The 55,807-nt window shown below is 68.5% G+C and carries 52 protein-coding genes and 1 riboswitch (2 of these 53 cut by a window edge); of the genes, 20 read left to right on the top strand and 32 right to left on the bottom strand.

The window, feature by feature from the left end; genetic code table 11:
- Positions 1–38, top strand: partial view of an enoyl-CoA hydratase gene (locus WT97_RS05260; protein ID WP_060030353.1) — the final stretch only. The gene continues 730 nt to the left of window position 1, outside the view; the window shows 38 of its 768 coding nt (coding positions 731–768); the start codon falls outside the window, past its left edge; it ends in the stop codon at positions 36–38.
- 52 nt (positions 39–90) lie between these two features.
- Here the strand turns inward: WT97_RS05260 and fdhD are convergent, their stop codons facing one another.
- Complete coding sequence (fdhD, locus tag WT97_RS05265) at positions 91–915, bottom strand: formate dehydrogenase accessory sulfurtransferase FdhD (RefSeq protein ID WP_059504603.1); 825 nt, start codon at positions 913–915, stop codon at positions 91–93.
- Positions 916–1,035: 120 nt separating this feature from the next.
- On the opposite strand from fdhD, the gene WT97_RS05270 reads away from it, so the two are divergent.
- Entirely contained in the window at positions 1,036–1,518 is a 483-nt protein-coding gene (locus WT97_RS05270; RefSeq protein WP_059504464.1) for a nitrate reductase associated protein, read from the top strand.
- Positions 1,519–1,553: 35 nt separating this feature from the next.
- Here the strand turns inward: WT97_RS05270 and WT97_RS05275 are convergent, their stop codons facing one another.
- A complete protein-coding gene (locus WT97_RS05275; protein ID WP_006485741.1) occupies positions 1,554–1,949 on the bottom strand; it encodes an acyl-CoA thioesterase in 396 nt (131 codons plus the stop codon).
- A gap of 174 nt (positions 1,950–2,123) precedes the next feature.
- On the opposite strand from WT97_RS05275, the gene WT97_RS05280 reads away from it, so the two are divergent.
- Positions 2,124–3,995 carry an ABC transporter ATP-binding protein/permease gene (locus WT97_RS05280; protein WP_059504466.1) on the top strand — a complete coding sequence of 624 codons (1,872 nt, stop codon included), beginning with the start codon at positions 2,124–2,126 and terminating at the stop codon, positions 3,993–3,995.
- 249 nt (positions 3,996–4,244) lie between these two features.
- Here WT97_RS05280 and murU read toward each other — a convergent pair whose 3' ends face one another.
- Positions 4,245–4,967 (bottom strand): N-acetylmuramate alpha-1-phosphate uridylyltransferase MurU, encoded by a 723-nt coding sequence (murU, locus tag WT97_RS05285; protein WP_059793990.1) that lies wholly within the window; start codon positions 4,965–4,967, stop codon positions 4,245–4,247.
- Between the two features lie 22 nt (positions 4,968–4,989).
- Complete coding sequence (locus WT97_RS05290) at positions 4,990–6,039, bottom strand: aminoglycoside phosphotransferase family protein (protein WP_059793992.1); 1,050 nt, start codon at positions 6,037–6,039, stop codon at positions 4,990–4,992.
- Positions 6,040–6,260: 221 nt separating this feature from the next.
- Here WT97_RS05290 and WT97_RS05295 point away from each other — a divergent pair, with 221 nt between their 5' ends.
- The 4 genes from WT97_RS05295 to rsmA are packed head-to-tail and all read left to right on the top strand — an operon-like array spanning position 6,261 to position 11,907.
- The gene (locus WT97_RS05295; RefSeq protein ID WP_059793994.1) at positions 6,261–8,621 is read left to right on the top strand and encodes an LPS-assembly protein LptD; all 2,361 of its coding nucleotides are present in this window, start codon (positions 6,261–6,263) and stop codon (positions 8,619–8,621) included.
- Between the two features lie 51 nt (positions 8,622–8,672).
- Positions 8,673–10,031 carry a peptidylprolyl isomerase gene (locus WT97_RS05300; RefSeq protein WP_060030359.1) on the top strand — a complete coding sequence of 453 codons (1,359 nt, stop codon included), beginning with the start codon at positions 8,673–8,675 and terminating at the stop codon, positions 10,029–10,031.
- Between the two features lie 11 nt (positions 10,032–10,042).
- Positions 10,043–11,032 carry a 4-hydroxythreonine-4-phosphate dehydrogenase PdxA gene (gene pdxA, locus WT97_RS05305; protein ID WP_060353092.1) on the top strand — a complete coding sequence of 330 codons (990 nt, stop codon included), beginning with the start codon at positions 10,043–10,045 and terminating at the stop codon, positions 11,030–11,032.
- A 47-nt stretch (positions 11,033–11,079) separates the two neighbouring features.
- Positions 11,080–11,907, top strand: coding sequence for a 16S rRNA (adenine(1518)-N(6)/adenine(1519)-N(6))-dimethyltransferase RsmA (rsmA, locus tag WT97_RS05310; RefSeq protein WP_059794000.1), 828 nt, complete (start codon positions 11,080–11,082; stop codon positions 11,905–11,907).
- A gap of 85 nt (positions 11,908–11,992) precedes the next feature.
- Here the strand turns inward: rsmA and WT97_RS05315 are convergent, their stop codons facing one another.
- A complete protein-coding gene (locus WT97_RS05315) occupies positions 11,993–12,928 on the bottom strand; it encodes a DMT family transporter (protein ID WP_060353093.1) in 936 nt (311 codons plus the stop codon).
- A 417-nt stretch (positions 12,929–13,345) separates the two neighbouring features.
- On the opposite strand from WT97_RS05315, the gene gloA reads away from it, so the two are divergent.
- On the top strand, positions 13,346–13,729 hold the full coding sequence (gloA, locus tag WT97_RS05320; RefSeq protein ID WP_006477863.1) for a lactoylglutathione lyase: 384 nt from the start codon (positions 13,346–13,348) through the stop codon (positions 13,727–13,729).
- 108 nt (positions 13,730–13,837) lie between these two features.
- Here gloA and WT97_RS05325 read toward each other — a convergent pair whose 3' ends face one another.
- The 5 genes from WT97_RS05325 to glyQ are packed head-to-tail and all read right to left on the bottom strand — an operon-like array spanning position 13,838 to position 19,327.
- On the bottom strand, positions 13,838–14,731 hold the full coding sequence (locus tag WT97_RS05325) for a M48 family metallopeptidase (protein ID WP_060353094.1): 894 nt from the start codon (positions 14,729–14,731) through the stop codon (positions 13,838–13,840).
- Between the two features lie 45 nt (positions 14,732–14,776).
- Positions 14,777–15,541 carry a 1-acyl-sn-glycerol-3-phosphate acyltransferase gene (locus WT97_RS05330; protein ID WP_059504483.1) on the bottom strand — a complete coding sequence of 255 codons (765 nt, stop codon included), beginning with the start codon at positions 15,539–15,541 and terminating at the stop codon, positions 14,777–14,779.
- 43 nt (positions 15,542–15,584) lie between these two features.
- Complete coding sequence (gene gmhB, locus WT97_RS05335; protein WP_060353095.1) at positions 15,585–16,148, bottom strand: D-glycero-beta-D-manno-heptose 1,7-bisphosphate 7-phosphatase; 564 nt, start codon at positions 16,146–16,148, stop codon at positions 15,585–15,587.
- A 10-nt stretch (positions 16,149–16,158) separates the two neighbouring features.
- Positions 16,159–18,300 carry a glycine--tRNA ligase subunit beta gene (gene glyS / locus WT97_RS05340; protein ID WP_060353096.1) on the bottom strand — a complete coding sequence of 714 codons (2,142 nt, stop codon included), beginning with the start codon at positions 18,298–18,300 and terminating at the stop codon, positions 16,159–16,161.
- Positions 18,301–18,322: 22 nt separating this feature from the next.
- On the bottom strand, positions 18,323–19,327 hold the full coding sequence (gene glyQ, locus WT97_RS05345; protein ID WP_006477868.1) for a glycine--tRNA ligase subunit alpha: 1,005 nt from the start codon (positions 19,325–19,327) through the stop codon (positions 18,323–18,325).
- 284 nt (positions 19,328–19,611) lie between these two features.
- Here glyQ and WT97_RS05350 point away from each other — a divergent pair, with 284 nt between their 5' ends.
- On the top strand, positions 19,612–21,285 hold the full coding sequence (locus WT97_RS05350; RefSeq protein ID WP_060353117.1) for a tetratricopeptide repeat protein: 1,674 nt from the start codon (positions 19,612–19,614) through the stop codon (positions 21,283–21,285).
- 54 nt (positions 21,286–21,339) lie between these two features.
- On the opposite strand, the gene lnt is transcribed toward WT97_RS05350, so the two are convergent.
- From lnt to WT97_RS05385, 8 genes are all read right to left on the bottom strand, one after another.
- The gene (gene lnt / locus WT97_RS05355) at positions 21,340–23,040 is read right to left on the bottom strand and encodes an apolipoprotein N-acyltransferase (protein ID WP_059794008.1); all 1,701 of its coding nucleotides are present in this window, start codon (positions 23,038–23,040) and stop codon (positions 21,340–21,342) included.
- A gap of 52 nt (positions 23,041–23,092) precedes the next feature.
- Complete coding sequence (locus WT97_RS05360) at positions 23,093–23,980, bottom strand: HlyC/CorC family transporter (RefSeq protein WP_059504489.1); 888 nt, start codon at positions 23,978–23,980, stop codon at positions 23,093–23,095.
- 292 nt (positions 23,981–24,272) lie between these two features.
- A complete protein-coding gene (locus WT97_RS34490; RefSeq protein ID WP_179949751.1) occupies positions 24,273–24,422 on the bottom strand; it encodes a hypothetical protein in 150 nt (49 codons plus the stop codon).
- Positions 24,423–24,492: 70 nt separating this feature from the next.
- On the bottom strand, positions 24,493–25,125 hold the full coding sequence (locus WT97_RS05365; RefSeq protein WP_059794009.1) for a gamma-glutamylcyclotransferase: 633 nt from the start codon (positions 25,123–25,125) through the stop codon (positions 24,493–24,495).
- 12 nt (positions 25,126–25,137) lie between these two features.
- Positions 25,138–25,905 carry an rRNA maturation RNase YbeY gene (ybeY, locus tag WT97_RS05370; protein ID WP_059504491.1) on the bottom strand — a complete coding sequence of 256 codons (768 nt, stop codon included), beginning with the start codon at positions 25,903–25,905 and terminating at the stop codon, positions 25,138–25,140.
- 128 nt (positions 25,906–26,033) lie between these two features.
- On the bottom strand, positions 26,034–27,080 hold the full coding sequence (locus tag WT97_RS05375; protein ID WP_060353097.1) for a PhoH family protein: 1,047 nt from the start codon (positions 27,078–27,080) through the stop codon (positions 26,034–26,036).
- Positions 27,081–27,113: 33 nt separating this feature from the next.
- Positions 27,114–28,499 carry a tRNA (N6-isopentenyl adenosine(37)-C2)-methylthiotransferase MiaB gene (gene miaB / locus WT97_RS05380; RefSeq protein ID WP_059504494.1) on the bottom strand — a complete coding sequence of 462 codons (1,386 nt, stop codon included), beginning with the start codon at positions 28,497–28,499 and terminating at the stop codon, positions 27,114–27,116.
- Between the two features lie 215 nt (positions 28,500–28,714).
- Positions 28,715–29,647, bottom strand: coding sequence for a LysR family transcriptional regulator (locus tag WT97_RS05385; protein WP_059504496.1), 933 nt, complete (start codon positions 29,645–29,647; stop codon positions 28,715–28,717).
- A 147-nt stretch (positions 29,648–29,794) separates the two neighbouring features.
- On the opposite strand from WT97_RS05385, the gene WT97_RS05390 reads away from it, so the two are divergent.
- From WT97_RS05390 to ribB, 3 genes are all read left to right on the top strand, one after another.
- Complete coding sequence (locus WT97_RS05390; protein WP_059794093.1) at positions 29,795–30,970, top strand: MFS transporter; 1,176 nt, start codon at positions 29,795–29,797, stop codon at positions 30,968–30,970.
- 212 nt (positions 30,971–31,182) lie between these two features.
- Positions 31,183–31,869, top strand: coding sequence for a helix-turn-helix domain-containing protein (locus WT97_RS05395; protein ID WP_034208332.1), 687 nt, complete (start codon positions 31,183–31,185; stop codon positions 31,867–31,869).
- Positions 31,870–32,056: 187 nt separating this feature from the next.
- A riboswitch (FMN riboswitch) is annotated at positions 32,057–32,205 on the top strand.
- A 118-nt stretch (positions 32,206–32,323) separates the two neighbouring features.
- Positions 32,324–33,034 carry a 3,4-dihydroxy-2-butanone-4-phosphate synthase gene (gene ribB, locus WT97_RS05400; RefSeq protein ID WP_034208331.1) on the top strand — a complete coding sequence of 237 codons (711 nt, stop codon included), beginning with the start codon at positions 32,324–32,326 and terminating at the stop codon, positions 33,032–33,034.
- A gap of 71 nt (positions 33,035–33,105) precedes the next feature.
- Here ribB and WT97_RS05405 read toward each other — a convergent pair whose 3' ends face one another.
- From WT97_RS05405 to WT97_RS05425, 5 genes are all read right to left on the bottom strand, one after another.
- On the bottom strand, positions 33,106–33,792 hold the full coding sequence (locus WT97_RS05405) for an HAD family hydrolase (protein WP_060353098.1): 687 nt from the start codon (positions 33,790–33,792) through the stop codon (positions 33,106–33,108).
- Between the two features lie 180 nt (positions 33,793–33,972).
- Positions 33,973–34,959, bottom strand: a complete 987-nt coding sequence (gene iolG / locus WT97_RS05410) for an inositol 2-dehydrogenase (RefSeq protein WP_060353118.1) — start codon at positions 34,957–34,959, stop codon at positions 33,973–33,975.
- A 73-nt stretch (positions 34,960–35,032) separates the two neighbouring features.
- Complete coding sequence (locus WT97_RS05415; RefSeq protein ID WP_060353099.1) at positions 35,033–35,860, bottom strand: TIM barrel protein; 828 nt, start codon at positions 35,858–35,860, stop codon at positions 35,033–35,035.
- Positions 35,857–36,912 carry a hypothetical protein gene (locus WT97_RS05420; protein ID WP_060353100.1) on the bottom strand — a complete coding sequence of 352 codons (1,056 nt, stop codon included), beginning with the start codon at positions 36,910–36,912 and terminating at the stop codon, positions 35,857–35,859. The genes WT97_RS05415 and WT97_RS05420 overlap by 4 nt, the downstream gene beginning before the upstream one ends.
- 140 nt (positions 36,913–37,052) lie before the next feature.
- Positions 37,053–38,117, bottom strand: coding sequence for a LacI family DNA-binding transcriptional regulator (locus WT97_RS05425; protein ID WP_059794097.1), 1,065 nt, complete (start codon positions 38,115–38,117; stop codon positions 37,053–37,055).
- A 165-nt stretch (positions 38,118–38,282) separates the two neighbouring features.
- On the opposite strand from WT97_RS05425, the gene WT97_RS05430 reads away from it, so the two are divergent.
- From WT97_RS05430 to WT97_RS05440, 3 genes are read left to right on the top strand one after another with little or no spacing between them, the layout of a single operon-like run.
- The gene (locus WT97_RS05430; RefSeq protein ID WP_060353101.1) at positions 38,283–39,365 is read left to right on the top strand and encodes a fatty acid desaturase family protein; all 1,083 of its coding nucleotides are present in this window, start codon (positions 38,283–38,285) and stop codon (positions 39,363–39,365) included.
- A 36-nt stretch (positions 39,366–39,401) separates the two neighbouring features.
- Positions 39,402–39,710 (top strand): non-heme iron oxygenase ferredoxin subunit, encoded by a 309-nt coding sequence (locus WT97_RS05435; RefSeq protein ID WP_059504510.1) that lies wholly within the window; start codon positions 39,402–39,404, stop codon positions 39,708–39,710.
- Between the two features lie 4 nt (positions 39,711–39,714).
- Positions 39,715–40,968 (top strand): NAD(P)/FAD-dependent oxidoreductase, encoded by a 1,254-nt coding sequence (locus WT97_RS05440; protein ID WP_060353102.1) that lies wholly within the window; start codon positions 39,715–39,717, stop codon positions 40,966–40,968.
- A gap of 177 nt (positions 40,969–41,145) precedes the next feature.
- Here the strand turns inward: WT97_RS05440 and WT97_RS05445 are convergent, their stop codons facing one another.
- From WT97_RS05445 to glpD, 3 genes are all read right to left on the bottom strand, one after another.
- Positions 41,146–41,862: an MIP/aquaporin family protein gene (locus tag WT97_RS05445; protein WP_027785355.1), complete on the bottom strand. Its 717-nt coding sequence runs from the start codon at positions 41,860–41,862 to the stop codon at positions 41,146–41,148.
- 80 nt (positions 41,863–41,942) lie between these two features.
- Complete coding sequence (gene glpK / locus WT97_RS05450) at positions 41,943–43,445, bottom strand: glycerol kinase GlpK (protein ID WP_059504514.1); 1,503 nt, start codon at positions 43,443–43,445, stop codon at positions 41,943–41,945.
- Positions 43,446–43,549: 104 nt separating this feature from the next.
- Positions 43,550–45,073, bottom strand: coding sequence for a glycerol-3-phosphate dehydrogenase (gene glpD, locus WT97_RS05455; RefSeq protein WP_059504515.1), 1,524 nt, complete (start codon positions 45,071–45,073; stop codon positions 43,550–43,552).
- Positions 45,074–45,235: 162 nt separating this feature from the next.
- On the opposite strand from glpD, the gene WT97_RS05460 reads away from it, so the two are divergent.
- Positions 45,236–45,604: a hypothetical protein gene (locus WT97_RS05460; protein WP_041489246.1), complete on the top strand. Its 369-nt coding sequence runs from the start codon at positions 45,236–45,238 to the stop codon at positions 45,602–45,604.
- 90 nt (positions 45,605–45,694) lie between these two features.
- Here WT97_RS05460 and WT97_RS05465 read toward each other — a convergent pair whose 3' ends face one another.
- Together WT97_RS05465 and WT97_RS05470 are read right to left on the bottom strand one after the other, a co-directional pair.
- Positions 45,695–45,892, bottom strand: a complete 198-nt coding sequence (locus tag WT97_RS05465) for a hypothetical protein (protein ID WP_006477892.1) — start codon at positions 45,890–45,892, stop codon at positions 45,695–45,697.
- 301 nt (positions 45,893–46,193) lie between these two features.
- A complete protein-coding gene (locus tag WT97_RS05470; RefSeq protein WP_034208319.1) occupies positions 46,194–46,973 on the bottom strand; it encodes a DeoR/GlpR family DNA-binding transcription regulator in 780 nt (259 codons plus the stop codon).
- Positions 46,974–47,184: 211 nt separating this feature from the next.
- Between WT97_RS05470 and WT97_RS05475 the strand changes: the two genes are divergently transcribed.
- From WT97_RS05475 to WT97_RS05485, 3 genes are all read left to right on the top strand, one after another.
- On the top strand, positions 47,185–48,825 hold the full coding sequence (locus tag WT97_RS05475) for a gamma-glutamyltransferase family protein (RefSeq protein WP_059794025.1): 1,641 nt from the start codon (positions 47,185–47,187) through the stop codon (positions 48,823–48,825).
- Positions 48,826–49,151: 326 nt separating this feature from the next.
- Positions 49,152–49,979, top strand: coding sequence for a ferritin-like domain-containing protein (locus tag WT97_RS05480; RefSeq protein ID WP_034208317.1), 828 nt, complete (start codon positions 49,152–49,154; stop codon positions 49,977–49,979).
- Positions 49,980–50,049: 70 nt separating this feature from the next.
- Positions 50,050–50,556 (top strand): hypothetical protein, encoded by a 507-nt coding sequence (locus tag WT97_RS05485; protein WP_059794027.1) that lies wholly within the window; start codon positions 50,050–50,052, stop codon positions 50,554–50,556.
- Here WT97_RS05485 and WT97_RS05490 read toward each other — a convergent pair.
- From WT97_RS05490 to WT97_RS05500, 3 genes are all read right to left on the bottom strand, one after another.
- A complete protein-coding gene (locus WT97_RS05490; protein ID WP_059504521.1) occupies positions 50,550–52,001 on the bottom strand; it encodes a DEAD/DEAH box helicase in 1,452 nt (483 codons plus the stop codon). The genes WT97_RS05485 and WT97_RS05490 overlap by 7 nt on opposite strands.
- A 137-nt stretch (positions 52,002–52,138) precedes the next feature.
- Positions 52,139–53,437 (bottom strand): cytochrome c, encoded by a 1,299-nt coding sequence (locus WT97_RS05495; RefSeq protein ID WP_059794029.1) that lies wholly within the window; start codon positions 53,435–53,437, stop codon positions 52,139–52,141.
- A gap of 19 nt (positions 53,438–53,456) precedes the next feature.
- Entirely contained in the window at positions 53,457–54,221 is a 765-nt protein-coding gene (locus WT97_RS05500) for a c-type cytochrome (protein ID WP_034208313.1), read from the bottom strand.
- A gap of 378 nt (positions 54,222–54,599) precedes the next feature.
- Between WT97_RS05500 and WT97_RS05505 the strand changes: the two genes are divergently transcribed.
- Entirely contained in the window at positions 54,600–55,532 is a 933-nt protein-coding gene (locus WT97_RS05505) for a CopD family protein (protein WP_059504525.1), read from the top strand.
- Positions 55,533–55,767: 235 nt separating this feature from the next.
- On the opposite strand, the gene dgoD is transcribed toward WT97_RS05505, so the two are convergent.
- Positions 55,768–55,807, bottom strand: partial view of a galactonate dehydratase gene (dgoD, locus tag WT97_RS05510; RefSeq protein ID WP_059504527.1) — the final stretch only. Its footprint extends 1,109 nt past the window's final position; only the last 40 of its 1,149 coding nucleotides appear in the window; its start codon lies beyond the right edge, outside the window — the gene reads right to left on this strand; the stop codon is at positions 55,768–55,770.

Consider the following 55,807-nt stretch of genomic DNA (forward strand, 5'->3'; position numbering starts at 1 on the left):
TCGAGAAACGCAAGCCGGATTTCCGTCAGTTCGACTGAACGGAGCAGGCCGCGCCGGCGGTGGCTCGCCGCTGCGCGGCCGCGATCGCGATCAGGCCGTGCCGTAGTCGACGTACCCCGTTTCGCGGCAGAAGCTGACGAGCCGCAAGCCGGCCGCCTTCGCGATCTCGATCGCGAGCGACGACGGCGCGGAGATGGTCGCGACCAGCGGGATGCCGACCCGCGCGGCCTTGCGTACGAGCTCGTAGCTCGCGCGGCTCGACAGGAACACGAAGCCGTCGGTGGGATCGGCACGCGACAGCACGAGCGAGCCGATCAGCTTGTCGAGCGCATTGTGGCGGCCGACGTCCTCGAATGCCGTCCGGATCGCGCCTGTTGCGTCGCACCATGCGGCCGCATGCAGGCCGCCGGTCAGTTTCGTGAGCGCCTGGTGTGCCGGCAGCGCATGCGCTGCACGCGCCAGCGCGTCGGGCGCAAGACGCGCGAGAAAGCCGGTATCGGGCACGCGTTCGGGCGCAAGGTCGAGCAGGTCGATGCTTTCTATTCCGCAGACGCCGCAGCCCGTGCGCCCCGCGAGCGCGCGGCGCCGGTCCTTCAGCGCGGCGAACGCCTGCTGGACGACTTCCAGGTGGACTTCCGCATGCGGCAGCGGCGCGTCGGCGTGCAGGATCACCTCGATGTCCTTGATGTCGCTGCCGCGCGCGACGATCCCTTCCGAGATCGCGAAGCCGACCGCGAACGCTTCGAGATCGCATGGCGTACACATCATCACCGCGTGCGAGATGCCGTTGAAGACGAGGGCGACCGGCCATTCCTGGCCGACGAAGTCGTGCGCGGTCTCGACCGCGCCGCCGCGCGTGCGGCTCACGGGCAGCTCGATCGCGCCGCGCGGTTCGTCTGATTGGGTCGGATTCACGAGCACTCCCGTTGATTCGAAGCACGGTCGGCGACGATCGTGCCGCCGCCCGCGCGCAGAGGTTCTAAAATACCCCAGGCAAGCCGGCCGCGCCGGCATCCGCCACGTCAGGTAACGACCATGGGACTCAGCGACGCTCCGTTGCTCTTCAACTTCGAACACGATTCGTCGGAAAACTTCACGTACATCCCGATGATCGTGCGTTTCAATCTCGACCGCTTCGGGCTGCGGATATCGCTCGAGCAGTGGCAACTGCTGCCGCTCGAGGACCGCAAGCTGCTCGCGCGCTTTCCGGCCGACGACGACACCGCGATCGAGCCCAACTTCGATCACGCGCTGTTCGAAATGCTGCGCACGCACGCCGATCTGGAGCCGTCATGGTTCCAGCCGGACGAGCAGCCGGCCTGGCGCGCCGTCGACGCGGTGCCGGAGTCGCTCGTGCAGCAAAGCGCGCTGGCCGGGCTGCCGGCGCCCGCGCTCGCGCAGTGGCAGCGGCTCGCGCCGTTCCAGCGCTACGTGCTGGTCAAGCTGTCGCGCAAGCCGGCGCTGAATCACGATTTCGTGCCCGCGATGCGCGAGTTCGGGCTGACGGCCGCGCACTGACGGCCGCCCGCCGCGCTGCGGTGCGCCGCCTGCCGTCAGAGCGGCGGCAGTTGCCGCGGCTTGCGGTCGGGCCCGGTCGCGACGTACGTGAGCGTCGCTTCGGTGACCTTCACGACTTCGCCCATCAGGCGCATGCGCTGCGCATACACCTCGACGTCGACCGTGATCGACGTGTTGCCGGTGCGCATGATGGTCGCGTAGAAGCTCAGCAGATCGCCGACGAACACCGGTTGCTTGAACACGAACGAGTTGACCGCGACCGTCGCGACGCGGCCGTTCGCGCGCTGGCTCGCGGGGATCGAACCGGCGATGTCGACCTGCGACATGATCCAGCCGCCGAACACGTCGCCGTGAACGTTCGCGTCGTGCGGTTGCGGGACGACGCGCAGCGCGGGCTGCTTCTGCGGGAGTTCGAGGGTCGAATCGGTCATGGCGGGGCTTTCATCCTGTAATAAATGGGCCGCCGCGCGCAGCGTGGCCGGCGAGGGCGCTGGCAGCGGCGCGAAGCGGCTTCTGCGACAATACAACGTTCGCAAATTGTACGAGAAAGCGCGCGAGCCGGCCGCCGATATGCGCGTCCCGTACCGCCGCACAACCCTTCCCCCATGCGCCGATTTCCCGCTTCCGGCGAGCCCGCGCCGGCTTCGACCGGGCCTCGCAACGACTGGCAGACCATCCGGTCGCTGCTGCCGTACCTGGCCACCTACAAATGGCGCGTCGCGCTCGCGCTCGGCTGCCTGATCGGTGCGAAGGTCGCGAACCTCGGCGTGCCGGTCGTGATGAAGCGCATCGTCGATCATCTGTCCGCCGTGCAGCAACTCACCGCGCTCGGGCGTGCCGAGCAGTCGGCCGGCATCGTGCTCGCGGGCGGCGTCGGGCTGCTGGTCGTCGCGTATGCGCTCGTGCGGCTGTCGACGTCGCTCTTTACCGAGCTGCGCGAAATCCTGTTCTCGAAGGTCACCGAGAGCGCGGTGCGTCAGCTCGCGCTGCAGGTGTTCCGGCATCTGCACGGGCTGTCGCTGCGGTTTCACCTCGAACGCCAGACGGGCGGCATGTCGCGCGACATCGAGCGCGGCACGCGCGGCATCCAGCAGCTGATTTCGTATTCGCTGTACAGCATCCTGCCGACGCTCGTCGAGGTCGGGCTCGTGCTCGGCTTCTTCGTGGTCAAGTACGAGGCCTACTACGCGTACGTGACGTTCGCGGCGCTCATCACGTACATCGTGTTCACCGTGAAGGTCACCAACTGGCGCACGCATTTCCGCCGCACGATGAACGAACTCGATTCGCGCGCGAACTCGCGGGCGATCGACTCGCTGATCAACTACGAGACGGTGAAGTACTTCGGCAACGAGGAGTGGGAGGCGCAACGCTACGACGAGAACCTGAAGCGCTACCGCAAGGCCGCGATCCGCTCGCAGAACTCGCTGTCGGTGCTGAACTTCGGCCAGCAGGCGATCATCGGCACCGGGCTCGTGTTCATCCTGTGGCGCGCGACCCAGGGCGTGCTCGCGGGCAAGCTGACGCTCGGCGATCTCGTGCTGATCAACACGTTCATGCTGCAGCTGTACATTCCGCTGAACTTCCTCGGCGTCGTCTATCGCGAGCTGAAGCAGAGCCTGACCGACATGGACCGGATGTTCGGGCTGCTGACGGCGCCGAAGGAAGTGGCCGACCGGCCCGATGCGCCGCCGCTCGCGGTGGCCGGCGCGCAGGTGCGCTTCGAGCACGTGAACTTCGCGTACGAGCCGTCGCGGCAGATCCTGCACGACGTGACGTTTACGATCGAGGCCGGCACGACGACCGCGGTGGTCGGCCACAGCGGTTCGGGGAAATCGACGTTGTCGCGGCTGCTGTTCCGCTTCTACGATCTCGACCGGCAGGCGGGCGGCGCGATCCGGATCGATGGCCAGGACATCCGCGACGTCACGCAGGAATCGCTGCGCGCATCGATCGGGATCGTGCCGCAGGACACCGTGCTGTTCAACGACTCGATCTACTACAACATCGCGTACGGCCGGCCGACCGCGAGCCGCGACGAAGTGATCGCGGCCGCGCGCGCCGCGCACATCCACGACTTCATCGAGAGCTTGCCGAAGGGCTATGACACGCCGGTCGGCGAGCGCGGGCTGAAGCTGTCGGGCGGCGAAAAGCAGCGCGTCGCGATCGCGCGGACGCTGCTGAAGGATCCGCCGGTGCTGCTGTTCGACGAAGCGACGTCGGCGCTCGATTCGCGCTCGGAACGCGCGATCCAGCACGAACTCGACCAGATCGCGCGGCATCGCACGACGCTCGTGATCGCGCACCGGCTGTCGACGGTCGTGCACGCGCAGCAAATTCTCGTGATGGACCACGGGCGGATCGTCGAGCGCGGCACGCACGACGAACTCGTGCGCGCCGACGGGCTGTATGCGCAGATGTGGGCGTTGCAGCAGCAACGCGCGGCGGCCGGCGGGGAAGAGGCCGAGGCCGCGTGAGCGCGGGTGTCGCGACGCGGCGTGCGGCGGGAGCGGGCGGTGTGCAGGCTGTCGGCAGCGTGGTGTCGTCACCGCCGGGTGAGCCGGCGGGGCGTTCCCGACATTCGATCGCGGATCGGTTCGCGGCCGGTCGACCGGGCGCCACATCGGCCCGTCACTCCATCGGCCCGTCACCTCATCGAGCCGTCACCGTCACCCCATCGGCCGCCGCGCCGGCGAACCGGTAGTCGGCAGGCGGCCGCGAAACGATCAGCCCGCGGCGGTGCGCAGCCGCGCGTCGAGTTCGCCGAGCTGCGCGGGCGTGCCGACGTTCTCCCAGATCCCTTCGTACAGTTCGCCGCTCGCGCGGCCGGCTTCGATCGCCGCGCGATAGTACGGCGTCAGCGCGCGCCGCGTGCCGGGCGCGAGGTCGCGGAACATCCGCGTGTCGTACAGGCCGATGTTGCCGAACGTGAAGCGCGCGGCGCCGTCGAGCGCGAGACGGCCATCGTCGCCGAGCGCGAAGTCGCCGGCCGGATGGAATGGCGGGTTCGGCACCATCACGAGGTGCATCGCCGGCGTGTCGAGCGCGGCCATCCGGGCGGCGCGCGGCGCGAGCGTCCGGTAGTCGAACGCGCAGTACACGTCGCCGCTGACGGCCGCGAACACGGCCGGCTGCCCGTCGCGCTCGAGCAGCGGCAGCGCCTGCGCGATGCCGCCGGCGGTTTCCAGCGCGTCGCCCTCGGCCGAATACGCGAGCCGCACGCCCCAGCGCGAACCGTTGCCGAGCGCGGCCTCGATCTGCTCGCCGAGCCATGCGTGGTTGATCACGATGGTCTCGATGCCCGCACGCGCGAGCGCCTCGATCTGCCATACGATCAGCGGCTTGCCGCCGGCTTCGAGCAGCGGCTTCGGGCAGGTGTCGGTGAGCGGGCGCATCCGCTCGCCGCGTCCGGCGGCGAAGATCATCGCCGTGGTCAGGGTAGTGCTCATGTTCGACGGGGTGTGAGGACGGTCAGAACGTATAGCCGACGTCGGCCGGCGCGTTGCCCTCGAGCTCGTCGAGCAGCTTCGCGAACGGCACGAGCGGGCGGTAGCGTAGCGCGACCTTGCGCGCGTACGCGAGGAAGCGCGGCAGGTCGGCGAGGTAATGCGGCTTGCCGTCGCGGTAGTTGATGCGCGCGAACAGGCCGAGGATCTTGATATGGCGCTGCAGCCCCATCCATTCGAGCTGGCGGTAGAACTCGCCGAAGTCGGGATCGACCGGCAGGCCGGCCTTTTTCGCCTTTTCCCAGTAGTACGCGAAGCAATCGAGCTCGAACTCCTCGTCCCAGCTGATGAATGCGTCGCGCAGCAGCGACACGACGTCGTACGTCAGCGGCCCGTACACGGCGTCCTGGAAGTCGAGCACGCCCGGGTTCGGTTCGCACACCATCAGGTTGCGCGGCATGAAGTCGCGCAGCATGAAGCCTTGCGGCTGCGCATGCGCGCTCGCGACCAGCAGCGCGAACGTGCGGTCGAGCGTGCCGCGCATCGCGTCGGTCACGGGTTTGCCGAGGTGGCGGCCGATGAACCATTCGGGCAGCAGCTCCATTTCGCGGCGCAGGAACGCTTCGTCGAACGGCGGCAGCACGTCGGGCTTCGACGTGAGCTGGAAGCGGATCAGCGCATCGAGCGCGGCGCGCATCAGCGTTCGCGCGGCGGCCGGATCGGCCGGATCGAGCACCGAGATGTACGACGTGCGGCCGAGGTCGGTCACGAGCATGAAGCCCGCGTCGAAATCGTGGGCCAGCACGTCCGGCACGTGGTCGCCGGCCGCGGCGAGCAACTGCGCGACCTGGACGAACTCGCGGCACTTCTCGGGCGGCGGCGCATCGACCGCGATCAGCGTGCCGCCGGCGCTGGTGGCCGATGCGACGCGGAAATAGCGGCGGAAACTGGCGTCCGACGACGCGGGCGCGAGGGTCGACAGATCGAGCGCGTAGCGCTCGGCGAGCGGGCGCAGCCACGCGGTGAGCGCTTCGAGGCGGGCGTCGGGCTGGGATGCGGCGGATGGGGGCGTCATGAAACTCGGCGGAGGGGGGAACGTCTTGCCATATAATACCCCACGACTTTTTTGACGCGCCCCGCGTCAGCTTCCGCCGTGCAGGCTCGCCGCCTGTCGCGCCGTCCGCCCGATCGCCTCCCCGGTTTGCGAAGAGCCGCAGTCGCGGCTCGACGGCGCGGGCCGCCGCGCGACGGTGCCGTGCAGGCGCGGTTGACAAGGGGCGATTCGCCAAACGATAGATGCCGCCCAAACCGCTATTCCCGAATGTTTTCCCCGGTGACGGGGCGCCGCGCAAACGGCGGCTCGCGCTCGCGCTCCTGGCCGTGCCCGGCCTCGTGCCGGCCGTGTCGTACGCGCAGCTGACGGGTGCGGCTGCGCAGCCGCAGCCGCTCGACTCGCCGTGGGATCTGCGTCTCGCGCCCCAGCTCGAGGATCATCCGCTGAAGGACGGCGCGAAGCCGGCCGCTTTCGTGATCGCCGACCATACGAGCGGCACCGCCGAGCAGGACCTCGCCGCGAAGGGTTCGGCCGAGCTGCGGCGCGGCGACGCCGTCGTGAAGGCCGACGCGATCCACTACGATCAGGATACCGACATGGCCGATGCGTACGGCCAGGTCAAGGTGATCAACGGCGGCACGTCGTTCGCGGGCCCCGAGGCGCACCTGAAGATCGAGGCGAACCAGGGCTTCATGACCGCGCCGAAGTATCACTTCAACGTGACGGGCGGGTCGGGCAGCGCGGAGCGCGTCGACATGGTCGACAACGAGCGCTCGGTGTTCGTCAACGGCACGTATACGGCGTGCCAGTGCTCGACGAACCCCGCGTGGTACATCAAGGGCAGCCGCTTCGATTTCGATACGGGCGCCGACGAGGGCACCGCGCGCAACGGCGTGCTGTTCTTCCAGGGCGTGCCGATCTTCGCGAGCCCGTGGATGACGTTCCCGCTGTCGGGCGAGCGGCGCAGCGGCCTGCTGCCGCCGACGTTCTCGATGAACTCGAGCAACGGCTTCGAGCTGACGCTGCCGTACTACTTCAACATCGCGCCGAACCGCGATCTCACGCTCACGCCGCGCATCATCTCGCGGCGCGGCGTGATGACCGAAGCGACGTTCCGCTATCTGTCGCCGTCGTATTCGGGCACGTTTACGGCCAATTACCTGCCGGACGACCGGCTCGCGCACCGCAACCGCTACGCGATCTACTGGCAGCACCAGCAGAACTTCGGCGGCGGCTTCGGCGGCTACGTCTACTTCAACAAGGTCTCGGACAACACGTATCCCGAAGACCTCGGGTCGTCGAACCAGTTCATCAACGGCACGCAGACGCTGTACCAGCAGGAAGCCGGCCTCACGTACAACAACGGCCCGTGGTCGGTGCTCGCGCGCTACCAGCACTGGCAGACGCTGCCGCCGTCGATCGCGCCGTACAGCCGCGAGCCGCAGTTGAACGTGAAGTACACGAAGTACAACGTCGGCGGCTTCGACTTCGGCGCGGAAGCCGACTACTCGCGGTTCCGCATCACGACCGCCGATGCGACCCAGGGCGACCGGATCGTCTTCAACCCGTACATCTCGTACGGCGTGTACGGCCCCGGCTACTTCGTCGTGCCGAAGGTCCAGTACCACTTCGCGTCGTACGACCTGAACTACCTGTCGTCGACCACGCCGAACAACCCGAAGCGCTTCACTGAGTCGATCCCGACCGTGAGCTTCGATTCGGGGCTGATCTTCGATCGTTCGGTGCGCCTGTTCGGCCAGGACTTCATTCAAACCCTCGAGCCGCGCCTGTACTACGTGTACACGCCGTATCGCGATCAGTCGAACGCGCCGCTGTTCGACACCGCGGAATCGGACTTCGGCCTCGCGGAGATCTACCAGCCGAACACGTTCGTCGGCAACGACCGGATCGCCGATGCGAACCGGATCACGGCCGGCCTCACGTCGCGCTTCATCGATCCGCGCACCGGCGACGAGCGCGCGCGCTTCGTGATCGCGCAGCAGTACTACTTCGCCGATCAGCGCGTCACGCTGAACCCCGGGCAGAGCGCCGTGCTGGCGCGCCACTCGGACCTGATCGTCGGCGCCGCGCTGAAGCTCGGCTCGGGCTTCATGTCGGAAACGGCGTTCCAGTACAACCAGAACAACAACCAGCTCGTGAAGTCGAGCGTCGGTTTCGGCTACAGCCCGGGCGAGCGCCGCGTGATCAACGTCGGCTACCGCTATACGCGCGCGAACACCACGCTCGACAACCAGCCGATCAACCAGTTCCTGGTGTCCGCGCAATGGCCGCTCACGCGCCGCCTGTATGCGATCGGCCGTTTCAACTACGACCTCGCCGGAGATCGCGTGGTCGACGGTCTGGTCGGCTTACAATACGACGCGGATTGCTGGGCGCTCGGGGTCGGGGTGCAGCGGGCCGCGAACGGCATCAATTCGTCGGGACAGCAGAACTCGTCGACGCGATTCATGATGCAGCTGACGCTCAAGGGCTTGTCGACCATCGACAACGGCCTCGTGTCCGCATTCCGCGCCGGGGTGCCGGGCTACACGCCGTTGCCGCCGCCGCCGCCGCCGATGTCCCGCTTCAGCAACTACGAGTAACGCCGGCATGTCTGCACCGGTCAGCACGATTTCAATGGAGTTTCAGTGGCAATGAAGAAAACCCTTCGTTTCGCGGCAGTCGTGTCCAGCCTCGCCGCGTCCGCCGCGCTGCTCGCCGCCGCGCCGGCCGCGGCGCAGGCGCTCGGTTCGCAAGGTGCGCAGCTCGCCGACGAAGTCGTCGCCGTCGTCAACAACGACGTGATCACGGGCCGCGAACTCGACCAGCGCGTGGGCCTGATCGCCCGCCGGCTGCAGCAGCAGAACGCGCCGGTGCCGCCGGCCGACCAGTTGCGCGCGCAGGTGCTGAACCAGATGGTGCTCGAACGTATCCAGGTGCAGAAGGCCAAGGACGACGGAATCCGCATCGACGACGCGACCGTGCAGGCCACGCTGCAGCGGCTCGCGCAGGCGAACGGGATGACGCTCGACCAGTACCGCGCGCGTCTCGAGGCGCAGGGCGTGCCCTGGAGCATCTTCACGAACGACGCACGCACCGAGCTGATGCTGTCGAAGCTGCGCGAGCGCGAGGTCGACGGCAAGATCACGGTGTCGGACGCCGAGGTCGCGAACTACATCGCGAGCCAGCGCGGGCCGAACGCGTCGCAGCAGCAGGACCTGCGCTTCCAGCACATCTTCATCAAGGCGCCCACCAACGCGCCGCAGGCCGACATCGAAGCCGCGCAGAAGAAGGCCGAAGCGCTGCTGCAGCAGGCGAAGTCGGGCGCCGATTTCGAGCGGCTCGCGAAGAACAACTCCGAAGCGAACGACGCGAAGAAGGGCGGCGATCTCGGCTTCAAGTCGCCGAGCGCGCTGCCGGCCGACGTCGTCGACGCCGCGTCGAAGCTGCGCCCCGGCCAGGTCAATCCGACGCTGATCCGCGTGCCGGACGGCTTCGAGATCGTGCGCCTGGTCGATCGCCGCCAGAGCCAGGGCGCGAGCGCCGCCGCGCCGAAGATTGTGCAGACCCACGTGCGCCACATCCTGCTGCGCGTCGGCGAAGGCAAGTCGGAAGGCCAGGCGCGTCAGCAACTGATCGACATCCGCAACCAGGTCGAGGCCGGCGGCGATTTCGCGAAGTTCGCGCGCACCTACTCGCAGGACGGTTCCGCATCGCAGGGCGGCGATCTCGGCTGGATCAGCCCGGGCGAGACCGTGCCGGAATTCGAGCGCGCGATGAACAACCTGCAGGACGGCCAGATCAGCCAGCCGATTCGTACCGAGTACGGCTACCACCTGATCCAGGTGCTGAACCGCCGCGAGGCCGAAGGGTCGGTGCAGCAGCAGATGGACATCGCCCGTCAGGCGATCGGCCAGCGCAAGGCGGAACAGGCATATGCCGACTGGCTGCGCGAGCTGCGCGATTCGTCGTACGTGCAGTACAAGATCGGCGGCGTCGGCCCGGCGAACTGAGCGAGCATCGGATGACCACGCCCGCGCTGCAGATCGCGATCACGACCGGCGAACCGGCGGGGGTCGGCCCGGAACTGACCGTGCAGGCGTTGCGTGACGCCGCGCAGCGCTGGCCCGACGTGCATTTCACCGTGCTCGGCGATGCAGCGCTGCTCGACGCGCGGGCCGCGGCGGTCGGCGCCGACCGGGCCGCGTGGGCCGGCGGCACGCAGGTGTCGGTCGCGCATCATGCGCTGGCGGTGCCGGCGCAGGCGGGCAAGCTGGACGCGGCGAACGGCCGCTACGTGCTCGGGCTGCTCGACGCGGCGATCGACGGCGCGCTGGCGGGCCGGTACGACGCGATCGTCACCGCGCCGCTGCAGAAGAGCACGATCAACGACGCGGGCGTGCCCTTCACCGGCCATACCGAATACCTGGCCGAACGCACGCATACGCCGCGCGTCGTGATGATGCTGGCGGGCACCGGCGACCGGCCGTTGCGCGTCGCGCTCGCGACCACGCACCTGCCGCTGAAGGACGTATCGGCCGCGCTGACGATCGACGGGCTCGTCGAGACGCTCGCGATCATCGATCGCGACCTGCGGCGCGACTTCGGTCTCGCCGCGCCGCGCATCCTCGTGACGGGCCTGAACCCGCATGCGGGCGAGAACGGTTATCTCGGCCGCGAGGAGATCGACGTGATCTCGCCGGCGCTGGCCCGCGCGAACGCGCAACGCATCGACGCGCGCGGCCCGTATCCGGCCGACACGCTGTTCCAGCCGCGCCATCTGGCCGATGCCGACTGCGTGCTCGCGATGTTCCATGACCAGGGCCTGCCCGTGCTGAAGTACGCGACGTTCGGCGAGGGCATCAACGTGACGCTCGGGCTGCCGATCATCCGCACGTCGGTCGATCACGGCACCGCGCTCGATCTGGCCGGCACGGGCCGCGCGGATCCGGGCAGCATGATCGCCGCGCTCGATACGGCCGTCACGATGGCGCGCCATCGCCGCGCAGCCTGACGCTGCCGGCTTACCCCATTCGTCGTATTTTTCGTTTTACTCAGTCGATGTCGAACAGCAGACAGCACCAAGGCCATTTCGCGCGCAAGCGCTTCGGGCAGAACTTCCTCGTCGATCACGGCGTGATCGACTCGATCGTCGCGACGATCGGCCCCGCGCGCGGCCAGCGGATGGTCGAGATCGGCCCCGGGCTCGGCGCGCTGACCGAGCCGCTGATCGAGCGCCTCGCGACGCCCGAGTCGCCGCTGCACGCGGTGGAGCTCGATCGCGACCTGATCGGGCGCCTGCAGCAGCGCTTCGGCGCGCTGCTGGAGCTGCACGCGGGCGACGCGCTCGCGTTCGACTTCCGTTCGCTCGCGGCGCCCGGCGACAAGCCGTCGCTGCGGATCGTCGGCAACCTGCCGTACAACATCTCCAGCCCGCTGCTGTTTCACCTGATGACGTTCGCCGATGCGGTCATCGACCAGCATTTCATGCTGCAGAACGAAGTCGTCGAGCGGATGGTCGCGGAGCCGGGCACGAAGGCGTTCTCGCGGTTGTCGGTGATGCTGCAGTACCGCTACGTGATGGAAAAGATGCTCGACGTGCCGCCGGAATCGTTCCAGCCGCCGCCGAAGGTCGATTCGGCGATCGTCCGGATGATTCCGTACGAGCCGCACGAACTGCCGGACGTCGATCCGGTGCTGCTCGGCGAAATCGTCACGGCCGCGTTCTCGCAGCGCCGCAAGATGCTACGCAATACGCTCGGCGATTACCGCGAGACCGTCGATTTCGATGCGCTCGGCTTCGATCTCGCGCGCCGTGCGGAGGACGTGAGCGTGGCCGAATACGTCGGCGTCGCACAGGCGCTCGCGGCGCGGCGCAAGGCCGGATGACGCGCGTGGCGCAAGCCCGTCGGCTGTATCGAAGAGGCTGCCTGACCGGCAGCTTTTTTATTGCCCGCGCGTCTTGCGCCGGTCGTCACGACCGCCGGCGCGGCGGCGCGTTGACGAGCGCGATGCCGGTCAGCACGAGCGCGGCCGCGGACATGAAGCGCCAGCCGACCGTTTCGCCGAGCAGCAGCACGCCGAACGCGACGCCGAACAGCGGCGACAGGAACGTGAAGACGGACAGCCGGGACGCGCTGTAGCGCGTCAGCAGCCAGAACCACGACAGGTAGCTGACGAACGCGACGATCACCGACTGGTACGCGAGACTCGCGATCGCGAGCGGCGTGACCTGCGCGAGCGACATCTGCCCGAGCAGCGCGGCGAGCGCGACCAGGACGACCGCCGATACCGCAAGCTGGTAGAACAGCGTCTTGCTCGCGCTCGCCCGCGCGAGCGCCGTCGAACGTACGACGACCGTCGTCGCGGCCCACATCGCGCCGCCGAGAATCCCGAGCGCGTCGCCGGCGAGCCCGGCCAGCACGGACGCGCCGGGCGCGCGTGGCTTCAGGAAGCCGTCGGCGAACGCGAGCGCGATGCCGGCGAATGCGAGGCCGACGCCGGCCCATTGCGTGCGCTGCAGTCGCTCGCCCGGTGCGAACAGGTGCAGGCCGAGCGCGGTGAAACACGGTGCCGTGTACAGGAAGATCGCCATGTGCGACGCGCTCGTCAGCGTCAGCCCGAAGAACACGCAGACGAATTCGCCGGCGAACAGCGCGCCGGCCGCGAGCCCCGCGCCGAACGTGCCGTCCGCCTGAAACAGCGGCGTGCCGCGCGTGCGGGCCCAGCCCCATAGCAGCAGCGCGGCGATCACCGAACGCAGCCCGGCCTGGAACATCGGCGCGATCGCGGCGTTCGTGCTCTTGATCGCGACCTGCTGGAAGCCCCAGATCGCGCACAGCAGCAGCATCAGGCCGACGGCGCGCGTATCGAGTGTGCGGCGCACGGGGGCGGCGGCGAGCGCGGTCATCGGCGCACCTCGCGGATGCGGTACGGCGACGGCGCGTTCAGGTGGGCGGCGCGCCCGGCGCGCTCGAATCGATGGTTTCGCACGGCAGTGGGGCGTACGGAAGAGTGGGTGGTCGCGGTCGGGCGGCAGGATGCATGCCCGATTTTGGTGCGAAGTGGAAGGATGTTACCCGATCGGCGCGGTGGCCGGGTGAGACGGATCGTGCCGTTTTCCGCCGCCGCGCTCGTGCTCGCGACAGGCAACCGATGCACCGCATCGGGCCGCGCCCCGACCCGGTGCATCTGGCCAGGCGCTCCCGGCTAGGTGCCCTCGGCCAGGCGCCCCCAACTAGGCATCCCCAACTAGGCGTCCCCGGCGAAATTCACCCGACTCCGGTAGAATTTCCGGCTCTGGAAAGTCCCCACAGGAGTACAACACATGCGTTTGCTGCATACGATGCTGCGAGTCGGCGATCTCGACCGCTCGATCAAGTTCTACACCGAATTGCTCGGCATGAAGCTGCTGCGTCGCGAGGATTATCCGGAAGGCAAGTTCACGCTCGCGTTCGTCGGCTACGAAGACGAGAGCACGGGCACCGTGATCGAGCTGACCCACAACTGGGAGACGCCGTCCTACGATCTGGGCAACGGCTTCGGCCATCTGGCGGTGGCGGTCGACGATGCGTACGCGGCCTGCGAGAAGATCAAGGCGCAAGGCGGCAAGGTCACGCGCGAGGCGGGCCCGATGAAGCACGGTACGACCGTGATCGCGTTCGTCGAGGATCCGGACGGCTACAAGATCGAGTTCATCCAGAAGAAGTAAGCGCGCGATGAACCGGGCTGCGGCATGCGATGCCCGCCGCAGCAACGAAACAGGGCGGTGCGGGGTAACCCGTACCGCCCTGTTTCGTTGGCGGCGAAGCCGTGCGCGTCAAAGCGACGGCAGCAGCTCGGGCGGGTGATGCTTGAGCGTGTGCCGCGCTTCGCGGAACTCGGGGAAGATCGATTCGACGGTCTGCCAGAAGGCCGGGCTGTGGTTCATTTCGCGCAGGTGCGACAGCTCGTGCGCGACGACGTAGTCGATGATCGACATCGGAAAATGGATCAGCCGCCAGTTCAGGCGGATCTTGCCGTCGCTCGAGCAACTGCCCCAACGCGTCGCGGCCGACGACAGCGCGTACATCGAATACGTGACGCCGAGCCTTTCCGCGTAGACCGCGAGGCGCTCACCGAAGATGCGTTTCGCTTCGCCTTGCAGCCAGCCCTGCACGCGATCCTTGATCTGCTGCATGTCGGCCTGCACGGGCAGCGGCAGCGACAGCCGCAGCGCATCGGCATCGAAGCCGACGGCGCCCGCGCCGAGCGCGATCGTCACCGTCTTGCCGAGATACGGCAGTTGCGCGCCGTCGCGCCAGTCGATCTGCGGCAGCGCGCGCTGCTCGGTGCGCGTCTTCCACTCCGCGAGCTTCGCGAAGATCCAGCGTTGTTTCTCGGCGATCGCCGCTTCGATGTCGGCGAGCGTGACCCAGCGCGGCGCGGTGATCGACAGCCCGCTGCCGTCGATCGTGAAGCCGATCGTGCGGCGCGCCGAGCGCTTCAGCCGGTATTCGAGCACACGGCTGTCGAGCGCCAACGTGCGCACGCGTGAACGATCGGGCGCCGGGCCCGGATCGAGCGGCGCGGCGGGGGCGGGGGCGGCTTCGGGCGGTGCCGGCGGCGCGGCAGGCGCCGACGGGGCCGCGGCCGGCCCGTCGAAGAGCGGCAGATCCATCTGGCGATGATCGAGGGCCACGACGGCAGGCCGTGGCCGCGGACGCTGTTTCATCAGTTCGCTTCTTTTTGTCGTACGCAACGGCTGCAATCCGGGGCTTCAGGCGCGCGCGGCATCGCGGGTGCCGGCGTTGCCCGCCTGACGATACGCATCGGGATCGATGCGGCGCATTTCCGCTTCGATCCATGCTTCGACCTGCGAGTTCAATGCATCGGGCGTCAGCCCTTCGCTCGCGATCGGCTTGCCGATCGACACGGTGACGACGCCCGGGAATTTCGTGAACGAGTTGCGCGGCCACACATGACCTGCATTGTGCGCGATCGGCACGACCGGCGTGCCGGTTTCGATCGCGAAACGCGCGCCGCCCGTCTTGTACTTGCCCTGCTTGCCGACCGGCGTGCGCGTGCCTTCGGGGAACATGATCATCCATGCGCCTTCCGACAGGCGCTTCTTGCCCTGGCGGATCACCGACGCGAACGCGTTCTTGCCTTCCTTGCGGTTGATGTTGACCATGTGCAGCATCCCGAGCGCCCAGCCGAAGAACGGCACGTACAGCAGCTCGCGCTTGAACACGTAGCAGAGCGGCTTGGGCATCAGCGCCGGAAACGCGAGCGTTTCCCACGCGGACTGGTGCTTCGACAACAGCACGGCCGGGCCGTCGGGCAGGTTCTCCATCCCTTCGATCCGGTAGCGGATGCCGTTCAGCCAGCGCACGACCCACAGCGTCGACTTGCACCAGCCGGCCGCCATCCAGTAGCGCGCGTCGGGGCGCATGAACGGAAACGCGATGAAGCACGCGGTGGCGTACGGCACCGTGTACAGGATGAAGTAGATCAGCAGCAGCAGGGAGCGGACGAAGCGCATCGGTGTGAGTCTGGCGTTGGGGAGGATGCGCGCGGCAGCCGCATCATTCGTATTCGTGTGAAAGAAAATCGAGCGCGAAGGCGCGCAGGTCGTCGTGGACTTTCGTGCCGTCCGGCAGATTGCCGGCGGCGAGCGTCTTCTTGCCCTTGCCGGTCAGCACGAGGTGCGGCTGGAAGCCGACCGCGACGCCGGCCTGCAGGTCGCGCAGCGAATCGCCGACGACCGGCGTGTTGGCGGGATCGATCTCGAAGCGCTCGGCGATCATCTGCATCATGCCGGGTTTCGGCTTGCGGCAGTCGCAGCGATCCTCGGCCGTGTGCGGGCAGAAGAACACCGCGTCGATGCGCGCGCCGACCGCGGCCGCCGCGCGATGCATTTTCAGGTGCATCTCGTTGAGCGCGGCCATGTCGAACAGCCCTCGACCGATGCCGGACTGGTTGGTCGCGACGACCACGCGGTAGCCCGCGTGGTTGAGCCGCGCAATCGCCTCGAAGCTGCCGGGCAGCGCGACCCATTCGTCGGGCGTCTTGATGAACGCGTCCGAATCGACGTTGATCACGCCGTCCCGGTCGAGGACGACGAGCTTTCGGTTGGGGCTGATCGGCATCGTTCGGCCCTTATGCGGCGAGCTTCGAGATGTCGGCGACGCAGTTCATCTGCTGGTGCAGTGCGCCGAGCAAAGCGAGGCGGTTGTCGCGCACGGCCGGGTCGTCGACATTCACCATTACGTCCTTGAAGAACGTGTCAACTGCGTCCCGCAGTTGCGCGAGTGCCGACAGCGCGCCCGTGAATTCGCCGCGGCGGAGTTGTTCCTGTACGTGCGGGCCGACCTGATCGAGCTGGTGGTTCAGCTCCTTTTCGGCGTCTTCGATGAATAATTCCACGCGGATCGTGCGGCTCATCTTATCGACAGGCTTGACGATATTGCCGACGGTCAGGCCGGTATCGCCTTCCGACTTCTTCAGGATGTTCGAGATCCGCTTGTTCGCGGCCGCGAGCGCTTCGGCTTCCGCGAGGCGCGTGAATTCGCGCACCGCGTCGAGGCGCGCGACGAGATCGTCGATGCGCGTCGGGTTCAGGCTCAGCACCGCGTCGATTTCGCCGGCCGAATAGCCGCGCTCGCGCAGCAGGCCGCGCAGGCGATCCATGAAGAACGCGAAGATGGCGTCGGTCGATTCGGCGACGCCCGGCACGCCGTCAAAGCGTGCGTGGGCCGTGCGCAGCAGCGCCACGAGATCGAGCGGCAACTGCTTTTCGAGCAGCAGGCGCAGCACGCCGAGCGCGTGGCGGCGCAGCGCGAACGGATCCTTTTCGCCGGTCGGCGCGAGGCCGATGCCCCAGATGCCGACGATCGTCTCGAGCTTGTCGGCGAGCGCGACGGCGGTCGATACGGGTGTGGTCGGCAGCGCATCGCCGGAGAAGCGCGGCTGGTAGTGCTCGGCGCAGGCGAGCGCGACGTCGTCGGGTTCGCCGTCGTGGCGCGCGTAGTACGTGCCCATCGTGCCCTGCAATTCGGGGAACTCGCCGACCATGTCGGTCAGCAGGTCGGCCTTCGCGAGACGGGCGGCGCGCTTCGCATGCGCGGTGTCGGCGCCGATCGCCGGGGCGATCTCGCCGGCCAGCGCCTCGAGGCGCTCGACGCGTGCGAGCGCCGAACCGAGCTTGTTGTGATAGACGACGTTCGCGAGTTGCGGCACGCGTTCGGCGAGCGGCTTCTTCTTGTCCTGCTCGAAGAAGAACTTCGCATCGGCGAGGCGCGGGCGCACGACGCGCTCGTTGCCTTCGATGATCTCGCCCGGCGTCTTCGTCTCGATGTTCGACACGATCAGGAAGCGCGAGCGCAGCTTGCCGGCGACGTCGGTCAGCGCGAAATACTTCTGGTTCGTCTGCATCGTGAGGATCAGGCATTCCTGCGGCACCTGCAGGAATTCGTCCTCGAAACGGCACGGGTAGACCACCGGCCATTCGACCAGCGACGTTACTTCGTCGAGCAGCGATTCGGGCATCACGACCGTGTCGCCGTTCGCATGTTCGTTCAGCTGCGTGCGGATCGTTTCGCGGCGATCGGCGAAGTGCGCGATCACGCGGCCCTTGTCGCGCAGCGTGTCGGCGTACGCGCGCGCATGCTGGATCGCGACGAGACCGTCGGACAGGAAGCGGTGGCCGAGCGTGGTGTCGCCGGCGTCGACGCCGAACGCGGTGACGGGCACGACGCGGTCGTCGTGCAGCACCGTCAGGCGATGCACCGGGCGCACGAACTTCACGTCCGAGCCGTCCGGGCGCTGGTACGTCATGAATTTCGGGATCGGCAGCTTCGCGAGCGCTTCGTCGAGCGCGGCCTGCAGGCCGTCGGCGAGCGTGACGCCGGCCGCCGAATAGTTGATGAAGAACGCTTCGGCCTTGCCGTCCTGCGCGCGCTCGAGATCGGCGATCGACAGGTTCGGGTGGCCGAGCGCCGCGAGCTTCTTCGCGAGCGGGGCCGTCGGCTTGCCTTCGGCGTCGAGCGCGACCGACACGGGCAGGACCTTTTCGCGGACCTGCCGGTCGGGCGCGACGGCGCGCACGTTCTGCACGACGACCGCGAGGCGGCGCGGCGTGGCGTAGCGTTCGAACACGAGTTCGCCTTCGACGAGGTCGCGCGCCGCGAGGCGTTGCGCGAGACCTTCGGCGAATGCGTCGCCGAGGCGCGCGAGGGCCTTCGGCGGCAGCTCTTCGGTCAGCAGTTCGACGAGCAGGGGGGCGGGATGATTATGCGTCATGGTTGGAATGAATCTCGTCTCGTCAGTCCTGATCGATCTTGCGTTCGACCTTGAGCGGCGGCGCCCATGCCGGCTGCGCGGCGTCCTGGGCGTCGGTGGTGAGGCCCGGCACGCCCGGCGGGTTGCCGAGCATCGGGAAGCCGAGCTTCTCGCGCGAGTCGTAGTAAGCCTGCGCGACGAGACGCGACAGCGCGCGGATGCGGCCGATGTACGCCGCCCGCTCGGTGACCGAGATCGCGCCGCGCGCGTCGAGCAGGTTGAACGTGTGGCCGGCCTTCAGTACGAGCTCGTACGCGGGCAGCGCGAGCTGCGCGTCGATCATCTTCTTCGCTTCGGCTTCGTAGCTGTTGAAGAACGTGAACAGCAGGTCGACGTTCGCGTGCTCGAAGTTGTAGGTCGACTGCTCGACCTCGTTCTGGTGGTACACGTCGCCGTACGACAGGCGGCGCAGCTCGGGGCCGTTCGGGCCTTGCTCTTCCCACTCGGTCCACACGAGGTCGTACACGTTCTCGACCTTCTGCAGGTACATCGCGAGGCGCTCGAGGCCGTACGTGATCTCGCCCAGCACCGGCTTGCATTCGAGGCCGCCGACTTCCTGGAAATACGTGAACTGCGTGACTTCCATCCCGTTCAGCCACACTTCCCAACCGAGCCCCCACGCGCCGAGCGTCGGGTTCTCCCAGTCGTCCTCGACGAAGCGCACGTCGTTCTGCTTCAGGTCGAAGCCGAGCGCTTCGAGCGAGCCGAGGTACAGGTCGAGGATGTTTTCGGGCGCCGGCTTGAGCACGACCTGGTACTGGTAGTAGTGCTGCAGGCGGTTCGGGTTTTCGCCGTAGCGGCCGTCCTTCGGGCGGCGCGACGGCTGCACGTACGCGGCGCGCCACGGCTCGGGGCCGACCGCGCGCAGGAACGTGTGGACGTGCGACGTGCCCGCGCCGACTTCCATGTCGATGGGCTGGAGCAGGGCGCAACCCTGCTTGTCCCAGTAGGACTGCAGCGTCAGGATGATTTGCTGAAACGTAAGCATGAAGAGCCTTCGTGGCGCTGGCGCTCCGTTGCGGACGGCGCTCCGGGCGGGCCCGGAGGGTCGGCTCGCGCGGCGGCGCGGCTTGTTAGTGTGCTGAAACGCGTAATTTTACCGGATCGGCGACCGGATGCGGCCGGAAGGCGGATGCGGGCGTTGCCGCACCGGTCCGGCGGCCCGCGCACACGGGCGCCGGCGCCCATGCCGCGGCGCTTCGCGCGGGCGTTATGATGCGCGTATTGCGGTGCGCGCTGCGCGCCGCGTCACCGCTTGCCGATGCCGATTGCATGGACGAACCGACCGACATTCTGATTCCGCTGCTTCCGCCGTTCCTCGCCCTGCTCGGGCACGCCGCCGACGCTCAGGCGCGCGGCGAGCGCTCCGCGCACGATCTTTGGCTCGCCGCCGCCGCCCATCTGCACGCGGTCGATGCGGCGGCGATCGCGCAGCTCACGGCCACGCTCGTCGCGCGGCAGCGCACGGGCGATGCGGTTGCGCTCGCCGAATGCGCGGCGCGTGCGCAGCCGGGTGTTGACGCGTACTTCAATCACGGCTACGCGCTGCAGATGGCCGGCCGTCACGCGGATGCGGTCGCGCCGTACCGCGCGGCGCTGGCGCTCGATGCCGGTTGGCCGTCGCTGCGCAACAACCTCGCGATCGCGCTGCGCTTGTCGGGCGGCGACCGCGCGGAAGAGATCGCGCTGCTCGACGCGGCCGTGAAGCATGATCCGCACGACGTGCAGGCGTGGATCAATCTCGTCGTCGCGCGGATCGCGACGCACGATCTGGACGGTGCGCTCGCGTGCGCCGAGCGGCTCGCCGAGCTCGCGCCCGACAACGCGCTCGCGATGAACAACGTCGCGATGGCGATGAAGGAGGCGCAGCGCTGGGACGATGCCGAGCGCCATGCGGCGCGGGCGTGCGAACTGGCGCCCGACGATGCGTCGTTCCGCTTCAATCTCGCGATCATCCAACTCGTGCGCGGCAACCACGCAGCCGGCTGGCGCGGCCACGAGGCACGCTGGGACGGCGCGGGCGAGTTGCGCGGCCGCCGGCCGGCGCTGCCGGGCCCGCGCTGGCAGGGCGAGCCGCTCGCCGGCAAGACGCTGCTGGTGTGGGGCGAGCAGGGGCTCGGCGACGTGCTGCAGTTCTGCCGCTTCGTCGCGCCGCTCGCCGAACGCGTGCATCGCGAGGGCGGCCGGCTCGCGTGGAATACGTTTCCGGCGCTCGGCACGCTGATGCAGCGCAGCCTCGGCGCGCACGCGGACACATTCGGCGCGGGCGGCGGCGTCGACGCGCTGCCGGCATTCGATTACGAAGTACCGCTGATCGGCCTGCCGCTGATGCTCGGCATGGAGGCATCGACGCTCGCCGCGTCGGTGCCGTACCTGCGGGCCGAGCCGGGCGCATGCGACGCATGGCGCGCGCGGCTCGCGGGCGACGGCCGGCCGAAGGTGGGGCTCGTGTGGACGGGCAGCGCGGGCCATCAGCGCAATCCGTTCCGGCGCGTCGGGCTCGAGCGCTATGCCGACGCGTTTCGCGGCATCGACGGCGTCGCGTTCTATTCGCTGCAGCCGGGCGCGGACGCGGATGTCGCCGACGCGCGCGCGGCGGGTTTCGCGATCGAAGACTATACGGCCGAATTGAAGAGCTTCGACGATACGGCGGCGTTCATCGGCGCGCTGGATCTCGTGATCACCGTGTGCACGTCGGTCGCGCACCTGGCCGGCGCGCTCGGCGCGCGTACCTGGGTGCTGCTCGACGTGAATCCGCACTGGCCATGGCTGCTCGATCGCCGGGACAGCCCGTGGTATCCGACCGCGACGTTGTACCGGCAGCCGACGTTCGGCGCGTGGGCGCCGGTGATGGAGGAAGTGAGCCGCGACCTGCGGCGCGTCGCTGCGCAGTGGGAACCATCGGATCGATCGGACCGATCGGACCAATCGGCCCAGCAGGCCTGAACCGCCGGCCCGCCCGCGGTCACGGGCCGCCGCGCTCGACGGCGGGCCGTTGCGTCATTGCGCTTCGTCGTCGCCGTGGCGTCGGCCGTTGCGCCGGCGCAAGCCCGGCCCGAACGTGAAGCCGAACGCGAGCAGCACGAACGACACCGCGAGTACGATGTTGTTGCCGCTCGTCACGTACGGCGTGAAGCCGCTGGTGCCTTCGATCCGCACGTCGAGCGAGCCGATCGTGAACGGCTTCAATTGGCCGAGCACGCGGCCGTGCGCATCGATCGCGGCCGTCATCCCCGTGTTGGTCGAGCGCAGCATCGGCCGGCCCGTTTCGAGCGAGCGCATCCGCGCGATCTGCAGATGCTGGTCGAGCGCGATCGTGTCGCCGAACCACGCGAGATTCGTCACGTTGACGAGCACGCCGGGCGGCTGCGGATTGTCGCGGATCGTCGCGGCGATTTCCTCGCCGAACAAATCCTCGTAGCAGATGTCGGCCATCACCGGCTGGTTGTGCACGAGGAACGGCTTCTGCACGGGCGCGCCGCGCGCGAAGTCGCCGAGCGGCATCTTCATCAGGTTGACGAACCACCGGAAGCCCCACGGAATGAATTCGCCGAAGGGCACGAGGTGATGCTTGTCGTAGTGATAGATGTCGCGCGAGTTCGGCGTCACGCCGTACAGGCTGTTCGTGTAATCGACGTACCGGCCGTCCTCGGTCACCGACGCGCCGACCGCGCCGAACAGCACGGCCGAACCGGTCGTGTCGCTGAACTTGCGGATCGCGACGGCGAACGGTTCGGGCAGTTCCTGGATCATCACCGCGATCGCGGTCTCGGGCGTGACGATCAGGTCGGCCGGCTTCTCGACGATCATCTGCTGGTACATCTTGATCGCCGCGTCGATGCCTTCCTGCTCGAACTTGATGTCCTGCTTCACGTTGCCCTGCAGCAGCCGCACGGTGAGCGGCGCGTTCGCGGGCACGGTCCACGTGACCTGCGACAGCGCGAGGCCGGCCGCGACGAGCGCGGCGGCGATGCCGGCCGGCGCGGCGATGCGTACGCGCGCGTTGCCGCTCGATGCGCCGGCGCCGCCGACCCGCAGCGGCGACGGGCGCGCGGCGGCGAGCGCCTGCACGACCAGTGCGGCGAACAGCGCGAGCACCCACGCGATCCCGTACACGCCGACCACCGGCGCAAAGCCTGCGAACGGGCCGTCGACCTGCGGGTAGCCGCTGCCGAGCCAGGGAAAGCCGGTGAACACGGTGCCGCGCAGCCATTCGCCGAGCGCCCACGCGCTCGCGAACGCGAATGCGCCGTGCCAGGTCGGCGAGAACGGCCGCGGGTCGGGCTCGCGGCGATGCCACGCATGGCCCGCGCAGAACGACCACAGCCCGGCCGCGAACGCCGGGTACAGCGACAGATACAGCGAGAACAGCACGAGCGCGCCGCCCGCGAGCGGCGCGGCCATCTCGCCATACACGTGCATGCTGATGTAGAGCCACCAGACGCCGCTGATGAAGTTGCCGAAGCCGAACGCGCCGCCGGTGAGCGCGGCGCCGCGCCAGCTCGACGTGCGCGTCAGCTGCGCGAAAAACCAGACGAATACGACGAGCTGCAGCCAGCCGCCATGCGGCGTGGGTGCGAAGGCGAGCGTATTGGCCGCGCCGGCGAGCAGCGCGGCCGGATAGTGCCAGCGCGGCAGCGCGCGGCCGGGCGCCGGCGCGAGAAGGCCGCCAGCCGGGCGGGACGGGATCGGATCGTCCATGTGAAGCGGAAGAGGGCGAGCGGTTGAAGGAAGCGCGGCCGGCGCGGGGCGGTCAGTCTTCGTGCGAGGTTTCGGCGCGCCGGCTGGCGAGCGGGTTGCGGCGCACCAGCAGCACATGAACCTGGCGCGCATCGCCGCGCTGGATTTCGAACACGAGGTTGCCGAGCTGCAGCTTCTCGCCGCGGTGCGGCACGCGTCCGAAATGATGGGTGATCAGCCCGCCGATCGTGTCGACTTCGTCGTCGGGGAAATCGGTGCCGAACACCTCGTTGAACTGCTCGATCTCGGTGAGCGCGCGCACGCGGTAGCGGCCGTCCGGCCCCGAGATGATGTTGCCGGCTTCCTCGTCGAAGTCGTATTCGTCCTCGATGTCGCCGACGATCTGTTCGAGCACGTCCTCGATCGTGATCAGGCCAGCGACGCCGCCGTATTCGTCGACGACGATCGCCAGGTGGTTGCGGTTCACGCGGAAGTCGTGCAGCAGCACGTTCAGGCGCTTCGATTCCGGAATGAACACGGCCGGGCGCAGCATCCCGCGCACGTCGAACTCTTCCTCGGCGTAGAAGCGCAGCAGATCCTTCGCGAGCAGCACCCCGATCACGTTGTCGCGGTTCTCCTCGTACACGGGATAGCGCGAGTGCGCCTTTTCGAGGACGAACGGGATGAAATCCTCGGGCTTGTCGGCGATGTTGATCGCGTCCATTTGCGCGCGCGGCACCATGATGTCGCGCGCGCACAGATCGGATACCTGGAACACGCCTTCGATCATCGACAGCGAATCGGCGTCGATCAGGTTGCGTTCGTGAGCGTCCTGGAGGATTTCCAGCAATTCGCCGCGGGATTCGGGCTCGGGCGAGATGAAGTCGGTCAGGCGCTCGAGCAGCGAGCGCTTTTCTTGCGGTTTGTCGGTTGGCTTACGACTGGGATACGAATCGTTCATGGTGGTGCGCCCGGGTCATGCCGGGGCGCGCGGTCACGGAGTAGGCAAGGATACACCAAGGGCACGACGCGGCCATGTCACCCGGCCGCGCGGCCAGGGCGGGCGGCTCGCGCTGCCCCGCTCGCGGACGGCCGCGCCGGGCGCGGCGGCGTCCTCGGGCTCATCCTATCGCAGAAAGAGCCGGCGGGGCGCTGCGGCCAAAAATCGGCGGCGGGAAGGGCGACGCGGCCCGACGCGGGAAACGGCCGTGACGGCGGCATTCCGCCGCAGGCGGGCGCCGCCGGCGCGCGGTTCAGAACCGCATGCCGGCCGAGCAGCCGCCGGCTGCCGCGCCGTTGGTCGCGGCGCCGCCGCAACCGAGTATCCCGCAGCCGGACAGCGCGACGCTCGCGGCGACGAGCAGCGCGGCGATCCTGCAACGTGACCGGCATGACGGTTTCATCGGCAGTGTCCTCGGGAAGGTGGGCGGCGCAGTGCCGCATGCATGGCGGCAGGCCGGGTGTCGTGTCGGATCATCGGCATCGTGCGAGCAACCCTTCCAGCGCGCGGTCGGGGATGCCGCTCGCGCGCAGCGCGTCGACCGTGCGGCTCACGTAGTCGAGCGTCGTGCCGTAGCGGCCGGCCGCGCAGCCGAACACTTCCTTCACGACGGGGTCGGTCAGCTTGCCCGTATAGGTCGGTGCGTCGCGGCGCATCACGAACGCGAGCGCGGTCACGCGTTCGCCGGTCTCGAGCGAGCACGGCAGCCACGCGGGCCGGTACGAGCCCATCGGCATCTCGCGCTTCCACAATGTCTCGAGGTGCGGCTGCGCGGTCGGCCCGGCGAGCCGGAAGGCGATGCCCGTGCACGAGCCGCCGCGATCGAGCGCGAGCACGAGGCCCGGCCGTTCGGGGGTGCCGCGGTTCACGCGCGACCACAGGTAGAGCCCGCGGTGATAGCCGTGCACCTTGCCGCGCACGGCCGCGACGGTCGGCAGCCCGGGGTTCCAGATCAGCGAGCCATAGCCGAACAGCCAGAGATCCTGCCGGCCGTCCCAGTCGCGCATCGTATGCGCGAGGGACGCGGCGAGTTCGTCTTCCGTCAGCAGACGGCCTTCGCCGATCGACGGCGGGTAGGCGGGCGGCAGCATCGCGGCGTGACGCATCGGACGGATGGCTTACTGGTACGGGTTCGGAAAACCCAGTTTCGCGAGGATGTCGACTTCGAGCGCTTCCATTTCGGCCGCGTCCTCGTCGCTCGTCTCGTGGTCGTAGCCCTGCGCGTGCAGCGCGCCGTGCACCAGCAGGTGCGCGTAATGGGCCATGAGCGGCTTGCCCTGGTCGTGCGCTTCCTTCTCGACCACCGGGCAGCACAGCACGAGGTCGCCGATCACGGTGCCGTCGGGCGCCGGGTCGTACGCGAAGGTCAGCACGTTGGTCGGATAGTCCTTGTGGCGGTAGCCGGCGTTCAGCGTACGGCCTTCGTTTTCGCCGACGAAGCGCACGGTGAACTGCGCGCTCGCGAACAGCGCCGGCTCGATCCATTCGGCGATCAGCTTGCGCTTGGGCAGCGTCTTGCGCAGCTCGCTCGTGATCTCGTCGCCGTACTGCACGGACAGGTCGAATTCCAGCGCGCGCGGCTCGTCTTCCGGGTCGTCCTCGCGCGGGGCGAATTCGGCGCCGACGTGCAGCGTCACGCTGTCGTAGTGCTCGGGCTGCAGCGCGAGCTTCGCGCGCATCGCCGGATCGTTGTGCTGCGCGACGATCGCGACAGCCGCGTCGCCCGAGCTGCCCGACAGGTCGAACATCAGGCTGCGGCCGTCCGGGAAGTCGATTCGCAGCCCTTGTGCGTTGACGGTCCGGGCCTTGCCCTTTGCGTCGAACAGCGAAAGGCGGGGGGAGTCGGACGCGGCGCGGCCGGATTTGCGGGAACGGGAGGATTTCATGACGCGTGCGGCGATTGGGACGCGTTGAGGATACACCAAACGGCCGATCGCGCCCGAATTCGCCCGGGCGAAAAAAAGCCCGGCGCGCCGTCTGGCGGGCCGGGCCGGCCGGGGCAGCGCGCCGCCGCTCAGCCGTCCTGGTGCTGCGCGTGGAATTCGTCGTACGCCTCGACGATGCGCGCGACGAGCGGATGGCGCACCACGTCCGCGCTCGTGAAGCGCGTGAGCGCGATGCCGCGCACGCCGCCGAGCACCTGCTGCGCCTCGACGAGGCCGCTCTTGTGGCCGCGCGGCAGGTCGACCTGGCTCGTGTCGCCGGTCACGACCGCCTTCGAGCCGAAGCCGATCCGCGTGAGGAACATCTTCATCTGCTCGGGCGTCGTGTTCTGCGCCTCGTCGAGGATGATGAACGCGTGGTTCAGCGTGCGGCCGCGCATGTACGCGAGCGGTGCGATCTCGATCATCTGGCGCTCGAACATCTTGGCCGTCTTGTCGAAGCCGAGCAGGTCGTACAGCGCGTCGTACAGCGGCCGCAGGTACGGGTCGACCTTCTGCGCGAGGTCGCCCGGCAGGAAGCCGAGCCGCTCGCCGGCCTCGACGGCCGGGCGCGTCAGCACGATCCGCTTGACCTGGTCGCGCTCGAGCGCGTCGACCGCGCACGCGACCGCGAGGTAGGTCTTGCCGGTGCCGGCCGGCCCGATGCCGAACGTCACGTCGTGCGACAGGATCTGCTTCAGGTATTCGCGCTGCGCGGGCGTGCGGCCGCGCAGGTCGGCGCGCCGCGTGTAGAGCTTCGGCGCCGGTTCTTCGTCCGGCTCGTCCGCGTCGAGCTGCACGACGGGTTCGTCGAACGGATGGTCGGGGTCGCCGCGAAAGCGCACGTCGAGCGGTTCCTGGCGGCCGTTGCCGGCCGTGTGGCGCACCTCGACCAGCGCGAGCTGGATGTCGTCGACCGACAGCGGATCGCGCGCGCGTTTGTAGAAGTTTTCGAGCGCGGCGAGGGCGAGCTTGGCGCCGCGCCCGCGGATCGTGATCCGGTGGCCGCGCCGCGCGAGCGTGACGTCGAGCGCCTGTTCGATCTGCCGCAGGTTTTCGTCGAGCGGGCCGCAGAGGTTGGCGAGGCGCGCGTTGTCGTCGCGCGGGGCGGTGAATTCCAGTGCTTGGACGGTCTTCAAAGTAGCGTCGGGCTCCTGTCGGGCGTCGGTCGGTCAGTGGGTGGCCGCGCTCGCGTCGTCGCTGACGAGCACGAGCTCGCCGCGCAGCGAGTGCGGGTACGCATGGTTGATCCTCACGTCGATCATCTGGCCGATCAGGCGCGGGTGCGACGCGAGCGGCGCCGGGAAATTCACGACCCGGTTGTTCTCGGTGCGGCCCGCGAGTTCGTTCGGGTCCTTGCGCGACGGGCCCTCGACGAGGATCCGCTCGACCTTCCCGACCATCGACTGGCTGATGCGCGCGACGTTCTCCTCGATCGTCGCCTGCAGATGTTGCAGGCGTTTGAGCTTCACTTCGCGCGGCGTGTCGTCGGCGAGGTTCGCGGCCGGCGTGCCCGGGCGCGGGCTGTAGATGAACGAGAAGCTGGTGTCGTAGCTCATCTCGTGCACGAGCGCCATCATCTTGTCGAAATCCTCCTCGGTCTCGCCGGGGAAGCCGACGATCATGTCGGTCGACAGCGACAGATCGGGGCGGATCGCGCGCAGCTTGCGGATCACCGACTTGTATTCGAGCACCGTGTAGCCGCGCTTCATCGCCATCAGGATGCGGTCGGAGCCGTGCTGGACCGGCAGATGCAGGTGGCTCACGAGCTTCGGCACCTTCGCGTAGGTGTCGATCAGGCGCTGCGTGAATTCCTTCGGGTGCGACGTCGTGTAGCGGATCCGCTCGATGCCGGGGATGTCGGCGACGTATTCGATCAGCGTCGCGAAATCGGCGATGTCGGTCGAGCCGGCCGTCAGCGCGCCGCCGAATTTTCCACGATAAGCGTTCACGTTCTGGCCGAGCAGCGTGACTTCGCGCACGCCCTGATCGGCGAGGCCGGCGATTTCGGTCAGCACGTCGTCGAGCGGGCGCGACACTTCATCGCCGCGCGTGTACGGCACCACGCAGTAGCTGCAGTACTTCGAGCAGCCTTCCATGATCGACACGAACGCGCTCGGCCCCTCGACGCGCGCGGGCGGCAGGTGGTCGAACTTCTCGATTTCGGGGAACGTGATGTCGACCTGCGCGCGGCCGCTCGCGCGGCGCGCGTCGATCATCTGCGGCAGGCGGTGCAGGGTTTGCGGGCCGAACACGAGGTCGACGTACGGCGCGCGCGACACGATCGACGCGCCTTCCTGGCTCGCGACGCAGCCGCCGACGCCGATCAGGAGGCCCGGCTTCGCTTCCTTCAGCTCGCGCACGCGGCCGAGATCGGAGAACACCTTCTCCTGCGCCTTTTCGCGCACCGAGCACGTGTTGAACAGGATGATGTCCGCGTCTTCGGGCGTGTCGGTCTTTTCGAGGCCTTCGGCCGCATTGAGCACGTCCACCATCTTGTCCGAGTCGTACTCGTTCATCTGGCAGCCGAAGGTCTTTACGTAAACTTTCTTGGTCATGGGGATTCGCCGTTCGCAGTGGTTGACCTGGGGGCGTCGTCAAGGGTGAGTCGGGACGGCCGTGCGCGGCACGCGAATCGCGCGCAGCTGGCAGGAAAGGCCGTCGGGGAAAGCCTTCCATTATAGCTTTTCGCGCCACGACGGACGGGCGGCCGGTTGCAGACGCGCGACGCAGGATCGCGGGTTCCGACCCCTCGATGAAGGCGGGCCGGCCGTCAACGGCACGCGTTCAGCAAGTCGTCGAGCGCCGCTTCCTCGCGCGCGAAGCGTTCGGCGAGAAAATCGAGCAGCACGCGCACGCGCGGCGCCATGTAGCGCTTGCTGTGATAGATCGCGTGCAGCGGCGCATCCTGGTGCCGCCAGTCGGGCAGCAGCACGCGCAGCCGGCCCGCACGGACGTCGTCGGCGATGTCCCACAGCGACTTCAGCGCGATGCCGTGGCCGCGCAGCGTCCATTCGCGCGTGAGGCCGCCGTCGTTGGTCTCGAACGCGGTCGACACGGGCACCGTGTGGATCTGCACTTCGTCGCCGCGCGTGAAGTGCCAGGTGTTCATCGGGCCGGACGCGATCGTGATCACGTTGCACGGAAAGCGGGCCAGATCGTGCGGATCGGCCGGCACGCCATGGCGTTCGACGAACGACGGCGCCGCGCACAGCACGCGCCGGTTGGTCGCGAGCCGGCGGGCGATCAGCGCGCCGTCGGGCGGGGCGGCGAAGCGGATCGCCAGATCGATCTCGTCCTGCCACAGGTTCGACGACGAATCGGACGCCGTGAGCGAAAACGTGACGCCCGGATGCAGCGTCGTGAATTCGTGAAGCCAGTCGAGCAGCTGGTGGCGGCCGAAATCGGACGTCGACGACAGCCGCACCTTGCCGCTCACGACGTTGCGGCCTTCCTGCAGCATCGCATCCGCGTCGTCGAGCGCCTGCAGCGCCTGGCGGCAGCAGTTCAGGTACAGCTTGCCTTCGTCGGTGAGCCGCAATTGCCGCGTCGAGCGCTCGAACAGCCGTGTCGCGATCTTCGCCTCCAGCTTCGCGAGCCGCGCGCTCGCGGCGGCCGGCGTGAGGTTCAGCTTGCGTCCGGCGGCGGACAGGCTGCCCAGTTCCGCCGCCTCGACGAACAGCCGGATGTCGCCCAGTCGGTCCATGCGATTTTCCAGAGATATTTGAAAATGGTTCAAATGCCACGCCAATTATCAAATATAGGCGTCTTCGGGACAATGCGCGCACATCCCGCTTTCTTGTGCGGTGCGGCACCGAACCGGCGCCGCGGCCGCCGCCTTCCGGAGAACGTCATGCCCCTTCCGTTACTGGCGCTCGCGATCAGCGCCTTCGCCATCGGCACCACCGAATTCATCATCATGGGCCTCCTGCCCGAAGTCGCGCACGACCTGGCCGTGTCGCTGCCGTCGGCCGGCCTGCTCGTCACCGGCTACGCGCTCGGCGTCGCGGTCGGCGCGCCGCTGCTCGCGGTGCTGACGAGCCGCATGCCGCGCAAGGCCGCGCTGCAGTTGCTGATGGCGATCTTCGTCGTCGGCAACGTGCTGTGCGCGATCGCGTCCGGTTACGCGATGCTGATGGTCGCGCGCGTCGTCACGTCGTTCGCGCACGGCTCGTTCTTCGGCATCGGCGCGGTGGTCGCCGCGTCGCTCGTGCCGGCCGACAAGCGCGCGAGCGCGATCGCGCTGATGTTTACCGGGCTCACGCTGTCGAACGTGCTCGGCGTGCCGTTCGGCACGTTCGTCGGCCAGTTGCTCGGCTGGCGCGCGTCGTTCTGGATCGTCGCAGCGCTCGGCGTGCTCGCCTTTGGCGGCGTGGCCGCGCTCGTGCCGAACCGCCACGACAGCGGGCCGGTCGGCCTCGGCCACGAAGTGCGCGTGCTGAAGGAGCCGCAGGTATGGCTCGCGCTGCTGATGACCGTGCTCGGCTTCGGCGGCGTGTTCGTCGTGTTCACCTACATCGCGCCGATTCTCGAGACCGTATCGGGCTATTCGCCGCGCGCGGTCGCGCTGATCCTCGTGCTGTTCGGCGCGGGGCTGACGATCGGCAATACGATCGGCGGCAAGCTCGCCGACCGCGCGCTGATGCCGTCGCTGATCGCGATCCTCGTCGCGCTGATGGCCGTGATGGCCGCGTTCGCGAAGACGAGCCACCTGCCGGTCGCGGCTGCCGTCACCGTATTCGTCTGGGGGATCGCCGCGTTCGCGACGGTGCCGCCGCTGCAGGCGCGCGTGGTCGAGAAGGCCGCGAGCGCGCCGCATCTCGCGTCGACGCTGAACATCGGCGCGTTCAACGTCGGCAATGCGGGCGGTGCGTGGCTCGGCGGCCTCGCGCTCGAACACGGCTTCGCGCTCGATGCGCTGCCCTGGGTCGCGGTCGCGGTGACGTTCGCGGCGCTCGTCGTCACGTGGCTCGCGATGCGGCTCGATGCGCGCGGCCCGGCGCGCGGCGCGGCGCAGGCGGCGCAGTGAGCGGCGCCGCGGCGCCTTGCGCGGCGACGCCATGGCGGCAGGAAAAGGTTCGCGAGAAACGCATTCCTCCGCAATGCTGATAACGGTGTGAAGATAACTTCGTTTGCCCGTGCAAGGGCGGGTGATAGCGTCTCGATACGCGCCATGACCGGCGCAACCCGATTCCGGCTTACCCCCTACGCAGGGCCGCGCGGCGGCCCGGAGGCCATGCTATGTCTTCATCCCTGGCGCTCGTGCGCGACGTGTCTTCCTTCGAGTCCGGCAATGCCGCCGACCTGCGCGCGTCCGCGTCGCTCGACGCGCTCGAGCAGGTCGTCGGCGTGAACCTGGCGCGTTTGCGCGCCGAGCGGCAACTGTCGCTCGATGCGCTCGCGCGGCTGTCCGGCGTGTCGCGCGCGATGCTCGCGCAGATCGAATCGGCGCGCAGCGTGCCGTCGATCAAGGTGCTCTGCAAGATCGCGGCGGCGCTGAAGGTATCGGTCGCCGCGTTCCTGCGGCGCCATGCGGTGAACGGTTTCGAGCATCTGGCGGCCGAGCGCGCGTCGCGCGTCGTCAGCTCGAACGGCCGCTTCTCGGCACGTGCGCTGTACCCGGAAGGCGAGCCGGCCGCGGCCGAATTCCACGAGCTGCGGATCGCGCCGCTGCATACGGAGCCCGGCACGCGCCGCGCACCCGGCACGACGGTCAACCTCGTCGTCAGCGAAGGCACGCTCGAAGTCAGCGTGCACGACCGCCGCCAGTTGCTCGCGACCGGCGATGCGATCGTGTTCGATGCCGACCAGCCGTACAGCCTGCGCAACCCGGGCGACAGCGAAGCGCGTGCGTTCCGCGTGACGGTGAGCCCCGAGGTGCCGCCGCGCTGGCTCGTGCCCGACGCGGCGCACGCCGCCGCCAACTGATCGTGCGCGCCGCGCGGCGCGACTGCATTTCCCGGCCGTCGCGGCGTCGCGGGTCGGTCCGCCGGCCGTTCGGACGACGCCGTTAGACGGAGTCGTCAGTAAGGTTTTACCGGTAGTTCGCTGCGCGTCGCGCGCGGCTGTTGTATGCTTGGCCCGCCGATGACGGGGCGTTCCCGTCCGGCAATCAGTGCGTCTTCAGGGCGGGGCGAAATTCCCCACCGGCGGTAGGCCGGCGTAAGCCGGCGAGCCCGCGAGCGCCCGCGCATCCGCGCGGGGTCAGCAGATCTGGTCGAATGCCAGAGCCGACGGTCACAGTCCGGATGAGAGAAGATGTGCAGATAGTCATGTCCGTCAGGGCCGCTTCGCGCTGCATGCGAAGCGGGTTGTCGTTCTGTCTGTTTGCAATGCCCTGAAACGTTTTTCGCCCAAATCGTATTTGCGAGGAGCGTTTCACATGTCCTTGATGTCCGTTTCGTCGGCGCCTGCCGACGCCTTTGCCGATCTCCCGCTGCTGGATTCCGAACCGGTGCCGCCGCGCATCGCCGCTGCGCTCGACGCGATGCGCGCCGGCCGCGCGGTCGTGCTGCAGGACGACCACGATCGCGAGAACGAAGCCGACCTGATCGTCGCCGCCGAGCGCATCACGCCCGAGACGATGGCGCTGCTGATTCGCGAGTGCAGCGGCATCGTGTGCCTGTGTCTGACCGACGACACGGTGCGCGCGCTCGAACTGCCGCCGATGGTGCAGACCAACGAAAGCCGCAACGGCACCGCGTTCACCGTGTCGATCGAGGCGCGCGAAGGCGTGCATACCGGCGTGTCGGCGGCCGATCGCGTGACGACGATCCGCGCGGCGATCGCCGACGATGCGAAGCCGTACGACATCGTGCGCCCCGGCCACGTGTTTCCGTTGCGTGCGCAACCGGGCGGTGTGCTGGCGAGACGCGGCCACACCGAAGGCACCGTCGACCTGTCGATCCTCGCGGGCCTGAAGCCGGCCGGCGTGCTGTGCGAGCTGATGAATCCGGACGGCACGATGACGCGCGGCGACGACGTCGAGCGCTTCGCGCAACGGCACGGGCTGCCGATGCTGACGATCGCGGAACTCGTCGAGTTCCGCGAGGCGCTGGCGGCGGCGCGCGAACGCTGCTGCGAGCCGGCCTGAGCGAAGGCAAGGCGGGCGCGTTCGCGCGCCCGTGGCGCGGCCGGATCGACCGGATCCGGCCCGAATGACGATCAGGACTGCACGTCGCCGAATTCGCCGCGCATGCCTGCTTCGACGAGCGCCGGCAGTTCGTCCATCCTGCGCATGATCCGCGTGATGCCCATCGCGCGCAGCGCGTCCGCGTAGTTGTCGGGGATGTGGCTCGCGCCGACGAACGCGATCGTCTTCATCCCGGCCGCCCGCGCGGCATTCAACCCCGAGATGCTGTCCTCGACGACGACGCAGCGCGCCGGCGCGACGCCGAGCGTGTGCGCCGCATGCAGATAGACGTCGGGGTAGGGCTTCGGCCGCGCGACCTGTTCGGCGCTGAACACGCGCTCGCCGAAGATCTCGGTGAGCGATGCGCGCTTCAGCGAGTTGCGCACGCGCACGAGCCGGCTGTTCGACACGACGGCGGCCGGCAGCGTGACCTTCAGCAGCGCGTCGCGCACGCCGCCGATCGGCGCGAGCGATTGCGCGAGCGCGACTTCGATGTTGTGCTCGATGGTCTCGATGAAGTTGGCGGGCATCTCGACCCCGAAGCGGGATTCGATGCCGGCGAGGAAGCGCGACGTCTGCTGGCCGAATGCCGACTTCGCGGCGGCTTCGAAATCGAGGTTCGGGAACGTGGCGGACAGCGTGTCGAGCAGCACGCGGTCGGCGATGACTTCGCTGTCGACGAGCACGCCGTCGCAGTCGCAGATGAGGTGATCGAGCATGGTGATGAAAATGCGGGATATCGGCGACGCCGATCGATTCGCCATCATACGTGCTTTCGCGCGCAGGCCGCGCGACGTGGCGGCAAATTCGCCCGATGCGGCCGTGCCGGTGCGGCATGCCGTACCGCCGATCGCGCGACGGCGGCCCGCTTGCCCGGATCGCCGCCGTCGTGTGCTGTGTCACAGCTCGATCGCGTGCCCCGTTTTCCACGACGTCGTCGCGGCTTCGGCCAGTTCGAGCGCGGCGAGCCCGTCGTCGATCGTCGTCCGGACCGGCGTGCCGTCGCGCAGCGCGTCGACGAAATGCGCGATCTCGGCCGCGTATGCGTGCCGGTAGCGTTCGAGAAAGAACGGCTCCGGCACGTCCGTCGCGATGCCGCCCGCGAGCCATGCGCTCACCTCGGTCGGCCGCACGTTGCCGGCCTGGAGCATCCCGTGGCTGCCGAGCAGCTCGAAGCGCTGGTCGTAGCCGTAGGCCGCGCGCCGCGACGTGTTGATCTGGCACAGCAAGCCGCGCCGCGTACGGATCGTCACGGCGGTCGAATCGATGTCGCCGGCGTCGCGCACGGCCGGATCGGTCAGGCAACTGCCCGTCGCGTGCAGCGTCTGCGCTTCGTCGCCGAGGATCCAGCGGAACACGTCGAAGTCGTGGATCAGCATGTCCTTGAAAATGCCGCCCGAGCTGCGGATGTAGTCGGCCGGCGGCGCGCCCGGATCGCGGCTCGTGACGACCAGCATTTCCGGCGCGCCGATTTCGCCACGCTCGACGCGGGCCTTCAGCGCCGCGAAGGTCGGGTCGAAGCGGCGCTGGAAGCCGATCATGCACGTCACGCCGGTGCGCCGCACGACGTCCGCGCACGCACGCGCGCGTTCGACGGCGAGGTCGACCGGCTTCTCGCAGAACACCGCCTTGCCCGCGTTCGCGGCCGCGACGATCAGGTCCGCGTGCGTGTCGGTGCTCGACGCGATCACGACGGCCTGCACCGACGCATCGCCGAGCGCGCGCTCGATATCGGCGGCTTGCGCGCCATGCGTGCGGGCGAGGGCTTCCGCCGACGGCGCATGCCGGTCGATCACGTACTTCAGTGTCGCGCCCGGATGGCGCGCGAGATTCGCCGCGTGGATCTTGCCGATTCTGCCCGCGCCGAACAAAGCGAATTCGATCATTTCGTGCTCCTTGGGATGATGTTTTTTCACGATGCGCGCCCGGCGTGGGCCGCGCACCGTCACGACCGTCCGCTCAGCGATCCGCCAGCGCGTCGCGCACGTAGTCGATGCTCGCCCGCAGCCGGTCCTCGATGTCGCCGGCTTCGGCGATCTCGCTCGCGAACGGCTCGAACGACAACGCGCCGCGGTAGCCTCGCGCGAGCAGCGCGCGCAGTTGCCGGATGTTGCCGAGCCGGTCGGCGCCGCCGACCAGCACGCGGTGGCCGTCGCGCATGCGGTCGACCGGCAGGTCGATTTCCTCGACGCCCGAGAGGTGCACGAGGCCCGTCAGGTTCGGGAAGAAAATGTCTTCGCCGGCGAGGTGATGATGGAACGTGTCGTGCACGAGCCGGAACACCGGTTCGCCTGCCGCCGCGTAGATGCCCTTCACCGCGTCCGACTTGCGGCGCAGCGCGCATTCCTCGAAACCGAGCGGCTCGATGAAGCCGAGCAGGCCGCGGGCCGCGAGGATCGGCTTCAACGCCTGCAGCGCCGTCACGAGATCCGCATGGCGCGCGTCCGCGCCGCGCGTGTCGCCGCGGCTGTTGGTCGGGCACAGCACCAGCGCACGCGCGCCGCATTGCGCGGCGTAGTCGGCCAGCGCGGTCGCCTCGTCCGCGCGCTCGGCGTTCCATTGCTCGAAGCGCTGCAGCGCGTTGATCGTCAGGATCGTCACGCCGCCGGCTTCGGCCGTCGCGCGTACGGCGGCCGCCGGCGTGCCGTCGGCGAGCTCGACGCCATCGAGATCGTTGCGGATCTCGATCGCGTCGACGCCGAGGCGCCGGCACAGCGCGACGTAGCGGTCGAACGGCAAGCGCGGCGCGCTCATCCGGTTCAGCGAAAAGTGGAAGTCTTGTGTCATCGTTCTGTCCTTGGGGCTTGAGTGGGGCGGGGTCCGGATCGGGTATCGGCGTGCGCGGCAAGCGCTTGCCAGGCGTCGCGCAGCCATTGCGCGCATGCGACGTTGTTGTCGAAGATCGAATAGCGGGCGCCGCCGCCGTAGTCGGGAAACGGAATGAACTCGCAACTGATCTGTTCGAGTCGTGCCGGCCGCGCGCCAGCGGGCGCCTGCGCTTGCGCGTGCAGCAACTGGTGCAGCGCGGTTTTCCACGGATCGAGCGACGCTGCATGCCATTCGCCGTGATAGGCGCCCGGCGCGGGTGCGACGAACGGATACTGGATGCCGCGGCCGGGCCTGCCGTCCGCGCGGCGCATCCAGCGATTGTCGGGGTTGTTCGGCGTCACGCTGCGCGCATGCGCATGTCGGACCCAGCCGCGCGCGATCCAGTCGGCGTAGATCGGGGCGGGCGATGCCGGGTCGAGCATCGCGCGGCCGCCGTCGGCCGACCCGCGCAGGCCCGCCGCGTCGAGTTCGGCGCGATTGCCGATCTTGAACAGCAGGTGCGAATGATCGAGCGTGATCCGGAACGGTGCGCCGGCTTGCTCGACGTGCCGTGCGACGCGCGCCACGCGCGCGAAATGCTCGCTCCACATGTCGACATGCACTTCGAGGCTCGGCAGGCAGCCGACCGGCTCGCCCCATGCGTAGGCGCGCAGGTAGAAATCGGCGACTTCGCGATCCGACAGCGGATGGCCGTCCGCGTGGTGCGCGAACAACTGGCAGTTGAGCACGGTGCTGCCGAAGCGGGCGCCCGCCGCGACGATCTCGGCGACATGCGCTTCGTCGGAGCCCGCGCGCCAGATCCCGCCGATCACGCGAATCGGCAGCGCGTGGCGGTCGACCAGCGCGAAATACGGCGACAGGTCCTCGCCGCGCACCGGGTTCTTTTCGACGTAATCGAACACCCCGGCGGCGGCGACCATCCGGAAGCGCTCGGCCGGCGCGGGCGGCGGCAGCCCGTCGTGCTCGAGCACGCCGTCGAGGTTCACGCCGATGAGGATCGGTTCAGCCATCGTCTCCTGTCCGTCGTCTATCGATGGCTGACCACTGTACGGATGCGCGGCGCGGGCCGCATGACAAACGTTGACGAAAAATCGCCAATGCGACGATCGATTTTTTCGCCGCGAGGCTGCGGCACGCCGTGCGGCGCGATTCACGCCTGCAGGTACGCGCTCGTTCTCACGTTCGCCGGACAGAACACGCGGAATTCGACCGGGTCGTCCGGCGGCGGCTGTTCGACGATGCCGCATGCATGCAGCACGTGCTGCAGCGCGGAAATCGCCTGCCCGTCGGGATCCTGATCGATCGCGAGATCCATCGCGCCGGCTTCGATGAAGGTGCGGTGCAGGTCGATCATCTCGTGGCCGATCCACACGACGCGCCCGATCGCACCGGCCTTGCGCAGCGCCGCTTCGATCCCGGCCGACCCGGCGCCGCTGTTGTAGATCGCGACCACGTCGTCGTGCGCCTGCAGGGCCTTCGACACCGCGCGGTAGCAACGGTCGTCCTGGTCGAGTGTCTCGACCGGCGCGTCGTCGCAGCGCAAGGCGGCGAACGCGGCGGCGAGCTGGTCGCGGCAGCCGGCCATCCGGTCGGCGTGCGCGCGGTAGCCCATCCGGCCGCCGAGCAGCAGCACGCGGCCGGGGCGCGCCGCGAGGCGGCCGATGTAGTAGCCGGCCGTGCGTCCGGCGCGGTAGTTGTCGATGCCGGCAAAGTGCACGCGGTCGATGCCGCCGATGTCGGTGACCATCGTGACGACGGTCTCGCCGCGCGCGATCGCGCCGGCGAGCGCGTCGCGCATGCGGGCCGTGTCGTGTGCGGTGACGATCAGCGCCGCGCGCCGGTACGCGGGCCGTTCGACCAGCGCGGCGGCGCGCTCGTCGTCGGCGGCGGGCAGGATCGTCCGGTGCACGACCACGCGCCGGTCCAGCATCTGCAGCGAGCGCTGCAGCGCCTGCTGCAACCGCCGGAAGAACGGCGCGTCGGTGTCCGGCAGCAGCACGTCGACGTGGATCAGCCCGTGCCGCGTGTCGGGCAGCTGCCGCGGCACGCCGAGCTGCCGAGCGGCTGCGACCACGCGTTCGCGCGCCTGCGCGGAGACGCTGCCGCGTTCGTTCAGTACGCGGTCGACGGTCGTCGTGCTGACGCCGGCGAGCGCCGCGATCTCGTCGAAACGCGCGGTGCGCTTGCGCCAGCGCGGCCCGGATTCACCTGCCATGGTCGTCTCCATCGTGAGGGTCGCCATCGATCGCGTGGCGTTGTCGGGAACGCTAAAGCGATGGCGAAATTTCGTCAACGTTTCGATTGAGGCGGGGCGGCCGGTCGCCTAATTTCGGTCTTGTTGCGAAGCGCTTGCCGCGCACAGAAACCCGAGGAGACAGAAGTGGCCCATACCGACGACCCGGCACGCGTGCGCACGGCGGCGCGCCGTCAGGAATACAGAATGATCGGCGGCGCCGGCGAGCGCGCGCACGCGGCCGGGCTCGTCAACGCCGCGTGGTACCGGTGCGCGGTGCCGCGGCCGTTGATGAAGCAGTTGATGCAGCGCGGCGATGCGCGTGCGATTCGCGACACGCTGATCTGGTACGCGGCGATCGCGATCAGCGGCGCGCTCGCGTGGCTGGCGTGGCGTGCGCATTCGGCGTGGGCGATCCCGGCGTTCTTCGTGTACGGCACGCTTTACTGCAGCCCCGCCGATTCGCGCTGGCACGAATGCGGGCACGGCACCGCGTTCCGCACGCGCTGGATGAACGACGTGCTGTACCAGGTCGCGTCGTTCCAGGTGTTCCGCCGCGCGACCGCATGGCGCTGGAGTCATGCGCGCCATCACACCGACACGCTGGTCGTCGGGCGCGATCCGGAAATCGCCGCGCCGAAGCCGACCGACTGGCTTGCGCTCGCGCTGAACGTCGTCGCGCTGAAGCACGTGGCCGGCGAGCTGCGCAAGATGATCGAGGTGTCGGTCACCGGCCGGCTCGACGACGAGGAGCGCACCTACGTGCCCGAATCGGAATGGCCGAAGGTCGTGCGCGAGTCGCGCATCCATCTCGCGATCTACGTGCTCGTGACGGGCGCCGCCGTGTACTGGCGCACGATCCTGCCGCTGCTCTACATCGGGCTGCCGAGCCTCTACGGCGCATGGCTGTATCTGTATTTCGGCCTCACGCAGCACGCGGGCATGCCGGAGAACGTGCTCGATCACCGGCGCAACTGCCGGACCGTGATGATGAATCCGGTGTTCCGCTTCCTGTACTGGAACATGAACTATCACGTCGAGCACCACATGTTCCCGATGGTGCCGTTCCATGCACTGCCGAAGCTGCACGAAGCCGTGAAGGCCGACATGCCGCCGCCGTACCGCAGCACGCTGGCGGCGTATGCGGAGATCGTGCCGGCGCTGGTCCGGCAGACGCGCGACCCGTCCGACTACGTCGTGCGGCCGGTGCCCGGTGCCGCGCGCGCCTAGCAGTTATCGACTATCCCGACGAAGGAGACACACACCATGACGCAATGGATCGACACCGGCGCGCTCGACGACATCGACGACGAAGACGTCGCGCGCTTCGATCATGCCGGCCGCACGTACGCGATCTACCGGATCGACGGCGAGGTTTATGCGAGCGACGGCCTGTGCACGCACGAGCACGTGCATCTCGCGGACGGGCTCGTGATCGATCACGTGATCGAATGCCCGAAGCACAACGGCCGCTTCGACGTGCGCGACGGCCGGCCGCTGTCGGCGCCCGCGTGCGAGAAGCTGCGCACCTACCGGGCGAAGGTCGAGGACGGCCGCATCCTGATCGAGGTATGACGCGATGACCGGCGACCGGGTGATGGCGATCGTCGGCGCGGGCCATGCGGGCGGCCGCGCGGCGCAGGTGCTGCGCGCGTCCGGCTGGCGCGGGCGCATCGTGCTGATCGGCGCGGAGCCGCATTTGCCGTACGAGCGGCCGCCGTTGTCGAAGGGCGTGCTGACCGGCGAGCGCAGCGCGGCGCAATGCCGATTGCGCGATGCCGACGCATGGGCGGCCGATCGTATCGAGCGGATCGTCGCGACCGTCGAGCGCATCGATCCGCCCGCACGCGAAGTGCACATGTCGGGCGGGCACGTGCTCCGCTACGACGCGCTGCTGCTCGCCACCGGCGGCCGCGCGCGCCGTCCGGGCGTGCCGGGCGCGGCGCTCGACGGCGTAGTCGCGTTGCGCACGCTCGACGATGCGGCCGCGCTCGGCGCGCGGCTCGTGCCCGACGCGCGGATCGTGCTGATCGGCGGCGGCTTCATCGGTCTCGAAGTCGCGGCGTCGGCGCGGCAGCGCGGCTGCCGCGTGACCGTGCTCGATGCGGCGCCGCGGCTGCTCGGCCGCGCGGTGCCCGAGCCGATCGCGGCACGCGTGCATGCGTTGCATGTGCAGCGGGGCGTCGCGATCGGCCTGAACCGCCGGCCCGTCGCGATCGCACGCAGGCCGGATGGCGCACTGGCCGTCGTGCTCGACGACGGCGATACGCTGATCGCCGATACCGTGGTCGCCGGCATCGGGATCGAACCCGCGGACGAGCTGGCGCGTGCGGCGGGCCTCGCCGTCGATCGCGGGATCGTCGTGAATGCGCGGCTCGAGACGTCGGCGCCCGGCATTTATGCGGCCGGCGATGTCGCGTTGGTCCCGAGCGGGGCGTCCGGGCGGCTCGTGCGTCAGGAAACCTGGCACGGCGCCGAAACGCAGGCACGCGCCGCCGCACTCAACATGCTGGGTGCCGACGAACCGTATCGCGACACGCCGTGGTTCTGGTCCGATCAATACGATGCGCAGCTGCAGGTGGCCGGCGAACCGGCGCTCGGCGAGCACACGGTCGCGCGTGTGCTCGGCGAGGACGCCGAGATTCATTTCCACTTCGATGCGAGCGAGCGGCTCGTCGCGGCGAGCGGCTTCGGCCGTGCAGCGGGATTCGCGAAGGAAATGCGCGTCGCGCGCATGCTGGTCGAGCGCGGGATCGACGTGACGCCGGGCGCGGTCGCGGATGCGACGGTGAAGCTGAAGTCGCTGGTATCGGCCGCTAGCGATCGGCGGTGACGCGCTGCGGTGCCGGCCCGAGCGCGGCCTCACGCGAGTCGACAGCGACGAAGACGGCGACGGCCGACGACAGGCATTCGACGACGACGTGAGAATGAAGCGGCGGAAGGAGAAGGAACGCGAAGAGCAGCAGCGCGCGGCAACCGCTGCCGCGCGCAAGCTCGAGCGAAACCGCGATCAGATCGTCGCGTGCAGGTGCAGATACAGGCCGGCTGCCGCGGCGCCGCCGAGCAGCGGGCCGACGACTGGCACCCATGCATAGCGCCAGTCGCTGTCGCGCTTGCCGGGAATCGGCAGCAGCGCATGCATGATGCGCGGCGACAGGTCGCGCGCGGGGCTCATCGCATAGCCGGTCGGGCCGCCGAGCGAGATGCCGATGCCGAGCACCAGCAGGCCGACAGGCAGCGCGTCGAGTGCGCCGAGGCCGACCTGCGGCGACGCGAGGTACAGCACGCCGAGGATCAGCACGAACGTGCAGATCGCTTCGGTCAGCACGTTGTGCGTGACGCTGCGGATCGCCGGCGCCGTGCAGAACACCGCGAGCTTCAGGTCCGCATCCGCTTCCTTCGCGAAGTGCTGGCGATACGCGAGCCACACGAGCAACGCGCCGGCCATCCCGCCGAGCATCTGCGCGAGCACGTAGCCGCCGACTTTCGACCACGCGAACTTGCCCGCGAGCGCGAGGCTGATCGTGACGATCGGGTTCAGATGCGCGCCGCTGAACGACGCGGTCACGTAGACGGCGACGAATACCGCCATCGCCCAGCCCATCACGATCACGATCAGATCCGCGCCTTTGCCCTTGGTCTTCGCAAGCAGCACGTTCGCGACCGCGCCGTTGCCGAGCAGCACGAGGATCGCCGTGCCGATGAATTCCGCAATATAAGGTGACATGTTGTCTCTCGTAGAGTGCGGCGGACTCGCGCGCTGCGCGGTCCGCCGGTGTTGTTGTATTTCGTTCGAGGGTGTTGCGGTTACTGCGTGTCGTCGGCCCATGCCTTCGCGGCGCGCACCGCACGCTGCCAGCCGGCCATGCGCTGCTCGACCTGCTCCTTCGGCATCGACGGCGCGAAGCGGCGATCGAGCTGCCACTGGTCGCGCACTTCGTCGAGATTCTTCCAGTAGCCGATCGCGAGGCCCGCGAGGTAGGCCGCGCCGAGCGCGGTCGTCTCGGTGATCTGCGGACGCACCGCATCCACGCCGAGCAGGTCGGCCTGGAACTGCATCAGCAAGTCGTTCGCGCTTGCGCCGCCGTCCACCCGCAGCTCGCCGATGCTGATGCCCGAATCGGCTTCCATCGCGGCCAGCACGTCGAGCGACTGGTACGCGATTGCATCGAGCGCCGCGCGGGCAAGATGCGCGGCGCTCGTGCCGCGCGTGACGCCGAACACCGAGCCGCGCGCCCGCGCGTTCCAGTGCGGCGCGCCGAGGCCGGCGAAGGCGGGCACGAGGTAGACGCCGTCGGTATGCGGCACGCTGGCTGCGAGCGCCTCGATTTCCGCGGCCGTCTTGATGAGGCCGACGCCGTCGCGCAGCCACTGCACGACCGCGCCCGCGATGAAGATGCTGCCTTCGAGCGCGTACTGCACGTCGTCGCCGATCTGCCACGCGATCGTCGTGACGAGGTTGTTCTTCGACTCGATCGGCTTGTCGCCGGTGTTCATCATCAGGAAGCAGCCGGTGCCGTAGGTGTTCTTCACCATGCCCGACGTCGTGCACATCTGGCCGAACAGCGCGGCGTGCTGATCGCCGGCGATCCCGGCGAGCGGGATCTTCGACGCGAACACGGTGGTCTTCGTGTGGCCGTAGATCTCCGACGACGCCTTCACTTCCGGCAGCATGCTGCGCGGGATGTCGAGCAGTTCGAGCAGCTCGCTGTCCCACTCGCGCGTGTGGATGTTGAACAGCATCGTGCGCGACGCGTTGGTCACGTCGGTCACGTGCAGCTCGTGCTTCGTGAAGTTCCACACGAGCCAGCTGTCGACGGTGCCGAACGCGAGCTTGCCCTGGCGGGCCTTGTCGCGCGCGCCCGGCACGTTGTCGAGGATCCAGCGGATCTTGGTCGCGGAGAAGTACGAGTCGATCGGCAGGCCGGTCTTCGCGCGCACCTTCGCTTCGAGGCCCTGCTGCTTCAGCGAATCGCAGAAGTCGGCCGTGCGCCGATCCTGCCAGACGATCGCGTTGTAGACGGGCTGGCCCGTCTCGCGATCCCAGACGATCGTCGTTTCGCGCTGGTTCGTGATGCCGATCGCGGCGATCGACGTGCCGTTCAGGCCCGTGCGCGTGACGGCTTCCGCGGCGACGCCGGCTTGCGTCGACCAGATTTCCTGCGGGTCGTGCTCGACCCAGCCGGGTTGCGGGTAGATCTGTTCGAATTCCTTCTGGGCGATCGATACGATATTGCCCTGGCGATCGAACAGCATCGCGCGGGAACTCGTGGTGCCCTGGTCAAGCGCGAGGATGTACTGGTCCTGCATGTCTCTCATCTCCATCCGTGGATTGGCTTAGTTGTGATGCGCGCCGCATGTGGGCGGCGCGTCGGTGAATCAACGTCGGTCAGGCAACTGCAACTGCGTTCGAATCAGGCGTGCGGCGCATGCGCGGCGGCGAACCACGCGTCGACCGCGGCGGTCACGGCATCGAGCGTGCCGGGCGCGACGTGCAGCCCGAGCTTCGAGCGCCGCCACAGCACGTCCTGCGCGCAGGTCGCCCATTCGGCGTCGCGCAGGTAGCGCAGTTCCGCGTCGTGGATGCCCGGTGCGATTTCGGCGCCGAGATCGGCAAGCGACTTCGCGCCGTCGATCACGCGTTCCGCACGGGTGCCGTACGCACGCGCATAGCGGCGCGCGAGTGCGGCGGGCAGCCACGGATGGCGTTTCGCGAACGCGCCGGCGAACCCGTCGAACTTCGCGTTCGCGATGTCGCCGCCCGGCAGCGCGACGCCGGCCGTCCAGGGCTTCGCGTCGCGGCCGAGCGCGCGGCACAGCATGTCGCCGGCTTCTTCCGCGAGCTTGCGGAACGTCGTGATCTTGCCGCCGAACACCGACAGCAGCGGGGCGCCCGCGCCGTCGTCGAGCTCGAGGCGATAGTCGCGCGTGACGGCCGATGCGTTCGCCGCGTTCTCGTCTTCCAGCAGCGGGCGCACGCCCGAATAGGTCCAGTGCACGTCGGCCGGCGAGATCTTGCGCTTGAAGTAGCGGTTGATCGAATCGCACAGGTACTGCGTCTCGTCGCGATCGATCGCGACCTTCGCGGGATCGTTCGTGTATTCGACGTCGGTCGTGCCGATCAGCGTGAAATCGTGCTCGTACGGAATCGCGAAGATGATCCGCTTGTCCGGGTTCTGGAAGATGTAGGCGTGATCGTGATCGAACAGGCGGCGCGTGATGATGTGGCTGCCCTTCACGAGCCGCACGCTGTGATGCGCGCCGCGGCCGAGCGCGCCGTGCAGCACTTCGCCGACCCACGGGCCGGCCGCGTTCGCGATCGCGCTCGCGTGTACGACGCGGATCGAACCGTCGGCCTGCTGCAGCCGCGCTTCCCATGCGTCGCCGCGGCGCTCGGCGGAAACGAGCTTCGTGCGCGTCAGGATCTCGGCGCCGCGCTCCTTCGCATCCATCGCGTTCAGCACGACGAGGCGGGCGTCGTCGACCCAGCCGTCGGAATACACGAAGCCGCGCTTGATCGAGTCGATCAGCGGCGCGCCGGCCGCATGGCGGCGCATGTCGATGCCGCGCGAGCCGGGCAGCAGCTCGCGTTTCGCGAGGTGATCGTAGAGGAACAGGCCGATGCGGATCAGCCAGGCCGGGCGCAGGTTTGGCATGTGCGGCATCACGAAGCGCAGCGGCCACATGATGTGCGGCGCCGCGCGCAGCAGCGTTTCGCGTTCCTGCAGCGCCTTGCGCACCAGCCCGAACTCGTTGTACTCGAGGTAACGCAGGCCGCCGTGAATCAGCTTCGTGCTGGACGACGACGTGTGCGACGCGAGGTCGTCCTGCTCGCAGAGCATGACCGACAGGCCGCGGCCGGCCGCATCGCGCGCGATCCCCGCGCCGTTGATGCCGCCGCCGACGACGAGCAGATCGTAGCGATTCGGTTGGGTCACCTGCTGTCCTTATCGTCTGTTGAAATAGGGCGAACATTAAATGTTCGAATTCGAAATTTAACGAACGAAATCGAAAAAGTAAAGTTCGAAAAAGCGGGGCCAGTAGCGCGCCAGCCGATCCCGGACGATACTGGCGGAATCGACCGTTTCGCGAGGTGAATCATGCGTATTGGGATGTGGGCCGGCGTGTGCGCCGTCCTTCTGGCGGGGTGCAGCGCGGGTATGCCGCCGCTCGCCGGCAACTGGCGGGCGCCGTCGTTCGTCGACCTGCAGACGTCGTGCGGCGGCGCGGCGCGCGACTGGGGCGCGGACGCGCAGCCGGTCTACTCGACGCTGTACGACGCGTACGTCGCGAAACGGTATCGCGGGCTGACCGAGGCGAACTATTGTGCGTTCGTAAACGAACTTTCGACCCACTATGTGGCGCCCGACGCGGCGGCGCGCGCCGGCTGGATCGCCTATTTCAACGGGGCGCGTGCGCAGGCCATCAGCTGGCGGGCGGCGGTCGATCCGACGCTGCGCGGCGGCTGATGCCGGGGGCGGCGAACGGCGGGCAGGCGGGAGGCCGAAACGAACGCGCGGCCGGAGTCCGGCCGCGCGTTCGGGTCAAAGCGGCGGGGCTTACGAATAGCGGTACTTGATGGATCGCAGCGCGGCGTCGCCGGTCTCGGTCACGCAGTATTTGCGTCCCGAGCCGAGCCCTTCCAGGCGGACGAGCTGTTGTTCGAGCAGGATGTCCAGTTCATCCCGATCCATGTCGCGCTGATCAGGCGCGTCCTTCACAAGCAAGAGCGTGGCGAATTCATGCGGACTCAGCATCGTTCTCTCCATGGCAATCGGACTGCCCGCGCGGCCGGCGCATACGCCGCCGCGCGATACCCCGCGAGGGTATGGCTTGGGGGGAAAAGCTGCATTCGCCGGCCTGCGATTCGCACCGCCCTGGCACAGGCGGATCGGCGAACGGGCCGGGGAACTGGAGTCTAGTCGAGCGCGCAGGCAACGACAAATCGTGCCCCGTTAATTTTCCGTTTGACAGAAGGGCCCGCCGCGAGCGGTTCGCGCGCGGCGTCAACTTCTTGATTTCACTTGAAGTTTCAGGTGCGCTGCAACATCGCGAGCGTCATTCCGCGACGTACACCTGGGTGCCGGCCGCGGCCACCGTGTCGGCCATGTCGGGCGGCAGCGGCTTGTCGGTGAAAAGCGCGTGCACCTGGCTCAGATGGCCCTGGCGCACCAGCGCCGGGCGGCCGACCTTCGAATGGTCGGTCACGAGGTAGACCGTGCGCGCATGCTGCATGATCGCCTCGGCGACGCGCACCTCGCGCGTGTCGAAATCGCGCAGCGTGCCGTCGGCCTCGATCGCCGACGTGCCGATGATCGCGTAGTCGACCTTGAACTGGCGGATGAAGTCGATCGCGAGCTCGCCGACGATACCCTTGTCCCACGGCCGCACGATGCCGCCCGTGATCAGCACCTCGCAGTCGGGGTAGCCGCTCATCATCGACGCGACGTTCAGGTTGTTCGTGATCACGTGCAGCCCGTGATGGCGGTTCAGCGCGCGCGCGACTTCCTCGGTCGTCGTGCCGAGGTTGATGAACAGCGATGCCTGGTCGGGGATGTGCGATGCCGCGAGCGCCGCGATGCGCCGTTTCTCGTCGTGGAACATCCGCTGGCGCGCCGTATACGACACGTTCTCCGAGCTGGTCGGCAGGCTCGCGCCGCCGTGGTAGCGGCGCAGCAGGTTCAGGTCGGCGAGCCAGTTCACGTCGCGGCGGATCGTCTGCGGCGTCACCGCGAAATGCGCGGCGAGATCGTCGACGGTCACGAAGCCGTCGCGCTGCACCCATTCGAGCAGTTCCTGCTGGCGCGCGTTGAGGGTGAGGCGGGGATCTCGGGTCATGGCTCGATGGTCGGGTCGTGAGACGGAGCGGGTATTGTAAGGGCGGCAACGGCGTTCGGCCGGCCAGCCGGCCGTCGGCGCACATGAATCATGTAGAAATTGCATGGATTCATGTGACAAATGAATTTGTGCGATTGCGCCGATCGCGCTGCAATGGCGGATTGCCCGCTCGCGCGGGCGCGTTCATTCGGCTTTCGACGAGGTGGTATCGATGACTGATTTCAACTGGCACAACCCGTATCCGTCGACCCGCATCCCGGTGTTCGCGCGCAACGTCGTGTCGACGTCGCACCCGCTTGCCGCGCAGGCCGGGCTGCGGATGCTGTGGAAGGGCGGCAACGCGGTGGACGCGGCGCTGGCCGCGGCCGCCGCGATCACGGTCGTCGAGCCCGTGTCGTGCGGGCTCGGCGGCGATGCATTCGCGCTCGTGTGGGACGGCGAGCGGCTGTCCGGGCTGAATGCATCGGGCGTCGCGCCGGCCGCGTGGAACGTCGACTACTTCCGCAAGCGCCACGGCGCCAACGCGCGCGGCATCGCGAACAAGCCGACGCGCGGCTGGGACACCGTCACCGTGCCGGGCGTGATCGCGGGCTGGGAAGCGCTGCACGCGAAGTTCGGTTCGCTGCCGTTCGCGGACCTGCTCGAGCCGGCGATAGAGATCGCGGAGCGCGGCTATTCGGTGTCGCCGATCGTCGCGCACAAGTGGGCGGCGGCCGTTCCCGAACTGCAGGGCCTGCCCGGCTTCGCGGACACCTTCATGCCGCGCGGCCGCGCGCCGCTCGTCGGTGAACGCATGTGCCTGCCCGGGCATGCGCAGACGCTGCGCACGCTCGCGAAGGACGGTGCCCGTGCGTTCTACGAAGGCGCGCTCGCCGAGCGTATCGCCGCGTTCGCGCGCGAAGGCGGCGGCGCGCTGACCGAAGCCGACTTGCGCGCGTACCGGCCGGAATGGGTCGAGCCGATCGGCAAGCGCTTCGGCCGCCACACGATTCACGAGATCCCGCCGAACGGGCAGGGCATCGCCGCGCTGATCGCGCTCGGCATCGCCGAGCATGCGGGCGCGACCGAATGGCCGATCGACTCGGTCGATTCGCAGCACCTGCAGATCGAGGCGATGAAGCTCGCGTTCGCGGACGTCTATCGCTACGTCGCCGATCCGCGCGCGATGGACGTCACGCCCGAACAGATGCTCGACGATGCCTATCTCGCCGAACGCGCGAAGCTGATCGATCCTGCCCGCGCGACGCACTTCGCCGCCGGCCGCCCGCATTCGGGCGGCACGATCTACCTCGCGGCGGCCGACGAACGCGGAATGATGGTGAGCTTCATCCAGTCGAACTACATGGGCTTCGGTTCGGGGCTCGTCGTGCCCGGCACGGGCATTGCGCTGCAGAACCGCGGGCACGGCTTCTCGATGGACCCGGCTTCGCCGAACGTCGTCGCGGGCGGCAAGCGGCCGTTCCACACGATCATCCCGGCGTTCGTCACAGAGGAAGCCAACGGCCGCACCGAGGCCGTGATGAGCTTCGGCGTGATGGGCGGCGACATGCAGCCGCAGGGCCATCTGCAGACCGTCGTGCGGATGCTCGGCTATGGCCAGCAGCCGCAGGCCGCATGTTGCGCGCCGCGCTGGAAGGTCAACCGCGACTTCACGCTCGACGTCGAGGCGACGATGAACCGCGCGACGGTCGACGCGCTGGCCGCCCGCGGCCACACGATCCAGTCGATCGACGATCCTTACATGGATTTCGGTTCGGGGCAGTTCGTCTGGCGCCTCGATCCCGACGATCCGGAGCGCGGCTACGTGGCCGCGAGCGACAGCCGGCGCGACGGGCTGGCGGCCGGTTTCTGACGGATCGCTTCCAGCGTTACCGGCAATTTTCACGCATCACGGGCGGCCCGGCGGCCGCCCGTTTCGTTTCGCGCGGCGGATACGGTCGCACGCGCGCAAGCGGTTCGAAGGCCTCGTCTAACGAACGGCAACGGACGCCGTGGAACTGCGCCTGCCGGGTATGGTCAGTGCTTTGGAGCACGAACGTCAAAGTCCGGCTAAGATGCCAGGATGGTTCGGCCGGACCGATTCACTATAAACGCATGTAAAACGCCGCCTGCGGATCGGCTGGCGCCTGTGCCCCAGGCATGGGCCGGCCTCCGCGCGACGACTGGGAGCGCACCACCATGGACACCAAAACGACGCATGTGATGCCGTGGCGTATCGAGGACATCGACCTGAACCGGATCGATCGTCAGCGTGCCGCCGCGAACGAGGATCTGTTGTTGCTGCTGTGCGCATCGTCGTTCATCGAAAGCGGCTCGGATCTCTATACGAGCAATCTGAGCGAATTCTTCAACGACGATCCGGAAGTTTCCGCATGGCTCAACAATGCGTGGGAGCACGAAGAATTGCAGCACGGCCGCGCGCTGAAGGCGTACATCGCGCACGTGTGGCCCGAGTTCGACTGGGATACCGCCTTCGCGAATTTCTTTGCCGAGTATTCGAAGACCTGCTCGGTCGAGGCGTTCGAAAAGACCCGCGCGCTTGAAATGGTCGCACGCTGCGTCGTCGAGACGGGCACGGCCACGCTCTATCGCGCGATCAACGAATGCTCGGACGAGCCGGTGCTGAAGGAAATCACCGACAACATCCGCACGGACGAAGTGCGCCACTACAAGCACTTCTTCAAGTTCTTCAAGAAGTACAACCAGGTCGAAGGCAACGGCCGGCTCGCGGTGCTCGGGGCGCTCGCGCGCCGCGTGATGGAAATCAAGAACGAGGATTCCGAGATCGCGCTGCGCCACGTATTCGCGATCCGCTATCCGGACCGCGTCGGCGACAGCCAATACAACCGCGAGCGCGCCGCGCGCATCAGCAGGCTCGTGCGGCGCAACCTGTCGGCCGACATGTGCGTGAAGATGCTGCTCAAGCCGCTCGATCTGCCCGCGAAGATCCAGCCGGGCGTCCACTATCCGCTCACGAAGATCACGCGGCACGTTTTCCTGCGCTGATCGCCGCGGCGCGGCCCGTCGCGCTATGCTGGCGCATCCTCGTCCGATCCGTACCCGGGGCCACGCCATCATGACCGATACCCATCGCCACGCGCTCGAACAATGGACCTTCGACGCGTGGCCGTCCGCCGTCGTGTCGTTGTTCGACGGCACCGCACTCGAACGTCATGCCGATATCGCCGCGTCGCTGATCGTCGCGACCGACGACGGCCAGTTGCGCACGACGCTGCTCGGCGTCGGCGAGATCTATGCGCACGATGCGCGCACGCTGCTGATCGCGCTCTGGCCGCAGTCGCGGACGGCCCGCGCGATCGCGCAACGGCGCACGGCCGCGTTGACGCTCGTCGCGGACGGTGCGTTCTTTCAGGCGCAACTGGAGATGGCGCCGCTCGAAGGAGACTTCGGGGGACTGGCCGGATTCGCTGCGACGATCGCGCACGGCGATGCGCAGCGGGTCGGCTATGCGCGTCTCGCGACGGGCGTCACGTTCACACTGGAAGGGGAGCGCGCCGCGGTGCTCGCACGCTGGCAGCGCCAGATCGAGCACCTGCGGCGCGCGGCCGCGCGGCTTCAGTGACCGCGCTGGCCGCTGCGCGACGAACGGTTGCGGTTCGCGTGCGCGGCGTTGCCGCTCGCCGGCCGGGCGCCGTTGCCGCCGCCCGCCGGACGGCCGCCGCCGTTACCACCGGCGCCGCCCTGCGTGCGCGGCTTCGCTGCCTTTTGCGGTGCCGCTTTCGGTTGCCCGGCCTTCGGTTGCGCGTTGCCGTCGCGTTTCGCGGCCGGCTGGCCTGAGCCGCCGCCACGCGGCGGGCGATTGCCGCCGCCGCCGCGCGGTTGCTGTTGCCCGCGGCGTTGCTGGATCGGCTCCGGCTTCGCGTTCGGATCGGGTTCGAAGCCTGCGATCACTTCCTGCGGGATCTCGCGCTTGATCAGCCGCTCGATGTCGCGCAGCAACTGCTTCTCGTCGACGCACACGAGCGACACGGCTTCGCCGGTCGCGCCCGCGCGGCCCGTGCGGCCGATCCGGTGCACGTAATCCTCGGGCACGTTCGGCAGGTCGAAGTTGACGACGTGCGGCAACTGGTCGATGTCGATCCCGCGCGCGGCGATATCGGTCGCGACGAGCACCTGCAGCGTGCTGTTCTTGAACTCGGCCAGCGCGCGCGTACGGGCCGACTGGCTCTTGTTGCCGTGGATCGCCATCGCGCTGATGCCGTCCTTCGTCAGTTGCTCCGCAAGCCGGTTCGCACCGTGCTTGGTGCGCGTGAACACGAGCACCTGGAACCAGTTGTGCTCGCGGATCAGGTGCGTGAGCAGCTCGCGCTTGCGGTCGCGGTCGACCGGATGAATCTTCTGCGCGACGCTCTCGGCGGTCGTGTTGCGGCGGGCGACCTCGATCAGCGCGGGCGAGTCGAGCAGGCTGTCGGCAAGCGCCTTGATCTCGTCGGAGAAGGTGGCCGAGAACAGCAGGTTCTGGCGCTGCGGCGGCAGCTTCGCGAGCACGCGCTTGATGTCGTGGATGAAGCCCATGTCGAGCATCCGGTCGGCTTCGTCGAGCACGAGGATGTCGAGATCCGACAGGTCGATGGTCTTCTGCTGCATGTGGTCGAGCAGGCGCCCCGGCGTCGCGACGACGATGTCGACGCCGCGCTTGAGCGCATCGATCTGCGGATTGATGCTGACGCCGCCGAACATCACGGTCGAGCGCAGCTTCAGGTACTTGCTGTACGCGCGCACGCTTTCCTCGACCTGGGCGGCGAGTTCGCGCGTCGGCGTGAGGATCAGTGCGCGCACCGCGCGCTTCGCGCCACGGTGCTCGGCATAGAACGTGTGCAGGCGTTGCAGGATCGGCAGCGTGAAGCCGGCGGTCTTGCCGGTGCCGGTTTGTGCGCCGGCGAGCAGGTCGCCGCCGCCGAGGACGGCCGGGATCGCCTGCTGCTGGATCGGGGTCGGCGACGTGTAGCCGAGCTCGTTGACCGCCTTGACCAGCGGTTCGGCCAGGCCTAGAGATTCGAAAGACATAGATACCACTCTTGAGTTTTATGATCGGCGATGCATCGCGCGGCCCGCGCGGCAAACCTGCATCGCAAAACAGCCAAAAAGCAAAAGGGCGCGGCCGCGGTTTCCCGCAGCCGCGCCCCGTGTGTGTGAGCCGCTTCTTAGTCGAGCGGCGCGGAACGCAGATCGCTCACCTGTTGCGGCGAGATCGGCGTACCGTTGTTACCCCAAGACATCCGGATATACGTGACGACCGCCGCGACTTCCTGGTTCGACAGCGACTGTGCGAACGGCGGCATCCCGTACGGACGCGGATTCTTGAACGTGCTCGGCGGGTAGCCGCCATTCAGCACCATGCGGATCGGGTTGACGGCCGATTCCATCATGATCGAGTGGTTGCCCGCGAGCGGCGGATAGGCCGGCGGCTTGCCGGCGCCGTTTTCGGCGTGGCAGGTCGCGCAGTTGTCCGCGTAGATCTTCTTGCCCTGCTCGAACAGCGCGTTGCCGAACTGCTTCGACGGCTCGTACTGCATGTTCTTCGGCGCTTCGGCCTTCTGCGGGATCGACTTCAGGTACGTCGACATCGCGCGCGTATCTTCGTCGGTCATGTACTGCAGGCTGTTGTGGACCACGTCCGCCATCGGGCCGAACACCGCGCCCTTTTGCGACACGCCGGCTTGCAGCAGGTCGGACAGCTCCTGCACGTGCCAGTCGCCGAGGCCGAGTTCCTTGTCGTTCGTCAGCGACGGCGCATACCAGTTCTGCAGCGGGATCAGGCCGCCGGCGAACGCCGACGAGTTCACCGGGCCGCCCATCATGTTGATCGACGTGTGGCACATCGAGCAGTGGCCGAGGCCTTCGACGAGATACGCGCCGCGGTTCCATTCGACCGACTTCGTCGGATCCGGCTTGTACTCGCCTTCCTTGAAGAACAGCGTGCGCCAGCCGATCAGCAGGTTGCGGTTGTTGAACGGGAACTTCAGTTCGTGCGGGCGGCTCGGCACCGACACCGGCGCCACCGAGCGCAGGTACGCGTAGATCGCGTCCGAATCGGCGCGCGTGACCTTCGTGTAGCTCGCGAACGGGAAGCCCGGATAGAGCAGGCTGCCGTCCTTCGAACGGCCGGTGTGCATCGCGCGGTAGAAGTCGTCCGACGTCCACTTGCCGATACCGTTCTGGTCGTCCGGCGTGATGTTCGGCGTGTACATCGTGCCGAACGGCGTCGCCATCGGCAGGCCGCCCGCGAACGGCTTGCCGCCGCGCACGGTGTGGCACGCGATACAGTCGCCCACGCGCGCGAGGTATTCGCCCTTCTTGATCAGCGCGGCCTGGTCGGCCGGCGTGGCCGCGACGGCGGCAGCGCCGTGCAGCGTGTCGTTGCCCGGCCACAGAACCGGCACGAGGGCGGCGGCCGCGATGATCGCGACGGCCGAGAGTGCAAACAGGGACTTGCGTTTCATTGTGTCTGTCTCCCTTGCCTTATTGCGGTTCGCTGCCGCAGGCGAGCGGAGTCTTCATCGAACGCGCCGGAGCCGGCACGGGGTTGGCGGGCGCCGGTTGCGCGGCGAGCCATGCGGTCACGGCCGTCACGTCTTCGTCGGAAAGCTTCGCGGCGATGTCGTGCATGCAATCGGGCGCCTTCGCGTGGCGGTTGCCCGAGCGCCATGCGCCGAGCTGTGCGCTCAGGTAATCGGCGTGCAGGCCGACGAGGCCCGGGATCGCCGGCTGCATGCCGGTCAGCCCTGCGCCGTGGCAGGCCACGCAGGCCGGCAGCTTGCGGGACGGGTCGCCCTGCGTGACGAGCTGCTTGCCGCGTGCGAGCGTCGCGGCCGGCAGCGTCGGCTTCGCCGGCGTCGGGTACGGCGGACGTTCGGCCGAGAAGTGCTCGGCGATTTCGCGCAGGTAGTCGTCGTTCAGGTACGTCAGCAGGTAATTCATCGGCGGGTACTTGCGCCGGCCGTCACGGAAGTTGACGAGCTGGTTGTACAGGTACTCGGCCGGCTTGCCGGCAAGCCGCGGGAAATAGTCGTTGTCCGTGCCCTGGCCGTGAACGCCGTGGCATGCGGTACAGCCGCGCACGCGCTCGGCCATGGTATCGGGTGCCTTGAGCGGCGCCTGCTGGGCGTGCGCTTGCTCCGTGGGCTTGGTCTGCGCTTGGGCAGCGCTCGTAAGGCCCGCGCCGCCGATCATCAGAACGGCGAGCAGCGGACGGAAGAGGCGTCTTGAAGACACACGAGACTCCATGATTATTCGTCGGGGACCTTGTCCGGGCTACGATCGGCTCGGCGCATGGACGGCAGGACAGCCGGGCTGCTGCGACGCGGCATTCTATCATCGATGGGTAATGACGGCTATTTGACGAAAGGACATCGGTTCCTGTCTGTTTGCGACTTGCGACAATTTGACGCGCATTGCGCCACGCGCGAGTGAACCGGCGTGCGCTTTCACCCTCGAAGACCGTACACTCGCGGGTCGCGCGGCGCCGCCTCCGCCGCAGGTCCAGTCATTTCTCCCGTTTCCGGATTCATCGATGACGTTTCTTACCGTGCCGTTGCCTGCCTCACGCCGTCCGTCCCGTTGCCGCCGCACTGCCGGCCTGCCGCTTGCGGGAGGGCATGCGCGATGAAGTTCGACAGCTTGTGGATCGGGCAGGTCGCGCTCGCGGCGCTGATGGACGCGGCGTTCGCGATGGCGGTCGGCTCGGCGCTGCTCAAGGCGTGGCTCGGCAAGGACGGCGCGCGGCCGGTCGTCGCGCCGTCGCACCCCGCATGGCTGCGTGCGCAACATTCGCTGGTCGCGGCGGCGCTGGCACTGGTGCTCGCCGATCTCGGCTGGCTCGTCTACGAGGCCGCGGCGATGAGCGGCGCGGGGCTCGGCGGCGCGTTCGCCGCGATGCCCGTCATGCTGATGCAGACGCACACGGGCTTCGCGTGGAGCGTCGCGTTCGCCGGCGCGGTGGTGCTCGCGATCGTCGCGCTCGCGAAACCGGACGGCCCGCTCGCGCATGCGGTGCTGTGGCTCGCGGTGATCGTGGTCGCGGCCGGCAAGGCGTCGCTCGGCCATGCGGCCGATAGCGGCGTGCTGTCCGCGGCGGTCGGCGTGCAGACGCTGCACCTGTTGGCCACCGCCGTATGGGGTGGCCTCGTGCTCGCGGGTGGGCTCGCAGTGCTGCCGGCGCTGGGCTCGTCGGTCGCGCGCGGCGCGCTGATCCGCATCGGCCAGCACCTGTCGCGTACGTCGATCGTCGCGGTCGTCTTCGTGCTCGGCACCGGCGTGCTCAACGCGATCCGCGGGCTCGGCGGCTCGCTCGCGCCGCTCGACGGCAGCACGTGGGGGCGCGTGTTGCTGCTGAAGCTGCTGCTCGTCGCGCTCGCGCTCGTGCTCGGCGGGCTCAACCGCTTCTCGGCGCTGCCTCGCCTGCGCCGCACCGCGTCGACCGAGGACGCGTACACGTTCCGCAACATCCTGCATCTCGAAGGGATGACGATGATCGGCGTATTCGTCGCGGCGGCCGTGCTGTCGTTCAGCGTGCCGGGGTTCGCGGCGCTCGGCTGACGGCGCGCTCCGTGCGGCGCGACGTCATGGCGCCGCGCATGTAAAACGGCCGCCCTGTCGGGCGGCCGTTCGGAACCGGCTGTCCGAGACCGGCCGTCCGCAACCGGCCGTCCGCAACCGGCCGTCCGCAACCGGCCGTCCGCAACCGGCCGTCCGCAACCGGCCATCCGCAACCGGCCATCCGCAACCGAATGCGTATCGCGCCGGCCGCAGCCGCGCGCGATGCGCATCGCACTCACCACTCGGCGACGCTGCCGTCTGCGTGGCGCCACACC

This window comes from Burkholderia sp. MSMB1459WGS (assembly GCF_001534535.1).
GTDB lineage: Bacteria > Pseudomonadota > Gammaproteobacteria > Burkholderiales > Burkholderiaceae > Burkholderia.

What these genes read in the sequence shown, in the direction of transcription:
- WT97_RS05270 (WP_059504464.1), top strand. Translation starts at nt 1,036, where the DNA reads ATGGGACTCAGCGACGCTCCGTTGCTCTTCAACTTCGAACACGATTCG.
- WT97_RS05275 (WP_006485741.1), bottom strand. Translation starts at nt 1,949, where the DNA reads ATGACCGATTCGACCCTCGAACTCCCGCAGAAGCAGCCCGCGCTGCGC.
- WT97_RS05280 (WP_059504466.1), top strand. Translation starts at nt 2,124, where the DNA reads ATGCGCCGATTTCCCGCTTCCGGCGAGCCCGCGCCGGCTTCGACCGGG.
- murU (WP_059793990.1), bottom strand. Translation starts at nt 4,967, where the DNA reads ATGAGCACTACCCTGACCACGGCGATGATCTTCGCCGCCGGACGCGGC.
- WT97_RS05290 (WP_059793992.1), bottom strand. Translation starts at nt 6,039, where the DNA reads ATGACGCCCCCATCCGCCGCATCCCAGCCCGACGCCCGCCTCGAAGCG.
- WT97_RS05295 (WP_059793994.1), top strand. Translation starts at nt 6,261, where the DNA reads ATGCCGCCCAAACCGCTATTCCCGAATGTTTTCCCCGGTGACGGGGCG.
- WT97_RS05300 (WP_060030359.1), top strand. Translation starts at nt 8,673, where the DNA reads ATGAAGAAAACCCTTCGTTTCGCGGCAGTCGTGTCCAGCCTCGCCGCG.
- pdxA (WP_060353092.1), top strand. Translation starts at nt 10,043, where the DNA reads ATGACCACGCCCGCGCTGCAGATCGCGATCACGACCGGCGAACCGGCG.
- rsmA (WP_059794000.1), top strand. Translation starts at nt 11,080, where the DNA reads ATGTCGAACAGCAGACAGCACCAAGGCCATTTCGCGCGCAAGCGCTTC.
- WT97_RS05315 (WP_060353093.1), bottom strand. Translation starts at nt 12,928, where the DNA reads ATGACCGCGCTCGCCGCCGCCCCCGTGCGCCGCACACTCGATACGCGC.
- gloA (WP_006477863.1), top strand. Translation starts at nt 13,346, where the DNA reads ATGCGTTTGCTGCATACGATGCTGCGAGTCGGCGATCTCGACCGCTCG.
- WT97_RS05325 (WP_060353094.1), bottom strand. Translation starts at nt 14,731, where the DNA reads ATGAAACAGCGTCCGCGGCCACGGCCTGCCGTCGTGGCCCTCGATCAT.
- WT97_RS05330 (WP_059504483.1), bottom strand. Translation starts at nt 15,541, where the DNA reads ATGCGCTTCGTCCGCTCCCTGCTGCTGCTGATCTACTTCATCCTGTAC.
- gmhB (WP_060353095.1), bottom strand. Translation starts at nt 16,148, where the DNA reads ATGCCGATCAGCCCCAACCGAAAGCTCGTCGTCCTCGACCGGGACGGC.
- glyS (WP_060353096.1), bottom strand. Translation starts at nt 18,300, where the DNA reads ATGACGCATAATCATCCCGCCCCCCTGCTCGTCGAACTGCTGACCGAA.
- glyQ (WP_006477868.1), bottom strand. Translation starts at nt 19,327, where the DNA reads ATGCTTACGTTTCAGCAAATCATCCTGACGCTGCAGTCCTACTGGGAC.
- WT97_RS05350 (WP_060353117.1), top strand. Translation starts at nt 19,612, where the DNA reads ATGGACGAACCGACCGACATTCTGATTCCGCTGCTTCCGCCGTTCCTC.
- lnt (WP_059794008.1), bottom strand. Translation starts at nt 23,040, where the DNA reads ATGGACGATCCGATCCCGTCCCGCCCGGCTGGCGGCCTTCTCGCGCCG.
- WT97_RS05360 (WP_059504489.1), bottom strand. Translation starts at nt 23,980, where the DNA reads ATGAACGATTCGTATCCCAGTCGTAAGCCAACCGACAAACCGCAAGAA.
- WT97_RS34490 (WP_179949751.1), bottom strand. Translation starts at nt 24,422, where the DNA reads ATGAAACCGTCATGCCGGTCACGTTGCAGGATCGCCGCGCTGCTCGTC.
- WT97_RS05365 (WP_059794009.1), bottom strand. Translation starts at nt 25,125, where the DNA reads ATGCGTCACGCCGCGATGCTGCCGCCCGCCTACCCGCCGTCGATCGGC.
- ybeY (WP_059504491.1), bottom strand. Translation starts at nt 25,905, where the DNA reads ATGAAATCCTCCCGTTCCCGCAAATCCGGCCGCGCCGCGTCCGACTCC.
- miaB (WP_059504494.1), bottom strand. Translation starts at nt 28,499, where the DNA reads ATGACCAAGAAAGTTTACGTAAAGACCTTCGGCTGCCAGATGAACGAG.
- WT97_RS05385 (WP_059504496.1), bottom strand. Translation starts at nt 29,647, where the DNA reads ATGGACCGACTGGGCGACATCCGGCTGTTCGTCGAGGCGGCGGAACTG.
- WT97_RS05390 (WP_059794093.1), top strand. Translation starts at nt 29,795, where the DNA reads ATGCCCCTTCCGTTACTGGCGCTCGCGATCAGCGCCTTCGCCATCGGC.
- WT97_RS05395 (WP_034208332.1), top strand. Translation starts at nt 31,183, where the DNA reads ATGTCTTCATCCCTGGCGCTCGTGCGCGACGTGTCTTCCTTCGAGTCC.
- ribB (WP_034208331.1), top strand. Translation starts at nt 32,324, where the DNA reads ATGTCCTTGATGTCCGTTTCGTCGGCGCCTGCCGACGCCTTTGCCGAT.
- WT97_RS05405 (WP_060353098.1), bottom strand. Translation starts at nt 33,792, where the DNA reads ATGCTCGATCACCTCATCTGCGACTGCGACGGCGTGCTCGTCGACAGC.
- iolG (WP_060353118.1), bottom strand. Translation starts at nt 34,959, where the DNA reads ATGATCGAATTCGCTTTGTTCGGCGCGGGCAGAATCGGCAAGATCCAC.
- WT97_RS05415 (WP_060353099.1), bottom strand. Translation starts at nt 35,860, where the DNA reads ATGACACAAGACTTCCACTTTTCGCTGAACCGGATGAGCGCGCCGCGC.
- WT97_RS05420 (WP_060353100.1), bottom strand. Translation starts at nt 36,912, where the DNA reads ATGGCTGAACCGATCCTCATCGGCGTGAACCTCGACGGCGTGCTCGAG.
- WT97_RS05425 (WP_059794097.1), bottom strand. Translation starts at nt 38,117, where the DNA reads ATGGCAGGTGAATCCGGGCCGCGCTGGCGCAAGCGCACCGCGCGTTTC.
- WT97_RS05435 (WP_059504510.1), top strand. Translation starts at nt 39,402, where the DNA reads ATGACGCAATGGATCGACACCGGCGCGCTCGACGACATCGACGACGAA.
- WT97_RS05440 (WP_060353102.1), top strand. Translation starts at nt 39,715, where the DNA reads ATGACCGGCGACCGGGTGATGGCGATCGTCGGCGCGGGCCATGCGGGC.
- WT97_RS05445 (WP_027785355.1), bottom strand. Translation starts at nt 41,862, where the DNA reads ATGTCACCTTATATTGCGGAATTCATCGGCACGGCGATCCTCGTGCTG.
- glpK (WP_059504514.1), bottom strand. Translation starts at nt 43,445, where the DNA reads ATGCAGGACCAGTACATCCTCGCGCTTGACCAGGGCACCACGAGTTCC.
- WT97_RS05460 (WP_041489246.1), top strand. Translation starts at nt 45,236, where the DNA reads ATGCGTATTGGGATGTGGGCCGGCGTGTGCGCCGTCCTTCTGGCGGGG.
- WT97_RS05465 (WP_006477892.1), bottom strand. Translation starts at nt 45,892, where the DNA reads ATGCTGAGTCCGCATGAATTCGCCACGCTCTTGCTTGTGAAGGACGCG.
- WT97_RS05470 (WP_034208319.1), bottom strand. Translation starts at nt 46,973, where the DNA reads ATGACCCGAGATCCCCGCCTCACCCTCAACGCGCGCCAGCAGGAACTG.
- WT97_RS05475 (WP_059794025.1), top strand. Translation starts at nt 47,185, where the DNA reads ATGACTGATTTCAACTGGCACAACCCGTATCCGTCGACCCGCATCCCG.
- WT97_RS05480 (WP_034208317.1), top strand. Translation starts at nt 49,152, where the DNA reads ATGGACACCAAAACGACGCATGTGATGCCGTGGCGTATCGAGGACATC.
- WT97_RS05485 (WP_059794027.1), top strand. Translation starts at nt 50,050, where the DNA reads ATGACCGATACCCATCGCCACGCGCTCGAACAATGGACCTTCGACGCG.
- WT97_RS05490 (WP_059504521.1), bottom strand. Translation starts at nt 52,001, where the DNA reads ATGTCTTTCGAATCTCTAGGCCTGGCCGAACCGCTGGTCAAGGCGGTC.
- WT97_RS05495 (WP_059794029.1), bottom strand. Translation starts at nt 53,437, where the DNA reads ATGAAACGCAAGTCCCTGTTTGCACTCTCGGCCGTCGCGATCATCGCG.
- WT97_RS05500 (WP_034208313.1), bottom strand. Translation starts at nt 54,221, where the DNA reads ATGGAGTCTCGTGTGTCTTCAAGACGCCTCTTCCGTCCGCTGCTCGCC.
- WT97_RS05505 (WP_059504525.1), top strand. Translation starts at nt 54,600, where the DNA reads ATGAAGTTCGACAGCTTGTGGATCGGGCAGGTCGCGCTCGCGGCGCTG.